The organism is Mailhella massiliensis (assembly GCF_900155525.1).
GTDB classification, from domain to species: domain Bacteria; phylum Desulfobacterota; class Desulfovibrionia; order Desulfovibrionales; family Desulfovibrionaceae; genus Mailhella; species Mailhella massiliensis.
The window spans coordinates 117,844-175,514 of record NZ_LT706945.1 but is presented as its reverse complement, the minus strand read 5'-3'; the positions used below and the strand labels follow the sequence as shown (position 1 = coordinate 175,514).

The following is a 57,671-nucleotide window of genomic DNA, read 5'->3' as shown; positions in this document are numbered from 1 at the left end:
CCAGCGCATCATCTGGAGCAAGCTCTTCGTGAACATGTCCATCAATACGCTCTCCGCGCTGCTGGAATGCCGCATCGGGTACATGATAGAAAACAAATACGCCTGGGATTTCGCAAGACGCATCATCTATGAAGGCGTTATGGTGGCGGAGGCCGACGGCACCTATTTCGACCGCCGCGAGGCACTGGAAAGCGTGCGCAAGGTCTGCGAAGCCGTTCCCAACGGCTACGCCAGCATGTATCAGGACCGCAAGAACCGCCGCAAAACGGAAATCGACAAGATCAACGGCGCCGTGGTGGAACAGGCCAAGCTTTACGGCGTGCCCACCCCCTACAATTCCCTCGTCGTGGACCTCATCCACGCCGTGGAAGGCACCTACGACGACAAACCGGAATAAAAAAGAAGCTCCTTCTCCTCTGGCAGGAAAAGGGGCTTCTTTTCTGCTAGCGCGCGTTCTGCACCTTTTCCCTGCATGACCAGTCCGGCCTTTGCCTCATGCAGGTCCACAGAGAAAAGCGTACGGAACACGGCGCGAGCCTGTTTCTGAAAAGCGCGCAGAGCCCGTCCCCGCTTCAGGGAAAAGGCGGGAGGACCTTCCGCCCTGAACCGATTGACAAGCTTCACATCTGTGCTAGGCTCAGGACTCATTAATTGCCAAAAGGGTAAAAAGTTCTTATTGTCGGCATAGGGAGGATGCCATGAAGGAACTTTTTTATCTTTCTCATGAACAGATTGCTCGTATCAAACGCTACTTTCCTCGTTCCCATGGCATTCCGAGAGTCGATGACAGGCGTGTCGTCAGCGGCATTATCTATGTCATCAAGCACGGCCTGCAATGGAAAGATGCTCCGCGCGAGTATGGACCATACAAAACTCTCTACAATCGTTTTATCCGCTGGAGCCGATTGGGTGTCTTTAACAGGATTNTGAAGGAACTTTTTTATCTTTCTCATGAACAGATTGCTCGTATCAAACGCTACTTTCCTCGTTCCCATGGCATTCCGAGAGTCGATGACAGGCGTGTCGTCAGCGGCATTATCTATGTCATCAAGCACGGCCTGCAATGGAAAGATGCTCCGCGCGAGTATGGACCATACAAAACTCTCTACAATCGTTTTATCCGCTGGAGCCGATTGGGTGTCTTTAACAGGATTTTTGCGGAGCTTGTTGAGCAAAACGGCTCCACAACACGCTTGATGATTGATGCCACACATCTCAAGGCACACAGGACAGCAGCAAGTTTGCTGAAAAAAGGGGCCTTTCCCGATGTATCGGACGCACAAAAGGCGGCCTGAATTCAAAACTCCACGCTGTCTGCAATGCCTTCGGTCAACCGTTGGCCTTCCATCTGTCCGGCGGTCAGGTGAGCGACTACAAAGGCGCTGCTGTCCTGCTTGATACTCTGCCGCAGGCCGGGGAGCTTCTGGCGGATAGAGGCTATGATGCCGACTGGTTTCGTCATGCCTTGTCCCGTAAAGGAATCACGCCGTGTATTCCCGGCAGACACAGCCGGAAAACTCCGGTGGCCTATGACAAGGAGGTTTATAAGCAGCGGCACAAGATAGAAATCATGTTCGGCCGACTCAAGGATTGGCGCAGAATAGCCATGCGTTATGACCGTTGTGCCCACACGTTCTTTTCGGCTATTTGTCTCGCTGCCATTGTCATCTTTTATATTTAATGAGTCCTGAACCTAAGCCCGAACATAGTTCCGCAGAATCAACCGCTTTCACTGAAGAGGTAGTGATGACCAGACGTTCTTTTCTCCTCAGACTGACGACTGTGCTGACGGGCGGCATGGCCGCCGTGTCGCTTGCCGGCTGTGTTGCGCCCCCGCCTCCTCCGCCGCCCGGCCACCGCAAGCCCCGCAAAAAACCTCATCCTCACGAGCACCGTCCTCCGCCCCCTCCGCCGCACCGCTACTGGTAACATCGGCCAGCCTGACGCTGCCACACCGTCCCCCGACCATCCCGCGCTTTGGTATGCCTCCCTGACCGTATTTCACAGCCATGGGGCATGTCGCCTTTTTTTCCCGAGGCTGAGGATGGCGGACGTCCTACCCTCACCCGGTGCAGACTCCCCGGAAAAACGGAAAGCACGTTCTGAAGGAAGGGAGTCGTCCCGCAGGAAGGCGGAAAACATAACGGCCTCATGCTCTTGGGAAAAGAACATGAGGCCTTTGAAATTCATGGTGGTACCGGTGCGGTACTACAATTCAAAAAACAATATTTTGTTTTTACTAGATATTTTCAGATAATTTTTTCTTCGATACCAAGAAATATACCAAGATTTTTTATTGGTACCCCTCTTTTTTGCCCCATTTCGTCATTTTTCGGCCTTTTGGGGGAGAAGTCAACACGGGCCGGAAAACTTCCTTCCCCGGAAGTATGAGCACGGCAACGCCACGGCTGCACCTTCCGGCAGGACAAAGGCACAGGCGCACGGCCTCATGCCAGAGCCTTCTTTCTGCCGGGGCCGCCCTTTGTCTCATGGCCGGGCGATTCCGTGCCCGTGGGCGGCGCTGAGTGCGAACAACGGGAAGCGCCCGCGGCGAGGGGCGGAAACGCAGACGCGGCGGCCATGCCTCCCCATGGCCGAAAGTCTCACGCACCGGAGAAAAACGGAGCCGGAACACAGGGCCGGAGCACGTCGGGAAACACGGCCCATGCCCGGACGCAGGCCCACACAGCGGCCCGGAGGCATGAACACGGCACCACCCCACGGCGGCACCTTCCGGCAGGGCAAAGGCAAGGCCCACGGCCTCACAGTCTGCTCGCGCCTTCTTTCTGCCGGAACTGATAAACAACAGAATCAGGCAAGAAAAAATGCGCCCCGGTTCGGCAAAAATCAACGCTCATTTCTAGGCGTTCCTGAAAACACACAGAAAAAAATCAGCGTTGCGTTTACCGGGTGACAAATGTACCGGGGCGAGCGGGGCACCGGGGCGCGACTATGAAATCATTGGAGAATCTCCGCCCCGGTATCTTTTAGATACTGGGGCGAAAAGCGGGGCGAACCGGGGCAAAGCGGGGCGCGGCCCGCTTTCTTCATGTTCGGACTACCAACTTTTTGCAGAAAAAACGGGGCACCGGGGCGGAAGTGATGCTTCCGCATGGCCGGGAGAGCGCCCCTTTTCTGTGCCTGCCGGTGTGAAGGTGTGAGAGAATCAGGCAATTTTCTGTTCCGATGGGACAACACTAAGGCCAGAGGGCACGGCAGTCACCGAGGAGCACGGCCCACGCCCGGGCGCAGGCCCACACAGCGGCCCGGAAGCATGAGCACGGCACCACCCCACGGCGGCACCTTCCGGCAGGGCAAGGGCACAGGCCCACGGCCTCACAGTCTGCCCGAGCCTTCTTTCTGCCGGAACTGACAAACAACAGAATCAGGCAAGAAAAAACGTGCCCCGGTTCGGCAAAAATCAACGCTCATTTCTAGGCGTTCCTGAAAACACACAGAAAAAAATCAGCGTTGCGTTTACCGGATGACAAATGTACCGGGGCGAGCGGGGCAGCGGGGCGCGACCATGAAATCATTGGAGAATCTCCGCCCCGGTATCTTTTGGATACTGGGGCGAAAAGCGGGGCGAACCGGGGCAAAGCGGGGCGCGGCCCGCTTTCTTCATGTTCGGACTACCAACTTTTTGCAGAAAAAACGGGGCACCGGGGCGGAGATGATGTTTCCGCATAGTCGGGGCAACTCCCTTTTCTGTGCCTGCCGGTGTAAAGGTGTGAGAGAATCAGGCAATTTTCTGTTCCGATGAGCAACACTAAGGCCAGAGGACACGGCAATCACCGGGGAGCACAGCCCACGCCCGGACACAGGCCCACACAGCGGCCCAGAGGCATGAGCACGACACCACCCCACGGCGGCACGCTTCCGGCAGGGCAACGGCACAAGCGCACGGCCTCACAGCCTGCCAGCGCCTTCTTTCTGCCGGGGCCGTCCTTTGTCTCATGGCCGGGCGATTCCTTGCCCGTGGGCGGCGCTGAGTGCGAACAGCGGGAAGAGCACGCGGCGAGGGGCGAAACGCAGACGCGGCGGCCATGCCTCCCCGATGGCCGAACGTCTCACGCCCCGGAGAAAACCGGAGCCGGAACACAGGGCCGGAGCACGTCGGGGAACACGGCCCACGCCCGGACGCAGGCCCAAACAGCGGCCCGGAGGCATGAGCACGGCACCGCCACGGCGGCACGCTTCCGGCAGGGCAACGGCACAAGCGCACGGCCTCACGGCCTGCCAGCGCCTTCTTTCTGCCGGGGCCGTCCTTTGTCATGGCCGGGCGATTCCTTGCCCGTGGGCGGCGCTGAGTGCGAAAAGCGGGAAGAGCACGCGGCGAGGGCCGGAAACGCAGACGCGGCGGCCATGCCTCCCCGACGGCCGAACGTCTCACGCACCGGAGAAACGGAGCCGGAACACAGGGCCGGAGCACGTCGGGCAACACGGCCCATGCCCGGAGGCATGAGCACGGCACCGCCACGGCGGCACCTTCCGGCAGAGAGCACCGGCAATGCCTCCGCCCTTCGCTACGCTCAGGACGGAGCCTTTTTTCTGCCGGTTCCATGAGCAGGGAGGCAACGGCCGAAAACACGCAGCAGCGGCCCGCAGAGGGCGAGGAAACAACGCCCTGCCCGTCCTGATATTTCCCCTTTTATCTCACTTCTTCCCGGTAAATGGAAAACAGCGACGATTAAAAAACGCCCTCGCCGTCGGCGGCGGAGCGCGCCCCGCTCCGGGGCACGGCCCTGCTTTTCTTCTTTTTCCCGCCGTCCGATTCTTTGAGAATGTCGTAAATCGTGGAACGGGCAAGCCGGAACCTCTGCACCAGTTCCGGCACGTTGTTCCCGGTAAAGCTCTTTCTGACAAGCCGCCTGATGTATTTGCTTTTCAGCGGGAAATAGACCTGTTGCCCGCCGAACTCATAGGCCACGGCGGCCACCGTTTCCGCCGCCACTCTTTCCGCTTCTTCCCTGTCCGTGCCGCCCGCAAGTTTTTCCATGATGCAAGAATGGAGACTTTCCAGCAGATTGTCGCCGTCATCCTTCATGTGTTCACCTCTTCCGTTTTTCTGCATTGTTCCACCATGCGCCCGGCGTCCTGCCTGCGCCGTGCTCACATTCCCAGAGATACGCCTTTTCCCGCCCTTCTTCCGCCGCCTTCAAGAACTCCTCCATATCAAACGGCAGTTCTACGGCGTTTTCCGGGTAGGTTCTGTTCCACCTCGCGCAAAAAAGCGTTTCCTCCCTCACATAGTCCGGGCACGTCTCGCAGCTCCGATAGTATCCCGGGCAGAAGGCGGCATAATCCGGCACAAACGGGGCAAGCATGGGCGGAGGCGGTATTCTCTCCGGCACATTTTCGCCCCGAGTGCGGCCAGACTCCGCCGCGCGGCCTGTTTTCCTCATTGCCTGCCTGAACAGAGAAAGAGCTTCCCCCATGTTTTCCCCCGCGTTACCGCCTGCCCGAAGGCAGACCGCCCGTTCATTGCGAAACGCCCGCCTCTTCCGGTTCCTCATCGGCAGGCAGGCGCACGACATAGCAGCGGGCGCGGCCGAAGCCGGGCAAATCGCGCTTTGTCGCGCTTCTTCCCGCCTCCGTTTCCAGCCATCCCGCCGCCTTCAACACCACGGCGGCCCGGCGTGCCGATGCTCCGCCCGCCACCTCCTGAAGACTTCCGGGAAGAACGATGTATTCCGTCTTCCCTTCCAGCGTGCGGCGGAACCCCACACGATTGATGCATTGCGCCCTGTCTCCCGCCTCCATGTCCTGAAAGCGGGAAGAGCCGTTCTTTTCGATGAACAGGCGCACGGCCTGAAGAATGGCCGCGTCTTCCGAGGCTCCCGCCGTGCCCCTGTCCTTCAACCATTGGCGGAAGCACGCCTTCACGCCTTCCACGGCGGCGGATTCCTCCCACGGGAGAACGCCGCTTTTTACGGCAACGATACCGGCAAAGGCGCACAGGCCGAAACGCAGGGCAACGCGCCTCACCTGTCCGTTTGCGTCCTCCGGGCATACCTGAGAAACGAACAGGCGCACGGCCTCCGGTGCGTCCTTTTCCAGCTCCGAGGCGTGTTCGGTCACATATTCAAGGAACTTTCGCCCCGCATGGCCGTAGTTTGTCCGCGCTTCATCCTGAAGATGCCGCACCAGCGCCCCGGAATCAGAAAAGCCGTGCAGATTCTCAACTACGCCCATGCCTGCCCCCGCGTCCGCCTGAATGTCCACAAGCCGCACCTCCTGCCCCGGACGCGGGCGAATCCCGATTTCCGCCAGCTTTTCCGCAAGCCCCACCTCCCCGGAACTCAGTACCACAAGCCGCCATCGTTGCACCTTGCGGGCGTGTCCGTTCCTGTCCGCTCTTGCCTTGCCCTGCCCGTTGCCCAGCATATAGGCAGCCTCTGCAATGTTTTTCGGCGCGGCCTGCCCCATTTCGTCCATGATAAGGGCCGTGTCGTTGTGCATGGCGGCAAGCCCTTCAAGGCCGTTGTCGCTGGTACGCCATGAGCGCACAAACTCCGGCCCGTCCCATACGGAGGCGGCCAGCTTTTGCGCCGTGCTCTTGCCCGTGCTGGAACCGCCGACAAGGTTGAAGCCGCCCGATTCAAGCCCGGCCATGTTCAGGAGCGGCCCGGCAAACGCCGTGCACAGGGAAAGCACCAGCCGGGAATTTCCCACGCACAGGGCGGCCATGTTCCGCCATGCGTCCAGAGTTCCGGCGCACCGGTAGCCGAGGGACGGCCTGCCCGCCTGAAGAATCACCTTTTCCGCGCCCGTGTCGCCTATGGTCATGTCCGGCAGGACAAAGGCATTACCGTGCCAGCCCACGCGCGGAACACAGCGAAAAAACGACACCGGCCGCAACCGCGAAAAGAAAGCCGCCAGTTTCCGCTTGTGGGCCGGGTCGCCGAGCCATCCCTTGGAGGCAAGGTCGGCGTGCCAGTCCCAGCCCTCAAGAGACAGGGCGGAACGCGGCAGGGCGTGCGTATGCGTCTTTCTGTCCGGGTCGGTGAACTCCATGAATATTCCCCAGTCCTGCCCGTCTTCGTCGCGCGTGAATCCGAGCACCCGCAACGGCGGCCCCAGCCATGTTTCCTGAATGTCGCCGTCCTTCTTTTCGTCCAGACTGTACAGCCCGGCGCGCGGGCCTTCCGGTATCAGCTTGAAGCCGACAGGAACCGGGCACCCCTCGCCCGCCTTCCGGGCCTTTTCTAGGATAACGCGCACCCGCTCCGGCCCGTCTTCCGTGTTGGTGAACAGGTCGTTGAAGTCGGCGGCACGGCCGTTTATGGCCGGGCACAGGGCCACCTTGCCGCCCACGGCCCGCGCGGCCTCTTCCGCCTTTTCCCGGCCCGGATTCCACGGGGAACCGTCCGGCCCTTTTCCGTCAACATCGTTATCCGCGCAGAGGATGATTTCACGGCGAGGAAAAAGCCCTCTCGCCGCCTTGGCAACGGGCAGAAGATTCCCGGAATCAAAGGCCACAAGCGCGGCGTACCCTGTGGCGAGGCGCACGCTTGCCGCCGTGGCGTACCCTTCCGCAATGAGCAGCGGGCCGGAATCGTCGCCGCCCTTGGCGGGAATGGAGAAGAAACAGCCCTTCTTTTCCCCGCCTTTCAGGAAGCGCTTGTTGCCGTCCGCCCCGATGAATTGCAGGGAAACAAGCCGACCGTCGGCACTCTTCACCGGAAGGGCAAGCCGCCCGTCCGGGGTCTGCCTCGCCTCGCCCAGCGGCGGCACGCCCTTTCTTTTCAGATAGGCGTTACCGGCACCGGCAGGCGGCAGGCCCGCAAAGGTGCGGGACGCATACGCGGCGGCACTTTTTTGGGCGTTCTCCTTCCGGGCCTTCGCCTCCTTCCGCTCTTTCTGGATACGCTCCCGCAGGGCGTCCTTTTCGGCCCGAGTCATGGCGGCAAGTTCGCTCTTCTGCCAAAGGGGCACGTTCTGCCACGCGCCGCCGTTGTGATAGTTCGCAAAGCCGACCGTCGGCGGAAAGTCCGCGTGCACCTTGTACCGGCCGTCGGTGCCGTTCGGCTTTTTTGTGGTGCCGCAGGGAACCGTTCTGCCGGAAAGGTCGATATCATCCACCACAAGCCCGGCTCTTTCGAGAATCGCCCGCGCCCGCTCCTTTATGTCGGCGGGGGAAAACTGCCTGCCCTTCATTCCCGCGCCTCCCCTGTCATCCGTTCAATCTGGATACCGTGGGCGGCAAGCTCCGCGTCCTGTCTCTCGAACCAGAAAAACAGAGCAATCGTGCCGACAAGAGCCACGGAAACAAGTGCAGAACCCAGCCGAAGAAGAGCTGTTTCAGAAAGCGGACGGAAGGCCGCGCGGCGGCCACGGGGAACGGATACCGAACCGGCAGAGAGGGGAAGGCTAGTCGTCATCAGTCTTCACCTCGTCAATCAGAGAATCAAGGCGAAGGCTGAGAAGGTGCGCGACATACGCCGCGCCGGAGAGCACTTCCGCATCGACAATTCTTCCCGTTCTTCTGCCTTCGCCGCCGTTATGGCCGAACTCTTCAAAGTCGCTTGTGGCCTTGGCGAGAAAACGCAAGCCATATTGTACGCTGAGAAGTTCGGACAGGAAATTTTCGGAGATTTCCGCAGGGATGAATTTCGGCTCTTCCGTTCTGACCGGCAAGCCGTTGATGAAATCACAGTGCATGAAAATACCTCGTAGTTTGGGGATTAAAAGAAAAGAGGCAGGGCAACAACGCTCCCCGGCCTACGATAAGCCGCCGGGGCCTCACGGCGTCCCGGACGTTGCGCCCTGCCAATATAGGCACGCACCGCGCAGAATACAGCACGGGCATGATATGCAGGAATGGACAGAACTTCTGCACCTTGTGGGGCAAGGGCAAGCCGCCTGTTACGGCCATCGTAGTTAGGGGCCTCAACCATGCCCCACGGCCGGGCATGAGTCAAGCCCCCCACGGCACGGAGAGACGCCGCAGGGCCGCCGCACGTCAGGCGGAAAGAGCAGGCAGGCCGGGAAGGCTTCACCTTTTCGCCGGTGAATATGCAGAACGTCCGCACATGGCCGGAAGGCAGGGGCACCGCGCGGAAATACCCGCAGTCCGCGCAGGTGAACACGCTCCCGCCTTCGCTGAGGTACCCGGCTCCGGCAGGGGAAAGGCCGACTTTCTCTCTTGTCATGCCGCGCCCCTACGCCTCGCCGCCGTTGGCACAGCGGGCAAGATAGGCGTCCAAGTCTTCCACCTTCCATACGGAGCAGCGCCTTCCCTGCCGGATAGGCTGAGGCAGCCGCCCTTCCCTCGCCCATTGCCACACGGTTTTTTCATGGATTCCAAGATAGGCCGCCGCCTGCTTGGCTCTCAGAACATGGGGAAAAGGCATTTCCGAAACTCTGCTTTCCTTCGTCATCTTCGCACCTCTCGTTTTTTTGCTACTACGCCGAACCATAGACGGGGAAATGTTAGCATAATTTCCGCAACTAATTCAAGTTACAAGAAATTTTGTGGGAATTTGTAGGTTATTGTAGGAATACGCTGGTTATTGCGCTTCCGTCCTTCCATGAAAGCGGCGGCACGTCTCACCTTGAGGCATCCCCGGAAAGCATTGCGTATGCGGCACCTGTACGCCCCGCTCACGGTCGGAAACTTCCCCGATGCATGAAACATTGCCCTGATTTTCAAAAAAAATACTTGTCCTCCAGAATACCAAAGCCTGCTAAAGGCTACTACGCCATGCCAGCGCGGTGTATTCATCATCAGGGAAAACACCGCCGACAAGTACGCCAGAAATTGTTCCGGGCAAAACAAAAAATTGCCTATTTCTCTTGAATCTTCATACCGGCAGGCACAGAAAAGGACGCTCTCCCGGCCATGCGGAAACATCACCTCCGCCCCGGTGCCCCGTTTCTTCTGCAAAAAGTTGGTAGTCCGAACATGAAGAAAACGGGCCGCACCCCGCTTTGCCCCGGTTCGCCCCGCTTTTCGCCCCAGTATCTAAAAGATACCGGGGCGGAGATTCTCCAATGATTTCATAGTCGCGCCCCGGTGCCCCGCTCGCCCCGGTACATTTGTCATCCGGTAAACGCAGCGCTGATTTTTTCTGTGTGTTTTCAGGAACGCCTAGAAATGGGCTTTGATTTTTGCCGAACCGGGGCGCGTTTTTTCTTGCCTGATTCTGTCAAAAGAAAAGCCCGTCACCTTTCGGCAACGGGCCTGAAAAACTGTCCGGCAAAACACATATAGCCCACTATGTTTCCCCGGGGTGAAACGTGGGGAAAAAATCCTACAGCACGGGCCGCCCCCGGAGCGTGTCGAGGTAGTCCGCCCACTTCTGCAACATTTCCTTGCGCTCTTCCCGGTAATCCGTGCGGATATAGGTATCACCGAGAGGCACGCCCGGCACATGAGAAAGCGCGGCCTCCGTCACGTCTTTGGGATAATGGAACTTGGAAATCAGAAAGGAAACGGCACTCGACCGGAAGCCGTGCACCGTCATTTCATCGCCGGGAAAGCCGAGCGTGCGCAGGGCGAGGGAAAGCGATTCTATGCGGATATGCCCTGTTTTCGACCGGGAACTTTCAAACACATACCGGCGCTTCCGGCCCACAGCGTAAAGCTCCCGGAAGATTTGCCGCGCCTGCACCGGCAGAGGAATGACAAAGGGCCGATTCATCTTTGCCCGACTTGCCGGAATCGTCCACACGCCCGCGCCGAGGTCGATTTCCGCCCATTCCGCATGGCACAGTTCCGAGTTTCGCGTAAACAGCATGGGCATAAGCTGCAAGGCATAGTACAGAGAGGCGCTTTCCGTCGTGTATCGGTACAGGGCCTTTATCAGCTCCTGATATCGGCCTTCTTCCAAGATTGCCGCCCTGTGGGTAACTTTCGGCCTCATAAAGCAGCCGCCGAGGAAAGCGGACGGGTCATCATCCCGGATTTCGTTCTGAACGGCGAACCGACACACCGCCTGAATCATCCGCACCATGCGTTTCACCGTCTCCAAGTGCCCCGCCTTTTCGTGCTCTTTGAGTATGGGCAACGTCCTCAGCATGGAACGATTCAAAGAGGAAAAAGCAAGGGAACCAAGCGCCGGAATAAGGTAATGCTCAAGGATATACCGCTTGCGCTTTTCCGTGATGGCCTTTACTTCCCCCGTCCGGTTACTCTGTTCCAGCCATTCCCGCGCCACGCTTTCAAAGGTTCTTGCTCCGGCGGCTTCCTGCCTTGCCTCTTCCTTGCGGCGCTTTTTCTCCTCTCCGGGGTCAACACCGAGAGCAAGAAGTTTCTTTGCCTCCGCCCGCCGCTCCCTCGCCATCTGCAAGGAAACATCTGGGTACACGCCGAAGGCAAGCGTCTTCTGCTTTCCGTCGAACGTGTACGCCATGCGCCAATATCGCCAGTCCTGAATATAAAGGCCCCCGCCGTCAGACTTGCGGCCCTTGGTACCTTTCCGGGCACCTGCCCGGATTTCGGCGTCGCTCAGCGGCATATCGTTTCCCTCTTTGGTATTTTTCTTTCATATATCATGCTGTTTTTATTGTGATATATGAAATTTTCCTTCTTTTTCTGCATGAATTTTGCCCCTTTTCAGGGCAAAACTTGGTACCAGATAAACGCCTTATCTTGGCACCTGAAAACCGTACCAAGGAATATACCAAGTTTTTTGCACGACACAAGGCTGCTTCCGACTACCATCCGCGACAATCAGATTTTAAAAAAGTGTTGGCGTATCAGGCTTTTTCCTACCTCATACGCCAACATGCTACTTATTATTTGGTACCCGGTGCGGGGATCGAACCCGCAAGCCCTTGCGGGCGAGGGATTTTAAGTCCCTTGCGTATACCAGTTTCGCCACCCGGGCACGCCTCTTTCGTACCAGCACAGGGAAAAGAAGACAAGGAAAACCTTGGCTTGCTTTCTGCAAAAACGGCTTTTCCCGCTCTTTCGCATCCTCTTGCCAAGAGAAGCGGGAGCTTCTATCCTGAAATAAACTTCGGCCATTCAGGAGCGGTCATGACTTTTTTCGATAAAGCGGTTCTGCATTTTTCCCGTCTCGGCCCGGCCGGACTTTCCCCCTGGGCGCCCGGCACGGCGGGTTCCTTTCTTGCCGTCGTCCTCGCACCTTTCGTCTACCTTCCCCTGACGCTGCCGTGGCGTCTCGCGGTGCTGGCGCTGCTTTTCGTGGTGGGGGCGCTTGCCGCCTCCCGTGCGGAAATTCTGCTCGGCAGGCAGGACCCCGGTTGCGTGGTCATCGACGAACTGGTCGGACAGTGGATAAGTATGCTCTGCCTGGGAAGCTTTTCCCTTTCCTCCACAGGAAAGGACATCCTCTTCCTCATGGTTCCCTTTCTCTTCTTCCGTTTCTTCGACATTCTCAAGCCGTGGCCCGTACATGCTTCGGAAAGCTGGCTTCCCGCCGGCTGGGGCATCATGATCGACGATGTTCTGGCCGGTATCTGGGCACTTTTATGCGTGAGCGTCATCGCGGCGATTCTCCATGTCGTTTTCCCCGGCATACTGACCTTGTGACGCCATGAAATACCTTGCCATCGATTACGGTCTCAAACGTGTGGGCATTGCCGTTTCCGATATGGACGGACACTTTGCCTTTCCCCGCTGCACCCTGAAAAGGGAAACCAAGGCGGCCTTCTTCGCCGAGCTTCTGGCTCTTCTGGAAGAGGAAAAGGCCGGGGCCATTGTCGTGGGACTGCCCCTGTACACCGACGGAACGGAATGCCTCACCACCGTGCAGGTGCGCCACTTCGTGGAATCGCTGAAGCGACGTACGGCGCTGCCCGTGTACTGGATGAATGAGGTATTGAGCAGCGCGGCTGCGGAACATGAACTTTACGATTTCGGCATGGGCTACCGGGAAGTGAAAAAAGTGGTGGATCAGCAGGCCGCCGTTCTTATTCTCGAAAGCTTCCTCGATCAGCCGGAAGAAAGGAGACTGCGGGCATGAGTCAGGAACAGCCCACCCCGGAAGAACGCCACGAAGTCCCGCAGGGGCAGACCCCGCCGGAGGAAGCTCCGGGCACGCCGCCCTCTCCTGCCGGGAAAAAACGGCATACGCTGCGCAACATTCTTGTCTTTCTCTTTCTGATGCTTTTCTGCGCGGGCCTTTATGTATGGCACGACGCGCGCACCTTCCTGAACTCCGCTCCCGAAACGCCGGGCAAAAGCCTCATCGTGGACATAGAGCCGGGCATGACGCTGGCACAGGTGGCCGACATGCTGGAAAAGGAAGGGGTGATCACCAATTCCCTGCGCTTCCAGCTTCTGACGAGATACAAGGAAAAAAGCCGCAGCCTTCAGGCCGGGCGCTTTCTGGTACATACCGGATGGCTGCCGGAAAAGGTGCTGGACATGCTGGTTTCCGGCAAGGCCATGCTCTACCGGCTGACCATACGCGAAGGCCTGCCCTGGTGGGATGTGGCGGAACTTGTGGAAAAAGGCGGATTCTGCAAGGCTTCGGACTTCACCTCCGTCATTCACGACCCGGAATTTCTCCGCCACTGGGGTATTCCCTTCGAATCCGCCGAGGGATTTCTCTTCCCGGAAACCTATCTTCTTCCCCACCCGCGCGACATGAACAAGGAGGCCGCCCGCGCCGTGGCCAACCGTCTGGTGGAAATGTTCTGGCAGAGAGCGGACAGGCTCTGGCCGGACAAAAAACGGCCCTCTTCCGCCGAACTCAGAAGGCTGGTCACCCTCGCCTCCATCGTGGAAAAGGAAACCAGCGTTCCCGAGGAACGCGCCCGCGTGGCAGGCGTGTACGTCAACAGGCTGGAACGCGGTATGCTCCTTCAGGCCGATCCCACCGTCATCTACGGACTGGGACGCAGCTTTGAAGGGCCGCTGCTCCGCAAGGACCTGGAAAACGTCCATAACCGTTACAACACCTATCAGAATCCGGGCCTTCCTCCCGGCCCCATCTGCTCGTTCGGCGCTCCCGCGCTGAAGGCTGCCCTCCAGCCGGAAAAACATGAATACCTCTACTTCGTGGCCACGGGGCGCGACAAAGGGCACACCTTCTCCAAGAGCCTTACCGAGCACAACCGCGCCGTACGCGAGTACCGGGCGGCCATAAGACGCGGAGGAAAATAACACGCCGTCAGATCATGTGGTTCCGGCGGGCGGCCATGCGTCCGCCGTTTTTTTCCCAAAAGCAGCCCCTCCGGGGCGCAAAACATTTTCCGCACCCCGTGCCCTGCCGACTACGCCATGAAACTGCTCGCGTCTCTTCTCTGTACGCTGTCCTGCCTGATCATGCTCGGCTTCTGCCTGCTGATTCTGAAGGTGCTGGGATTCTTTTCATAGAAGGATTCCCCAAAAAGACCGTACCTTCCGCAGCTTCTCGGGCAAGCACGGCGTACCTGCAATATCACCGGAAAGGCCGTTTTCTGCTTATGAACTTATGCCCGGCAGAAAGCCCGGGCGCGGAACAGCCTGCATCCTGCGCCTCATCCTCCCCGGGAAGCAACAAGAAAAGCTCGCCGCCGAAACTCGGCATACCTGCCGCCGCATCTTCCGCTTCCCTGTCTCCCTTTTCCGCCGTAATGCAAAAAAAAGCGGAGCCTCAGGCTCCGCCTTCTTTTTGCAGGCAACATCACATCCCGGCCATGAAGGCGGGAATCTGGGAAACCAGCGCAAATTCCAGAATATACAGAGGCAGAAGCGCCAGCACGGTACGCACCCAGGAAAGGCGCAGGGCGAACTTGCAGCCGATGAACGCCGCCGCCACGAACCAGACGGAGGCGATGAAGCTCCCCACCATGGGCACGATGCAGAACACGAGCGGAGCAGCACTGTAGCACACCACGCGCAGCGTGGTGGCGAAATCCGCCCTGTCGGGCTGCACCATGCGGATCATCAGATGATAAAGGCCCGCCAGAATCACGGCCTGGAAAATGGAAAAGAACGGCGTGACCAGCAGCATGAGCGGCAGGTTCATGCTCCGCATGAGCGTCTCGGCCATGGCAAGCACCTGCGGGTCCGTGGCCGTGGTGGTGAGTTCCTGCAGAAACTTCATGGACCACAGACGGGAGGCAAGCATCTGGAAAAGACTCAGGAGCACATAGAAAAGAATGGGACGGATGACGGAGAAGCTGCAGCGCACATGACGGAAGAAGTCCGGCGCATGAAAAAGCACGCCGAGGAGCGTACGCGAAAAACTGCCCCAGAATCCGTAATACTCCGGGCTTTCCCAGGGGGCGCCTTCAGGGCGGCCGTCGCTGCGGGAGGCATCTTCCTCTCGCCCCTCGTCATACTCGCGCACATGCTCCCGTATGCTCTGCCAGTGTTCCCAGAAGCCGGAAGGCTTGTGCTGAACCGGTTTTTCCTCGGGCTTTTCCTCCCTGGGACCGGCGGGTTCCTCCTTGTCGAACTCGGGAATCTGCGCACCGGGAGGAAGGGGGTCGTCGCCTTCCTGTTCCGTGGAAAGGTGCGGAACCTGCGCCCTGTGTTCCGCTGCGGGAGCTTCCTCGCGCGCAGGGGAGGAAGGAGCCTCCGCGCGGGGGGAAGATACGCTTTCCGCCACCGGTTCCGCAGGCGGAATCTCTCCCTCTTCCGGCAGAGAAAAATGGAATACGCCGGAACAGCGCGGGCAGGTCACTTTATATTTTTTGCCGGGGCGGATGGAGGCATCGGGCACATCGCGACGGAAACGGCAGGAAGGACATTCTATAATCATGGCAACCTCACAGCATCTTCACTTTCTTCACTATAGGCCCGCCGCCGCGCAAGGGCAAGACGTCCGGCGTTTCTTTCCCGGAAACGGTCGGACATGAAGATATCCACGTCGCCGGCCTAACCTTTCTCCTTGAGCATCATCTCCTCATCCGTCATGCCGATCGAGCGCAGATACAGGTAGATACGCGCCGCAGCCATGGCGTCGGAAGCGGCATTGTGATGATCCAGCTCCAGGCCGAGGTAATCGCACACATCGTTCAGCCTGTGATGCGGCAGACGGAGTCTGCGCCGCGAACCCTTTACCGTACAGACGAAGGGCGCGGAAGGCGGAATGAGGCCGAAAGCACGGCAGCAGCCATGGAGCACACGTCTGTCGAAAGTCGCATTGTGCGCCACAAAAAGTTCCGCCCCCTGCATGAAGGCCGCCATGTCCGGCCACAGCTCGGCAAAGCTCTTCCGGTCTTTGAGCATCTCCCAGGTAAGCCCGTGTATCTCGGTAAAATACACGCGGGAACGGGGCGGCCGTATGAGGCTGTACCAGTCCGACACCACGCGCCCGTTTTCCATGCGGACCATCCCCAGCGCGCAGGCGCTGTCGGCGTATTTGTCGGATGTTTCAAAATCAAGGGCCACCACGACCGCCATGTCACGCACTCCTGCCGCGCAGCACACGCTTGTCGCCTACGCGCATGGTGAGCTGCTCCTTGTCGAAATGCTCCAGAAGGGCGATGCCGTTCTTGCGGGAGATACCCGAAATATCGCGAAAGTCGCCCGGGGTGATTTCGGCATGGGCGAGCAGGAAGTCGCGCACCTTCTGCCGGAGTTCCTCCATCACGGAGGAAAGGTAGTAGAGGTCTTCCTTGATCTTCACAAGAGAGCCTTCTCCCACCAGCAGCTTGAATATGGGCTGCGCCTGCCGCGCGCTTATGCCGAGTTCCGCGAAAAGCTCGGTATGATTCGGCGGCATGAGGGGCGAGGCCTGATGCGCCTTTAAAAGCGCCTCCTTCAAAGCCTGCTGATCGTCCGCCAGAGAAACTTTGTGTTCCGGCAGGCGGAGCAGCTCGCCCTCGGCCATGAGTCGGCCCGAACGCAGGAGCCTCTCCAGCACATAATGCGCAAGCTTGGGGGGCACGCCCGCGCCCATGCCCGAAAGGATAACGCCCTTGGCCATACCGTGTTCCAGGGGATTCTTTTTGTGAAAGGCCTCTGTGGCGGCAAGAGCGCGTGCCATGAGCCGTTCCAGCCACACCGGGGAAATCCAGCACTTCGCATCCTTGTCCCAGCAGAAGGCTCCGCCCTTGCCGGACATGGCGGAAAGCTGCTTCTCAAGCTGCTTTCCCGAAAGGTCGGTAAGAATGGAAAGGTCGGAAAGCGTTGCGCCGAAGCGCCCGGAAAGCTCCAGCTGCACGGCCGTGCGCGTTTCCGCATCGGCCTCGGGCAGGGCAAGCAGCCTCCCGCGCATGGTCTCGTCGATATGGCTGCGGCGCGGAGCCGTATCCAGAGGATAAAGGATGGAGCCGCCCGCCACGGTACGCAGGGGAGAAAAGGCGCGTATGATGCAGCGGTCGGCGAAAACGCCGGCCACGGGTTCGGAAAAATGCGCCTCCGCCAGAGCGGTTTCGCCGGGTTCGAGGCGGTCGCGGTCGTAAAAATACAAACGGGCCGCAAGCTCTCTTGCGCTGTGATGGAAATGGACCTCGCCCCTGTGCCGGAGACCGCGGGGAGAAGATTTGAGGCACGTCAGCTCCACAATCCAGCGCTTGGAATTCTTCATGGTTCCCACATGGGTGACCACGTCGCCGCGGCTTATGTCCTCCACGGCAAGTCCGTGCAGATTCAGGGAAATACGGTGTCCGGCCTCGGCCGTTTCCTGCCCCTGGCCGTGGCTCTGTATGCTGCGGATATGGGAGCGCCTGCCGCTCGGCAGAAGCTCCACCTCGTCGCCGCAGGCGGCGGAGCCGGAAACCAGCGTCCCCGTGACCACGGTGCCGTGCCCCTTGAGGGAGAACACGCGGTCCACCGGAAGCCGGAACAAGTCGGATCTGCGGCGTACCTGACGGCGGCTCTGCTCGGCTATGGCTGCGCGCAGGGCATCAAGTCCCTGACCGGTGACGGAGGACACGGGGAATATGGGCGCGCCTTCCAGAAAGGTCCCCTTCAGAAAATCCCGCACGTCTTCGGTGGCGAGTTCGAGCATGTCGGCATCCACCATGTCGATCTTGGTCAGAGCCACAATACCGTGGCGCACGCCCAGAAGCGTGCAGATTTCCAGGTGTTCGCGCGTCTGCGGCATGACGCCCTCGTCGGCGGAAATGACGAGCAGCACGAAATCGATGCCCGAGGCTCCGGCCACCATGGTACGCACGAAGCGCTCATGCCCGGGCATGTCCACAACGCCCATGCGTTCGCCGCCCGGGAGATCCACATAGGCAAAACCCAGTTCAATGGTGATGCCGCGGCGCTTCTCTTCGCCGAGGCGGTCGCAATCTATACCCGTAAGCGCCCTGATGAGCGAAGTCTTGCCGTGGTCGATGTGCCCGGCGGTTCCCATGATGACAGACATGACGGCTCCTGAAAGAGGTTTTCCCTGGGAAGCGCTACGATACCCGCCCCCGCGCGCAAGGGCAAGAGGCAAGAAGGCGGAGAAATGAAGGAAGGCCCCGGCGGCCAAGTTAAACTTGACTTGAAGGGAAAAGTTGCGTAACGGTTCTTAGTTCCAAGTCATAAGAACAGGAAAGACGATGTTTGAAAGCCTGACAGACCGACTCACCGGCGTATTCCGCAATCTCAGCGGCCGCGCCCAGCTCACGGAATCCAACATCCAGGACGCTCTGCGTGAAGTACGCCTCGCGCTTCTCGAAGCCGACGTGAACTTCAAGATCGTCAAGGAATTCGTGGATCGCGTGCGCGAGGCCGCGCTCGGCGTGCAGGTCATGAAGGGCGTCACGCCCGCACAGCAGGTCATACAGGTCGTGCACGACGAGCTGGTCAAGCTGCTCGGCGGCGACGACACCGGCCTGAAGCTTCAGGGCGCGCAGCCTGCGGTCATCCTCATGACGGGCCTGCAGGGTTCGGGTAAAACCACCTCCTCGGGCAAGCTGGCGCTTCTTCTCCGCAAGCAGAAGATGCGCCCCTATCTTGTTCCCGCCGACGTGTACCGCCCCGCCGCCATCGATCAGCTCCGCACGCTGGCAAAGCAGCTCGACATCCCCTGCTTCGAATCCACCGTGGACATGAACCCGGTGGACATCGCCCGTGAGGCCGTGGAGGACGCAAAGGCGAAGCAGTGCACCGTGGTCATCATCGACACCGCGGGCCGCCTCCATGTGGACGAACCTCTCATGCAGGAACTCGTCGCCATCAAGGGCGCGGTGCATCCGCAGGAAATCCTGTTCGTGGCCGACGCCATGACCGGTCAGGACGCCGTTACCGTCGCCGAGTCGTTCAACGACCATCTCGGCATCACGGGCGTGGTTCTCACCAAGATGGACGGCGACGCCAGAGGCGGCGCTGCTCTCTCCATCAAATCCGTCACGGGCGCGCCGGTAAAATTTGTCGGTATGGGCGAAAAGCTTTCCGAAATGGAAGTGTTCCATCCCGACCGTGTTGCGGGCCGCATCCTCGGCATGGGCGACGTGCTCACCCTGCTGGAAAAGGCGCAGAGCGAAATGGAGGCCGAAGAGGCCGAAGCTCTCGCCAGAAAGATGCAGAAGGCCAAGTTCGACCTGGAGGACTTCCGTACCCAGATGCGCCACATGCGCAAGCTGGGTTCCCTGGAATCGCTCGTAAAGATGATCCCCGGTCTCGGCGGTCTCGCCGGCAAGCTCGGGGACATGAGCGGCCACGAAAAGGAACTGAACAAGACGGAAGCCATCCTGAACTCCATGACCAGTCAGGAACGCCGCAACCCCGATATCATCAACGGAAGCCGCAGAGCCCGCATAGCGAAGGGTTCGGGCACCCAGGTGCAGGACGTGAACACGCTTCTGCGCCAGTTCGAGCAGATGAAAAAAATGATGCAGTCCATGATGCAGCCCGGCAAACGTATGCCCCGTATTCCCCAGGGCATGATGAACCGCCTGGGCGGCATGGGCGGCATGCCGGGCTTGGGTGGTCTGCCCGGCATGGGCGGACTGCCCGGAATGGGCGGCATGCCGGCGCTTCCCGGCGGCGTGCCCGGAATACCTGGCAGCGGAAAGTCCGCTACCAAGAAGAAACGCGACAAGCAGAAACGCAAAAACAAAAAAAGGTAGCCCCGCTGCCTATCCCCTATCAGGAGTGAGATATGTCTGTTAAAGTGAGAATGACCCGCTCTGGTTCCAAGAAGCGCCCCTTCTACCGCATCGTGGCTATCAACAGCGACAGCCGCCGCGACGGTCGCCCGCTGGAATTCCTGGGCTACTACAACCCCAACACCAACCCCGGCACCCTGAGCATCGACAACGACAAGCTCCAGGCCTGGGTCGGCAAGGGCGCCGAACTGTCCGACACCGTGCGCACCCTCCTCAAGAAGCTGGGCAAGTAAGGTCTTTCAGGCAAAGGCTCGATCCCGTCTCCCGCTTCGGCGGCGGACGGGTTTTCGAGTTTAAACATTGTAAGGAATTTCCCGCCGTCTGCCCGCCGTGCTCCTTTCCCCCGCACGGCGGGCAGACGGCGGGACATCGCCCGTATGACGGTTTCTGCCGCCGTCCTGCGTCTCTTTGCCGCTTCCCCGCTATTTCGGGACGCGCGCCATGTTTCCGGGCCGTAAGGCCCCGTTTTTCACACGAAGCGCCCTCTTGTGCAGAGCGTTCCGTGAGCCTGTGTTCAACCATTGACCTGTAAAAAGGGATGAGGTTCGAAACAGGGAAGCCGGCCGCTGCCGAGCCGCGCTTCTCTTCCCCGCAAGACCTCCTCTCCCACCGGGAGGAGCCATCATGTTCAGGCATTTCAGCAAACAGGAAACCCGCAATCTGGTCTTTCTCGCCATTCCCGTCTTTCTCGGCCAGATCGCGCAGATAGCCATGTCGTTCGTGGATACGGTGGTGGCGGGCCGTGCAAGCCCCGTGGATATGGCCGCCGTGGCCGTGGCCACCTCGTTCTGGATTCCGGGCATCATGTTCGGCCAGGGACTCATCATGGCCATCACGCCGCTTGTGGCGCAGGCCCTCGGCGCGGGCAACAGAATGAAGAGCAGGCATTTTCTGCGTCAGGGGCTGTGGCTGGCCCTTGCCATATCCGTCCTGCTCATGAGCATCTTCTTCGCCATAAGCGCCACCATCACCATCTGGGGCGACATGGACCCGCTGCTGGCGAAAAAGACTTCGGAATACCTTTTCGCCGTGCTCTTCGGCGTGCCTGCGCTCATGCTTTTCGTCGTGCAGCGCTGCTTTCTGGAAGGACACGGAAGAACGCGTCCCGCCATGGTGGCGGGCTTCATCGGCCTCGCGCTCAACGTGCCGCTCAACATCATCTTCGTATTCGGCAAGTTCGGCCTGCCCGCCATGGGCGCCGCCGGCTGCGGTCTGGCCACGGCCATTCTTTTCTGGTTCATGGCCGCATCCATGACGTTCTTCGTGCGGCACACCGACAGGGCCGCCCTCGCCGTGGAAAAGCCCTCCGCCGCGCTTTTGAAGCGCATCGCCCGCATAGGGCTGCCCGGGGCCTTTGCCATGCTCAATGAAACGGCGGCCTTTGCGCTCATCGCGCTCATCGTTTCCCCGCTCGGCGTCACCACCGTGGCCGGTCATCAGATCGCCATCAACGTAAGCGCCTTCGTCTGGATGTGCCCCTTCTCCATAGGCGCAGCCTCCACCATCCGTGTGGGGACCCTGCTCGGCGCGGGCGACATAGGCGCGGCCAAACGCGCAAGACTCACGGCGCTGACCATCACGCTGTTCATGGCCTGCGTTCTGGCCCTTCTCATCTATCTTGTACGCTACCCCGTGGCGGAACTGTACACCAGGGATGCGGCCGTCATCGAAATGGCAGGCCTGCTGCTCATCTGCGAAGTGTTCTACCAGTTCCCCGACGGCATACAGACCAATACGCTCTGTTCCCTGCGCGGCTGGAACGATACGCGGGCCATTTTCTGCATATCCTTCATCGCCTACTGGGTGGTCAGCCTGCCTCTCGGCTGGATACTGTGCATGACGGATATGCTCACGGAAAAACCGCTGGGCGTGCTGGGTTTCTGGATAGCCCTCATCGCAGGGCTCAGCGTGGCCGCCGTGCTCTATCTCTGGCGAATCCATAGGCTGGAGCATCTTTCCGTGGAAGCCATGAAACGGAAAATAGGGCGCTGATCGCCGCTGCAGCGGCCTGAACGGCTCTGTACGGCTGTTTTTGCGTCGGCGGACATGAATCCGCCGACGCTTTCTTTTCGCCGCTCATCAGGGCCCATACGATGCGCAAACGCCCTTTCTGAACGCCCGCAGCCAGAACGGCCGCGCTCCGCCGCCCCTCCCGCCTTCCGCGGGGCTTTCCGCCTCCGGGCAGACGGCGTTACACCGCGCATCCGCCTGTTCATGCCGTTGCGCGGAACCGCGGCCTCTCCGCCCGGCTGCCCGCAGCCATGGGAACATAAGTCAGAACCGCCCCTTCAAGGGGCGGTTTGATTTGACCCTATAAGGGTCTGTTACCCGGCTGCCCTCTTAAGAGGGCTCTGTCTCGACTCTTGCCGAAGAGTTATTTCCTGCTGCTCGTAAACGAGCTGACGGGCCGTTCTACCAGGCTATACTGGTCTGTTATTTTGTCTCGTTCTTCCTGCTCCCTCACATATTTGATGATGGTCGCCTCATTTACTCCCACCGTGCTGACAAAATAACCGGTACACCAGAAATGGCGATTGCCGAACTTGTAGCGCAGATGCGGAAAACTCTCGAATATCATCAAGGAACTCTTCCCTTTCAAATACCCCATGATCTGCGCCACGCTATACTTGGGCGGAATCTTGACGCACATATGAATATGGTCCACACACGCATTTGCTTCCACTATCTCTATTCCTTTGTATTCACACAGTTTTCTCAGAATTTCGCCGATCGTTCTGCGATACCTTCCGTATACCAGCTTGCGTCTGAATTTCGGAGCGAAAACGATGTGATACTTGCAGTTCCAACGGGTATGGTTTAAACTCTGGTCATTCATTATTGGGTTCCTTTGTGTATAGATTTCGAGTCGAGACAACTGGTTATCTCACAAAGGAACCCCTTTTTTAACTTGTTTAAAGGCTTCGCCTTTTTGGAACTCCCCGCATAGCGGGGAGTTTTCAGTCTTAAAAAAACGGGCCGCCCGCATGATGCGGGCGGCCGTTCCACAAACGCTGAAAAACGCTGTTACTTGATGGCGTCCTTAAGAGCCTTACCGGGAAGGAACTTCACAACGGAGCAGGCGGGGATTTCAATCTTCTCGTTGGTACGAGGGTTACGGCCGGTACGAGGTGCGCGCTTGACGACCTTGAAGCTGCCAAAGCCCATCAGAGTGATGGAATCGCCGGAAGCAAGGCACTCGGAGATGGCGGAGATCACAGCATCCAGCGCCGCTTCAGATTTTACTTTCGTCTCAAGGCCGCTCTTGGCGTAGATCTTCTCGACCAGTTCAGCTTTCGTCATGGTTTCACTCTCCCAAAAATTTTTTGACTCTTCACTGAGTCACTTTTCAGTAGAATGAGAATCCCCGTATGTCAAGCTTAGCTATGCTAACCTGAGAAGATTTTTATGAAAAAGCCTTTCGACAGCACCTTTTCAGAGTATCTTCGGAGGCCGAAAACACAAGCGCCGCAAGCCTTGGGATACTAGCGGCCGCCTTCGCGCCATTCCTTCAAATTGACCCACGTCAGCTCGTGTTTATTGCACGAAAGGTGCACCACGCGCGACCCCGGAATGTCCCGGAACGCCTGCACCACAACGTGATCGGTGGCCCCCTGAAGCTTGATGGTGCACACGAAGTTCCCTGCGGCCTCCTCGTCCAGCCACTGCCTCACCGTACCGAGCAGTCTTTCCGGGTAGCAGGCCATATCGGAAAAAAGCCAGTCCACATACCCCGCCGTGCGGGGCTCCAGACCGAAACCGCTGCCGAGGCAGTGATCCACGCCCTTCATGGCCGCCACACGTCTGTCTATGGGCGATTTGTCGATGCTGAACACCTTCGCCCCGAGCGTGGCAAGAACCCACGTCCAGCCGCCGGGAGCGGAGCCCAGATCCACACAAAGCTCGCCCGGACGGGGGGTGCGGTCGAAAAGCGTGAAGGTCTCCCACAGCTTGAGATAGGCACGGCTCGGCGGATTCTCGCGGTCCTCCTCGAAGCGCACCTCCCCGTCGGGAAAGGCGGAGGAGCATGTCGCGGAAACCAGCAGCGTATCGTGATCCCACAAGGTCCATGCCCCCAGAGGGGAGGAAGGCGCACGCTGCCCGAAAGCCAGCGGTCTGGCCTTCACCGGCGGGAGCTGCGACTCGATGAGCGCGGCCCTGCGGTGAAAATCCACGGCGTGCAGCTTCCAGTTCCGCTGTATGGACTTGAGAATGCGCACGGCCTCGCCCACGGAGGCTATGGGCTGGAAAAAAGGCTCCAGCCAGATGTTCTGCGCCCAGGCGGAATAAAACAGGCCCTCGGCAAGAACAAGGCCGCCCTTCACTTCGCGCACATGCACGTCGTGAAGCCGAAGCTCATCCAGCAGATCCCGTTCAAAGCCCCGGGCCGCCACATAGGCGATAAGCGGCTTACTTGACATTGGGGAAGAGCTCCGCGGCCATTTCGCGCAGCTTGTACTTCTGCACCTTGCCGTTGGCCGTCTTGGGGAAATCCTCCACCACGGCGACATACCGCGGAATCTTGTGCCAGGCCACGCGCCCGCGGCAGAAGTCGCGCACGTCTTCGGGCCTCACGCTGCATCCCTCGCGGGCAATGAGGAAGGCCGCCACGTCCTCGCCGTAGCGGCGGGAGGGAATGCCGAGCACCTGCACGTCGCGCACAGATTCCATTTCCAGCAGAAATTCCTCGATTTCGCGCGGATAGATATTCTCGCCGCCGCGCACGATCATATCCTTGATACGGCCGGTGATGCGCAGATAGCCCGCCTCGTCCATCACGCCGAGGTCGCCGGTATGCAGCCAGCCGTTTTCATCCACGGTTTCCGCCGTGGCCTCGGGCATGTTGAAGTACCCCTTCATCACGTTGTAGCCGCGGCAGCAGATTTCGCCCTGCGTGCCGCAGGGCACGGGCTTCTTCGTCGCCGGATCGCGCAGTTCCACTTCCATGCCTTCCAGCACGCTGCCCACGGAGCGGCAGCGGTGTTCGTCGCTTTCCGTGATGCCGGTCATGGTGATGACGGGGGAACATTCCGTCAGGCCGTAGGGAATGACCACGGCCTTCAGATTCATGGCCTCCATCACCTGGCGGATGAGGGGTTCGGGGCATACGGAGCCGCTCATCAGGCCGAAGCGCAGGCTCGAAAAATCATACTGGCTGAAGCGGCGATGTCCCAGCATGGAAATGTAGGTGGAAGGCACGCCGTACACGCCGGTGCACTTTTCGTCCTGAATGGCGGCCATGACGCGTTCGGGAGAGAAGGTTTCCGTGATGACCATGGTGGAACCGTGGCTCACGCAGGCAAGCACGCCCACCACGCATCCCAGACAGTGGAAAAGCGGCAGAGGAATGATCACCCTGTCGTTTTCCGTAAGCTCCTCGCGCTCGCCGACGCAGAAACCGTTGTTGCCTATGCCCACATGGGTGAGCATGACGCCCTTGGGAAAACCGGTGGTCCCCGAGGTGTACTGCATGTTCACCACGTCATGGGGCTTCACCTTCGCCTTGCGCGCCTCGTACTCCTCGTCGGAAACCTCTCCGGCCCTGTCCAGAATGGCGGAAAGGGGCAGGATGCCCGGATGCGGAATGTCCTTCAGGCTCATGACGCGGCGCAGATGGGGGAACTTTTCGCAGTGCAGCTCGCCTTCGTGCTGATCCTTGAGGTTGGGAATGACCCGGTACAGGGCCGACACATAGTCGTAGTCGAGAAATCCGTCGATACAGAAGAAATTTTCGCACTCGGACTGACGGATGAGGTACTCGAGTTCGCTGTCGCGGTAGTTGGTGTTCACCGCCAGGAGCGTGGCTCCTATGCGGGCGGCCGCGAACATGAGCGACACCCAGTTCGGCACGTTGGTGGCCCAGAGGGCTATTTTTTCGCCGGGTTCGACGCCCAGCGCCATCAGGCCCCGTCCCAGCCTGTCCACGGTGTCGGCAAACTCGCTCCAGGTCTGCCGGTAATCGTGCCCCACATACACGAGGGCCTCACGATCGGGGAAACGCCTGACGGTTTCGTCCAGCATCTGGCCGAGGGTGCGTTCCTGCAACATAAATTTCGACATATTCCGTTCCTTATACACGCGGAAATTCCGGGGCCGCAGGCCGGGCGGCCGGGCGCCGCCGCCATGGGAGCAAACTTCGGTATGGAAGTTCCCCGGCGAAACCCGCCGCCCCGCCTCCCGGCGGAAAAAGCCTCTCTCGGCGGATTCCAGAGGCATGATCCTATGTTATTGCGGACGCATTCTCAAGGAAAAAAGCGACGCCCCCCTTTCCCGAAAAAACCGGAAGCTTTCCTTCGACGGAAACGGAAGCTATATTCCCCTGTGGAGGAAGCATGAGGACAAGGCACATCTACATTCTCACCGGACAGGTTCAGGGCGTGGGCTTCCGGCCCTTCATCTACCGCGAAGCCGCAAGGCTCAGACTCACGGGCTTTGTGGGCAACACCCCCGAAGGCGTGCGCATAGAAGTGCAGGGAGAAGAAAACGCGCTTCTTCTCTTCTCACGTTTTTCCGAACACCTGCCGCCCCTTGCGCGCATCGCCTCCCTGACGAGGAGGGACGCCCCCCTGCTGGAGGGGGAAGATTCCTTCCGCATCGAAGAAAGTTCCGCCGGAAAGCACCGCGGCCACAGCGTGCTGGTCAGCCCCGACGTCGCTCCCTGTTCCGACTGTCTCGACGACATGGCCGACCCGGAAAACCGCCGCTTCGGCTACGCCTTCACCAACTGCACGAACTGCGGGCCGCGCTACACCATCACGCGTTCCATCCCCTACGACAGGCCCGTGACCAGCATGGCGTGCTTTCCCATGTGCGGGCCCTGCGCGGAAGAATATCACAACCCCGCCGACCGTCGCTTCCATGCCCAGCCCGACGCCTGCCCGGACTGCGGCCCCGTTCTCTGGCTGGAAGACGGCAGATACGAAAACGAGCTGAACGCCCCCCTGCCGCAGACAGAGTCCCCCGCTCTTGCGGCGGTGTACGAAAAGCGCAGAAAGCTCTGCGGCCTTGCCGACGGCGTCATCATGGGAAAAGCCGCAATCCCCGCGCTTCTTGCCGAACTCGGAAAAGGGCGTATCGCAGCCGTCAGGGGACTCGGCGGCTTTCACCTCGTCTGCGACGCGCACAACGAATCGGCCGTGGCGGAGCTTCGCCGCCGCAAGGCAAGACCGCACAAGGCCCTTGCCGTCATGGCGGCGGATGTGGAAAGCGCCTCCCGCTTCGCCCATATCGGCAGGGGCGCGCGGGATCTCCTTCTCTCACCCGCAAGGCCCATCGTCATCTGCCCGCGCAAACGGGCGGGCGAAGGGGAGGATGTTCTTCCCGCCCTTCTCGCGCCGGACAGCGCAAGCATAGGCATCATGCTGCCTTCCACCCCGCTGCATCATCTGCTCTTTCACCCGGAATGGGCGGGCGGCAACAAGGAAGACGCTCTGAGCGCCCTGGTCATGACCTCGGGCAATCCTCACGGCGCGCCCATCTGCCTCGGCAACCGCGAAGCGAAAAAACGCCTCGGCGACATGGCCGACCTCTTCCTTTTTCACGACCGCGACATCCTCGTGCGCGTGGACGATTCCGTCGTCTTCCCCGGCGAAGAGAAGGAACACGCGCCCTGCGCCCCGGAACTCATGGTACGCCGGGCGCGCGGCTTCGTCCCTACGCCCCTTTCCCTTCCTCCGCGCCCTGCGCGGGAGGCCGGGGACTGCGTATTCGCCGCCGGGGCGGAACTCAAGCACACCTTCTGTCTCACGCGGGGAGCGGAAGCCTTCGTCAGCCAGCATATCGGCGACGTGAGCCGGGCGGAACACCTCGCCTTCTTTGAGGAAACGCTGCGTCACCTCACGGGCCTTCTGGAGGTGGAGCCGGGTCTTGTGGTGCGCGACCTGCACCCCGACTTTCTTTCCAGCCGTCTTGCGGACGACGTCGCTCAAAGGCACGGCCTGCGGGAGCTGTTTCTCCAGCATCACGTCGCGCACGTCTGCGCCGTCATGGCGGAACACGGTCTCACCGGGCCCGTACTCGGCCTTGCGCTGGACGGTTCCGGTCTCGGCGACGACGACACCGTCTGGGGAGGGGAACTGCTGCTCGTACGGCCCGGCGCATGGCAGCGGCTGGGCCGGTTCTCACCTTTTCTGCTGCCGGGAGGAGAAGCCGCCATCCGCTCGCCGTGGAGAACGGCGGAAGCCCTGTGGAGGGCCGCCGATCTGCCCGACCGTCCCCGTCCCTGGCTGGAAGGATCGCCGGAACGCGCCCGCCTCGCGCCCATGGTGCGGGAAATGATGACGCAGGGCATAAACTGCCCGAAAACGTCAAGCTGCGGCCGCCTGTTCGATGCCGTGGCCGCCCTGTGCGGCCTCTGCTTCGACATCACCTACGAAGGACAGGCCGCCGTCCGCCTGGAAGAGGCGCAGGATGCTTCCGAACAGGGGGCGTACGATCTGCCCCTCATCGAACGCGACGGCCTGCTGGAAGCCGATGTTGCGGCCCTGTTCCGCCATGCCGCCAACGACTGCCGCCATCCAGGAAGAGCCGCCCGCCGCTTTCATGACGGCCTTGTACGGGGCCTTGCCCGCTGGGCGCGTCTTGCGGCCGACGGCTGCGGCATCAGCACCGTGGCGCTCTGCGGCGGGGTGTTCAACAACCGTACCCTGCTTGCGTGCCTGCCCGAAGAAATGCGACGCCTCGGCCTTACGCCGCTTGTGCCGCGCCGTTTCCCCGCAGGGGACGGCGCCGTTTCCCTTGGTCAGGCCCTGTGGGGCGACTGGTTTCTCGGCGCATAGCGCCGTGAGCCTCTCTCCTCATGCGCGCATCGTTCACGCGCCCTGTTCTCCGGGGCTGCCCGTCGCCGGCACGCTCCCGCTTCCCGCGCGCCCTTCCGCCCCAAGGGTACGCGGGCAAACTTCTTGACTATATGCGGATAAGCGGATATATTACATCAAAAAATCTTGATATTTGTAACATTACAACAAGTTATGAAAGCTCTTCGATATCTCAAGGCCCTTTCGGACGAAACGCGCCTGCGCCTTGCGCTGGTGCTTTTTCATTACGAACTTTCCGTCAACGAACTGGTTTCGCTTCTGAGCATGGGGCAGTCGCGCATTTCACGGCACCTCAAGATTCTTACGGAAGCGGGGCTTCTCCAGTCCCGGAGAGACGGACTGTGGGTATTCTATTCCGCCGAAACGGAAGGGGAAGGGCACGAATTTCTGAGCAGCGTCATTGCCTTCATGCAGGACGATGAATCCTGCCGGGCCGATCTCGACATGGCTTCCCGCATCATTGAGGAACGCGCCCTGAAAACGCGGCAGTTCTTCAACGAGATAGCCGACGACTGGGACGAGATGAACCGCGAGATTCTGGGAGATTTCTCCCTGCCCGACGTGATTCTGCGCGCCGTGCCCGACAACTGCGGCGTCGCGGCGGATCTCGGCTGCGGTACGGGCGAGGTGCTGGAGCATCTGCGCGGAGTCTGCCGGGAACTCATCGGCGTGGATGATTCCCCCCGTATGCTGGAACTGGCGCGCCGCCGCTTCGGCGACAACATGAACGGCATTTCCCTGCGCATAGGCGAGCTCGACTACCTGCCCCTGCGCGACGGAGAGGCCGACTTCATCTGCATCAATCTGGTGCTGCATCATCTTTCCCGTCCGTCCACGTCGCTGGGGGAAATCGCGCGGGTTCTGCACCCGGGAGGCCTCGTTCTGGTCACGGATTTCGATCAGCATACCCAGGAATCCATGCGCACCATGTACGGCGACCGGTGGCTCGGCTTTTCTCTGGATGAACTTTCCGCCGCGCTCGTCAAAACGGGGCTGACCATTGTGGACTACCGCCGTCAGCCCGTGAAGAAAGATCTGGCACTGCATCTCATTCTGGCCCGCAAGAACGCCCCGGGCGCGCCTTCCGCCGGGCTGTGACCTTTTCAACCTTCTTTTTCCAACCCATCTATGGAGCCAACATGTCCGCCAAGAATCTCGATCTGTCCCTGAACTACAAAGTCGCAGACATCTCCCTTGCCGACTTCGGCAAGAAGGAAATCCAGCTTTCCGAACGCGAAATGCCGGGCCTTATGGAACTCATCCGCCGCTACGGCGACAAAAAGCCCCTCAAGGGCCTGAAAATCAGCGGTTCTCTGCACATGACCATACAGACGGCCATGCTCATCCGCACGCTGTACGAACTCGGCGCCGACATCCGCTGGGCCTCCTGCAACATCTTCTCCACGCAGGATCATGCCGCCGCGGCCATTGCGGAACAGGGCATGGCCAAGGTCTTCGCCTGGAAGGGTGAATCTCTGGAAGACTACTGGTGGTGCACGGAAATGGCCCTCACCTGGCCCGACGGCTCCGGCCCCGACCTCATCGTGGACGACGGCGGCGACGCGACGCTGCTCATCCACAAGGGTGTGGAAGCGGAAAACGATCCTTCCGTGCTCGACCGCGCTCCTTCCTGCAAGGAAGAAGGCATCATCATGGAACGCATCGCCCTTTCTCTGAAGAACGACGCCGCCCGCTGGCACCGTGTGGCCGAAAAGGTGCGCGGCGTGTCCGAGGAAACCACCACCGGCGTGCATCGCCTCTATCAGATGGAAAAGGAAGGCAAGCTGCTCTTCCCGGCCATCAACGTGAACGACTCCGTCACCAAGTCCAAGTTCGACAACCTGTACGGCTGCCGTGAATCCCTGGCCGACGGCATCAAGCGCGCCACCGACATCATGGTGGCCGGCAAGGTCGTGGTCATCTGCGGCTACGGCGATGTGGGCAAGGGCTGCGCCGCCTCCATGCGCGGCTTCGGCGCCCGCGTGCTCGTTACGGAAATCGACCCCATCTGCGCGCTTCAGGCCGCCATGGAGGGGTATCAGGTCGTCACCATGGAAGACGCCCTGCCCTACGGCGACATCTACGTCACCTGCACCGGCAACTGCGACGTCATCACCGGCGAACACATGATGGGCATGAAGGACGAAGCCATCGTGTGCAACATCGGCCACTTCGACAGCGAAATCCAGATGTCCTGGCTGGAAGGCAATCCCGAATGCCGCAAGATGGAAATCAAGCCCCAGGTGGACAAGTGGTTCCTGCCCTCCGGCCGTTCCATCATCGTGCTGGCCGAAGGCCGCCTGGTGAACCTCGGCTGCGCCACGGGCCATGCGAGCTTCGTCATGTCCAACTCCTTCACCAACCAGGTTCTCGCCCAGATGGATCTTGCCGCGAACAAGCACGAAGCGCGCGTGTACACTCTGCCCAAGAAACTCGATGAGGAAGTGGCAAGGCTCCACCTCGCCCGCCTCGGTGCGAAGCTCTCCACGCTGACGCAGAAGCAGGCCGACTACATCGGCGTTCCCGTGGACGGCCCCTTCAAGAACGACATGTACCGCTACTGAAAAGGGGCGGGCCTCCCCGCTCCGTGAACAGAAAACGGGCTTCCGCAAAAGCGGAAGCCCGTTTTTTCATAACAGACAACCTGCGGCGCATCGCCCGGCAGTCGAAGGAAAAAGCCGGAGGAAGCTTTCATGAAAGCTTCCTCCGGCTTCAAAACATGACGTTTTTTTAATCGGGCAGGCCCAGAACGGCGCGGCAAAGCCCGGCTTCGGCCTCGTCCAGAGAATCGACAAGCTGCAGCCCTTCCACATACGGGGGCCTGCACAGACCGAACACCCTCTTGCCGAACTGCAGCGAAAGCGCGATTTCGGAAATGGTTCCGAGACCTCCGCCCACGGCCACCACGGCCGCCGCCGCGCGGGCGATGAGCGCGTTGCGCGCAATGCCTATGCCCGTAGCCACAGGCACGGTGACGTAGCTGTTGCCCTTGCGCCAGTCGTCTTCAGGCAGAAGGCCCACGGAAATGCCGCCGCCTTCGCGCACGCCGAGACATACCGATTCCATGACGCCCTGGCGGCCGCCGCACAGCACCGTAAGGCCGAGAGCGGCCAGACGTTGACCCAGAGCGCGCGCCGTGGCGCGTTCCTCGTCGGAAGCTTCCCGCGGCCCGATGACGGCCACGGGGGCGCGCAGAGGCATACCCGATTCCTTCTGAAGCCAGCGCACGGCTTCCGTTTCCGAAATTTCCCTGCCTCCCGCCGGAACTTCGGCAGGCGTCCAGGTCATGGTTTCCGCATCCAGACGCATGGCTCCGTCATAGAGCGCGCCTTCGGTCAGATACAGCATATCGGCTCCTTCACGCCCTCTTCAGGCGCTGTTCCCTGCGCATGGCGATGACTTCCGCAACGCCCATGATCATGCTGCACGCGCCGAGCAGCACCAGCGAAATGGCGGCGGCCTGTGAAAAATTGGTTCCCGTGTCGGAAATGCTGCTGTACAGAAGCAGCGGCAGAATGTTCACCTGGGAACCGACCAGGGCAAGAGCGGTACCGTACGCACCGAAGGCCACGGCGGCCACAAGGCAGAACGACACGCCTATGGTGGGCATGAGTTCCGGCAGAAGCACGTCGAAAAAGGCCCTGAGTCTGGTCGCGCCCATGGAATTGGCCGCCACCAGCAGGCTCCTGTCGAAGTTGGTCAGCGCCGGAAGCAGAAGCAGCACGACGCGGGGAATAAGGTAATAGCAGTAGGCGAGCGCCAGCCCCACGGGGCTGTACACAAGTCCGGCCACCCAGTCGGGGGAAACGCCCACCTCCGCCAGCAGCAGCGTGATGAAACCCGCCCTGCCGAAGCAGAGAATGAATCCGTAGGCGACAATGAGGCCGGAAAAGGTCAGGGGCAGGGAAATGCAGAACATGGCGAAGAGCCGGGCCTTTTCCTTCATGACGGAAAGGCGCAGGGCCACAGGTACCCCGACGATCACGGAAAGCGCGCCTGCCGTCAGCGCAAGAAGCGTGCTTCCTTTAAGTCCTTTCAGGAACAGAGGATCGCTCCACAGGCTGAAAAAAGCTTCCCCCTTGTCGAAAAAGGGCTCCACCAGCACGCTGCCGAGAGGCACCAGAAAAAACATGACCAGCACGGCGAAGGCGGGCAGGGCCAGCAGCAGTATCTTCATCGTCTTATTCATAAATCACCTGCCCCGTGCCGCCCCGGAATCATGGCCGGAGCGGCAGCGGGTTGTTTGCCCGGATTACTTACCGAGGACGAGCCTTGTCCAGTTCTCGTCGATAAAGCTCTTCTGCGCGGAAGCCTTCACGATATCCAGAGGCTGAACCTGAGGAGCGTCGGGCATGTACGCGCGCATCTTTTCGGGAATCTGCACCGTGGGAACGGAAGGACGGACGAAGCCGTCCACGAACACGGCCTGACCTGCGTCGGACATGACCCAGTTGAGCCAGAGCTTGCCGCCGTTGGGGTTGGGGCCGTTCTTGACCAGACTCATGGCGTAGGGAGCGGCCACGCTGGCTTCCTTGGGAATGACCACCACGCAGTCGTCGCCCATGCCGTCGATGAGCTTGGCCTTCAGACCGTCGCCTTCATAGGCGATCCAGATGGGAATTTCACCCTTGATGAACTTGGCGTAGGGAGTGGTGCCTTCGGTACGCAGCACGTTGCCGTTCTTGTGCAGCTTGGCGAGGTATTCGATGCCGGGGAGCACGTTGTCCACGCTGCCGCCGTTGCCGTAGGCCGCGCCGAAGGTCAGCACCTGGCCCTGACCGGTGGAACGCGGGTCGAGGTAGACGACGCTGTTCTTGTATTCGGGCTTGAGCAGATCTTCCCAGGACTGGGGCACGTTTTCCACCAGCTTCTTGTTCACAAGGAAGGCCACCACGAGCTGATGCACGATGAACCATTCGCCGTCGGCGTCGCGGTAGGCTTCGGGAAGCTTGTCGAAGTTGACGGGCCGATAGCCTTCGAGCACCTTCTTGGCCTTGGCGTCGATGGCGGAAGCGGCGAAATAATAGGCCGTGTCTGCCTGGGGACGGCGGCGCGTCTTGTCCAGCGCAACCACGGTGGCGCCGGAACCGATGTCGTTGTACACCAGTTCCACGCCCTTATAGCGCTGCTGGAAGGCCTTGAACTGATTGGCCCAGTTGGCCCACGTCGGCCCCGTATCGAAGGAAACCACCATGCCTTCCTTCAGCGCTTCCTCATAAAGCTGACGTTCGCCGGGGTACAGCTCGGGACCTTCGAAAGCCCCCGCCACGGCAGGAACGGTCAGAGCGGCAGCCATGACCACAGCCAAAAAACCGGACAATTTCTTCATTATCTTCTCCTCTATGGGAAGTGCCGCGTACACGGCGTTTTCAGGCTTCTTCAAAGGGCAGAAGCTGTACGGCCTCGGGCGCTATGCCGACCTTCGAGAACGGCCGCCTGCGCGCCGTTTCGCCCTGTATGCCGCAGCCGCCCACGGAAAAGACATAGCGGCGCACGGCGCCCAGGAAGGCGTCGCTGGAAACGGCCCCCTCGAACACGTTGACCGTCTGATCCGGGTCGGGCACCACCCGTTCGGGCCGCACGAGCACGGTCACCTTGTCGCCGCTCGTATAGGGCGCGCAGGAACAGCGCAGCTCGCCGAAGGGCACGCGCACGGTATCGGCATCGACGACGACGCCGTCCCACAGGTTGGCATGGCCCACAAAGGCCGCCACGCGGCGGTTCACCGGGGCGTCGTAAAGCTGCTGGGGCGTGGCTATCTGGATGAGTCTGCCCTGATACATGAGGGCGACCTTGTCCGCCATGGAAAGCGCTTCTTCCTGATCGTGCGTCACATGCAGGGCTGTAATGCCCTGTTCCTTCTGCAGACGGCGGATTTCTCTGCGAAGTTCCACGCGCAGGCTGGCGTCGAGGGCGGAAAGCGGTTCGTCCAGAAGAAGGACGTCGGGGTTGAAGCCGAGCGCGCGGGCCAGAGCCACGCGCTGCTGCTGACCGCCGGACATGGAACCCGGAAGTCTGTCGGCAAAGGCCGCAAGCCCCACGCGTTCGAGCATGTCCAGAGCCTTGCGTCTGCGCTCCGCAGGCGGAACCTTGCGTATCTTCAGAGGATAGGCCACGTTCTCCGCGCACGTCATGAGCGGGAAAAGCGCGTAGGACTGGAACACCATGCCCACGTTTCTCAGCCTTGCCGGAACCCCGCAGACGTCCCGCCCGTTGATGAGTATTCTGCCGCTGTCGGCCTGCTCGAAGCCCGCCACCAGCTTGAGCATGGTGGTCTTGCCGGAGCCGCTGGAGCCGATGACGGCCACAAGTTCCCCGTCCTCGGCGGAAATGTTCACGTCATGAACGCCGATGCCCGACGAGGGATACACAAAGGAACAATTTTCAATCACAATGCTCATAAGCTTCTCTGCGTGCTCTTAGTGTTTCTTGGATCTGGAGGCCGAACGGGCCGTAAGTGCGCTTCCGGCCGCACTGGCGCAGGCCAGAAGCAGCAGGACCATGGTGGTGGAGCAGGCGAAGCCCGTCGCTCCGTAGAACGACTGCAGCAGCACCACGGGGTAGGTACGGTTCAGGAATCCGGCGATGAGGTTGGTGATCTGAAATTCCCCGATGGAAATGGCGGAAACCACCACCAGGCCGGAAAATATGCTGTGCTGAAGGGAAGGAAGAACGATGTGGAAGAACCTCTGCCCGAAGGATGCGCCCAGGGATTCCGCCGCAAGCTCGAGCCTGTCGAGGTGCAGATGCCGTATGTCCGCCACCAGCGTCTGGAACATGTAGGGCAGCGTGGATACGACGTGGGCCGCGATGATGAGCCAGGTGGCGCCGAGATACGGCATCGCATCCGTGGAGAATATGAGGATGTAACCGAAGGCGAGCACGGCGGGGGGAGCGGCAATGGGCATGATGGCCAGAAAACGCCCCGTGAGTCCGGCAAGTCTGCCCATGCTGCGGGTCATGGCATAGGCCAGGGGCACGGCCAGCGCCGTGACGATGACGCAGGTGGATACGGCAACTTCTAGGCTGACGACGAAGGCCCTTCGGAAACTCGGGTCGTTCCAGACATCCAGATACCAGCGCAGGGTAAAACCGGAAGGCAGAAACGTGTTCGTCCAGGTTTCGCCGAAGGAGCCTACCAGCAGCAGGGCAATGGGCAGAAAAATGTACACAAGATAAGCGATGACGATCATGATCCCTCTTTGCCGGAATCATGATTTCCGGCAATCTGTACTTCTACGGGCGATGAACATGCAGCCTGACATACCTTTATGTCAGTTAGATTACGCAGGTATGGCGATTTAAATCAACCCTAAAAATAGTGGTTGTACCGCCTTTCCCGGGAAATTCTTCCGGGATGCGTCCTTCCCGCCGGAAAAAGACGGCTCAAAGGACTGATGCGGCGCTTCTCGCCCTGCCGGGGCAAGGGCGAGGAGCGGCCCGTCCTTGCGCGGGAGAAAAGGGCGGAACATCAGAATTCCGTATAGCTTCCGCCCGTGAAGGGCATACGCAGGGAAGGCAGCGTGCGTTCCAGAAGCACGCCGTCGCGATGCGGCGTATCGTAGCCGTAGGTGGCCTGTATGCCGAGATACACGAAATGCACGGCGCGATCCACGGCCACGGGCAGGCAGTCGCCCTGCAGGAGACTTCCGGTGAGCACGCTGGCGAAGGCGTCGCCCGTACCGGGGTAGAAGGCGTTCAGGTGCGGCACCTCCACCTGCCAGAAGCGGCGGCCGTCGTAGGCCACGGTGGCCGTATGGCCGGGACGGGAGGAAGGGGCGCTCGTGATGACCACTGCCGAAGGCCCCATGGCTGCAAGGGCAAGCATCTGATCGCGCAGGCCGTGCGCGCTGATGTCCGGCCGGAACTTTTCTTCCAGCAGAAAGGCCGCTTCCGTAAGATTGGGAGTGATGATGTCCGCCTGTTTGACGAGGCGGCGCATGGCCTCCACCATTTCCGGCGTCTGCGTGGGATCGAGCCTGCCGTTGTCGCCGAGCACGGGGTCGACCACGGCTATGCCTCCCGGAGCACGGAACTCCCGTATGCAGCGGCCTGCAAGCCACGACTGATCGGGGCTGCCGAGAAAGCCGGAATACACTGCGTCGAACCTGAGTCCCATGCGCGCCCAGTGGTCCATGATGGGGGCCATCTGCGACGTGAGATCGAGGAAGGTGAAGTCGTCCACGCCCGACGTCTGGGAGGACAGTACGGCCGTGGGCAGCGGGCAGACCTGAATGCCCATGGTGGCGAGAATGGGAATGGCCACGGTGAGAGAAGCCCGGCCGAAGCCCGAAAGATCGTGTATTGCCGCGACGCGAAGCACGGGAACGCCCTGCATGACTTTGCTCCTTCGCCGCGTATGCGGCTGAACAAGATGGCGCAGTCTATGCAGAAACGTCCGCTTTGTCACGCAAAGGAAAAGAACCCCGGGACGGGATTCGATAAAATATTCCGGCCGAAAACGCATTTTAATGCTTGCCTGCAGCCTTCTCACGGCTTACACATAGGCATCGCCCCGACCGGGGAACTTTCCGACGCGCCGCCCTCCCTTCCGACTTGACGGGGAAGGCAAGGCGCGCTATACCTGCATGTTCCAATCTCAGTAAGGAGACCGCGCGTCATGAAAAGAACGTATCAGCCCAGCAAAATCAGCAGAAAGCGTACCCACGGCTTCCGCGCCCGCATGAGCACCCCCAACGGCCGCGCCATCATCAGCCGCCGCCGCGCCAAGGGCCGCAAGAGCCTGTCCGCCTAACCCCACAGGTGCGCTTCCCGGTCCGCCTCCTCCGAGGCATCCGGGCGGACAATGCAAATGTTTCGGGCGCGGCGTTCCGCCACGCCCACATTTTGCGTTTAAATTCCGTCCAAGCGCAGCATGGATCGAATCCATGTCCCTGACCTGGCCCAGAGAACGGCGCATCACCCGCAGGGCGGAATATACCGCCTGCTACAACGGGGGAGAACGCCGCTTCACGAAATACTTCGTCGTGTTCGCCCTGAGTTCCGGCATGGCCGGAACCGGGCGTCTTGGGCTTGCTGTCACCAAAAAATGCGGCAACGCCGTTGCCAGGAACCGCATCAAGCGCGTCCTGCGCTCCTTCTTCCGCCTGCATCAGCATGAGATGCCCCCCATGGACATCGTCGTCACGCCGAAAAAACATCTGCGCGCCGACAAGTTCGACCTCAGCCTCGCGGAAACCGAACTTCTGCCCCTTCTTGCCGAGCTTTCCGAAGCCTCCGGGACGGAAGGCGCCGCAACCGTCCCTTCAGGAGACGCGGCATGAATCTCGCCCAGCGGCTTCTCATCCTGCCCATACGGTTCTACAAGCGCTGCATCTCGCCGCTTTACCCTCCCTGCTGCCGCTTCTACCCTTCCTGTTCCACCTACGCCATAGAAGCCATTGAACGGCATGGTCCGCTCAAGGGACTCTGGCTGGCCATCCGGCGCATCCTGCGCTGCCACCCCGGAAATCCGGGCGGTTTCGACCCTGTGCCCCCCCTCTCCAACGATCATCCCTCTGCGCCCGGCGCAGACTCTCAGGAACGTCATGGATAACCGTCGCCTCATCCTTTCCGTCGTCATCTGCATTGTCCTGCTCTTCGGCTGGCAGGCCTTTTCCGAATACATGGGCTGGCTCCCCGAGCAGCCCCAGCCTACGGCCGCCGAGCAGCAGGCTCAGCCCGAAGCCGTGTCTCCCGTTCCCGCCGCTCCCGTGATTCCCGTAGCCAAGTTCGTGCCCTCCGAAGGCCGCGAAGTGCGCGTGAACACGCCCCTGTACGAAGCCGTGTTCCATTCCGGCGGCGGCATCCTGCAGTCCTTCAAGCTGAAGAACTACAAGGCCTCCATCCTGCCCGAATCCCCCCTGTTCAACATGGTTTCCCCCGCCGCCGCCACGGTGGCCCCCATGGGCCTTCTGGTGAACGGCCAGCCTTCCTGGAACATGGGTCAGTGGAGCTTCGACGGTTCCGACATCAACCTCGAATCCGGCGACGCCACCCTCACCTTCACCGGCGAAATGAACGGGATACGCATCAACCGCGTCATCACCTTCCATGCCGATACCTATCTCATGGATGAAAAGGTCACCCTGACCGCCGCTTCCGACAGCCCGGCCGCCCGCGTGTCCTACAGCCTCGGCGCGACCAACTTCAGCAGCCAGAGCAACTACGACGCCATGAGCATGGCTTGGAACCTGAAGGGTTCCCTGGAACGCGACGTGGACGTGGAAGACCTCACCAAGGAAGGCGTGATGAGCTCCGGCGACATTGCCTGGGCCGGTCTCATGAGCAACTACTTCCTCTCCGCCGTGCTGCCGGAACAGGGCCAGAACTGCGTGTTCAAGGGCCGCATCACCGACGGCGGCGTGTGGCGCGCGGCCGTGGAACTTCAGGACATTTCCCTGACCGCCGGTCAGCCTGCCGAACTTTCCACCGCATGGTGGCTCGGCCCCAAGAGCCGCGATCTGCTCGACGCCGCCCCCAACGACCTGAAGTCCTCCGTGGACATGGGCATCTTCAGCTTCCTCGCCGTGCCGCTGCTCAAGCTCCTCACCTGGTTTGAAGGCTTCCTCGGCAACTGGGGTCTCGCCATCATCCTGCTGACCATCCTCATCAAGATCGTCTTCTGGCCGCTGTCCCGCAAGAGCTTCAAGTCCATGGAACAGATGAAGAAGCTCCAGCCCCGCATGAAGCAGCTGCAGGAAAAGTACAAGAACGACAAGGAAGCCCTGAGCCGCGAAATGATGCAGCTCTACAAGACCTACGGGGTGAACCCCATGGGCGGCTGCCTGCCCATCCTCATTCAGCTTCCCGTGTTCGTGGCCCTGTATCAGGCGCTCCTGAACTGCATCGAACTGCGCCACGCCTCCTTCATCACCTACCTGCCCGGCACCGACCTGCTCTGGCTGGCCGACCTTTCCGTGAAGGACCCCTTCTACATCACGCCCCTCGTCATGGGTGCGACCATGTTCCTCCAGCAGTGGCTCAGCCCCGCCATGGGAGACCCGCAGCAGCGCAAGATCATGATGATCATGCCCGTGGTCTTCACCGTCATGTTCATCAACTTCCCCTCCGGCCTCGTGCTGTACTGGCTGTGCAACAACATTTTGTCCATCATCCAGCAGTCCTGGACCCTGCATAAAACCAAGTAGCAGGGGAACGACATGAGCGAATCCAAAGAATTCCTGGGGAAGAGCCTGGACGCGGCCATCGCGGAGGCCTGCGCCTACTACGACGTTCCCCGGGAAAAGCTGGAAATAGAGATCATCGAAGACGCGAAAACGGGCATTTTCGGCATCGTGGGCGCGCGCAAGGCCAAAATCCGGGCGCGCCTCGCCACGCTGCCCGACTTCATGCAGAACCCCGCCGCCATGCCGCAGGACAAGCCTGAAAAGCAGGAAGGCCGCCGTCGCCGCAACGACCGCCGCCGGGAAAAGTCCGAAAATACCGAAGCCCAGCCGCAGAAGGAGGAAACCCGGGAAAACCGCCGGGAATCCCGCCATGAGGCGGAAAAGGACACCGCTCCTGCGGAAAAGGCTCTGCCCATCCCCCGCCCCTCGGCCGTGCCCGCGCTCAATCCCCAGCCTGCCGCGCCGAAGGAGGGAGCCGACAACAGGGAGGCCCGTTCCGAGGAAGCCGGAGAGGCTCCCCGTCAGCGCCAGCCCCGCCAGCCCCGGCAGAGCAAGAACGGCAGCCGCAAGGAGGCCGCGCCCAAAAACGAGGAAGGCGATTCTCTGGAAAGCACCCTGCCCCGCGTGCCGCTGGCGGAACTTGACCAGGAAAAGCTCACGGAAACCACGAGAACCATCATCAGCAGGCTGGTGGCCCCGGTGCTCGACATCGAACCCGAAGCCGTGGATCTCTCCCTGGAAATCGGCGAAGACCGCCTCCAGGTTTCCGTAAAAAGCGAAGACACGGGTCTTCTCATCGGCCGCGACGGGCAGAACCTCGCCGCCGTGCAGTACCTGGCCTCGCGCATGGTCACGCGCGCCATGGGCGCGCAGGTGAGGCTGCAGGTGGACGCGGGCGACTATCACGTCCGGCAGGATTCCCGCCTGCAGGAACTGGCCCTTTCCCTTGCGGAAAAGGTGAAGGCCACGGGCAAGGTGCAGACCACAAGGCCCCTCAGCGCCTACCAGCGAAGGGTGATACATCTGGCGCTGCAGGACGATCCCGACGTGCAGACCCGCAGTTCCGGCGAAGGCGCGCTCAAACATGTTGTCATCCTGCGCCGCAAGGATTAACCTTATCTCGCCCGGCAGACACGGTTTGCCGGGCGGCTTTGTCTTCCCGGGGTCCGTATGCCCCGGCTCTTTTCCGGCGGCACATGCCGCCGCGCGGGACGGCCGTGCAGCGGCATGTGCTTCCCGCGCCCCCTCTGCCGGGGGAGAACCCCGCCTCAAAGGAGTTTTTGATGAATAAGCCCGGCATCGGTCTCGCTCCCGAAGGTGCGCCCATCATCGGCCTGCTCACCGTGGTCTCCCTGTGCTTCGCCATTCTGGACTGGTGGCCCGTCACCCTCATTGCACTCGTTTTGCTGTGGTTTTCCGTGCACTTCTTCCGCGACCCCGAACGGGTGGTTCCGCAGGAGAAGGATATCGCCGTCAGCCCTGCCGACGGACGCGTCATCCACATCGAATCCCGCACCGACCCCATGAGCGGCGAAGAGAGGCAGTGCGTTTCCATCTTCATGAACATCTTCAGCGTGCATGTGAACCGCGCCCCCGTGACGGGCACGGTGACCGGCATACGCTACCTGCCCGGCAAGTTCTTCAACGCCGCGTGGGACAAGGCCTCCACCGACAACGAACAGTGCATCTGGCAGATGAAGGATGAAGAAGGCGCAGACTGGACCTTCGTACAGATCGCCGGACTCATCGCCCGCCGCATCGTGCCCCATGCCGAACAGGGCGACGCGCTCCTGCGCGGGCAGCGCTTCGGCATGATACGTTTCGGCTCCCGCGTTGACGTCTATCTGCCCGCCGACTATAATCCTGCGGTCCGTATCGGTGAAGATGTGTTTGCCGGTCAGACTGTTCTGGCCAAGAAGTCCGCTTCAAAGGAAGCGTAAGAGAGGCTCCCATGCGCGATCCCAACAAGCCCGTGCCCCGCGGCGTGTACATTCTGCCGAATCTTTTCACCACCGCCAGCCTCTTTGCCGGGTTCTTCAGCATCATTCTTGCCTTCAACCATCAGTTCGACCTTGCGGCCTGGGCCATTCTTGTGGGCGCCGCCATGGACGGACTGGACGGAAAGGTGGCGCGCCTTACCGGCACGGCAAGCCAGTTCGGCATCGAATACGATTCCCTGGCCGACGACGTGACCTTCGGCGTGGCCCCCGGTATGCTGGCCTATGCCTGGCAGCTGCATGAATTCGGCCGCCTCGGCCTTGCCGTGGCCTTCCTTTTCTGCGGCTGCGCGGCCCTGCGTCTCGCCCGCTTCAACGTGGGCGTATCCACCACCTCCAAGCGCTTCTTCGTGGGCCTGCCCAGCCCCGCCTGCGCCTGCGTGCTGGCCACGTTCGTGCTGTTCATGCCGTACTACCCCGGATTCCTCATGCCCGTGCTGCCCGCCCTCACGCTGGTCATCTCCGTCGTGGTGCCGCTGCTCATGGTCAGCCGCGTACGCTACTTTTCCTTCAAGGAATTCGGCTTCATCAAGGCTCATCCCTTCCAGACCATGGTGGCCACCCTCATCGTGCTCAGCATGGTCTTTTCCCTGCCCCGGCTGTTCTGCTTCCTCATTCTCATAAGCTACGTCATTTCCGGCCCGGCCTATACCTTCCTTCTGCGCCGCAGAGGAAAGACGCTGGACCCGGAAGCTGCCGATGCCGCCAGAGCCGCCCAGAAGGCCGCAGAAGAGGCAAAGCCCGCAGAGTAACACACGTCCATCCCAAGAGCCGCTCAAACGAGCGGCTCTTTTTTTATGCTTCATTCTCCCCAAACGCCCGCCGCGCTCGACCGATGCTCCCGCTTACGCGCCGCACGGCAGCATTCCGTACCAGGAAACGGCTCCGCCGCGGGCGCGGTCTCATAATTCCGGCCTTTGGGCCTCTTACTGTCCATGCACGCACCCGTGCCGCCGATACCGGTAACAGGTTCCGTCTCCGCGAAGATGCCTGCTTCCTTTTCCCAGAACCAGCCCGGACGATACCGTATTTCCGGCAAAGCCCTCCCTCGTCATTTCCGCACACATCCTGCATACGCGGCAAGGGATACGGCGGCCATACTCGCAGACAAGGCTATTCCGGCCCCTTTTCCGGCCACCTTCTCTTCCCGCACAGCGGCAGACACGAACGGCAATTCCGGTACGGCATCTCCCCGTACATGCTTGATAACGGCGGCTTCCTTCACTCCCGGCGTGCTGACGAAATAGCCGGCCCCCCAAAAAGACGGTTACCGAACCCGGAGCGCAGATGCGGAAACCGCCCGACCGTCATCGGGGTCCTTTCCCTTCCCCCATCATCTGCGCCACGCCGTCCTTGGGTGGAGTCTTGACGCGTATGGGGACATGATCCACACACATCCGCTTCCCCTATCTGCCCCCTCTGCAGCCCACCGCGTTCCTGGAATCTCCCCTGTCGTTCCCCCATATCTGCCGTATATGCACTTACGCCTGAATTTCGGAGCAAAACAATGCGGTACCTCAGTGCCAACGGGGATGGAGTAAACTCCGGTCATCCATCATCGGGTTCTTTTGTGGAGAGATTTCCCGTCGAGACAACCGGTTATCTCGCCAAGGAACCTTTTTAACGCAGTTAAAGGCTTCGCCTTCCGGGAAGTCCCCGCACAGGGGAACGTTTTCGACCTTAAAACACGACGTGCGCACAAAGAAGACACGGCGGCTATGCTCCGCACGGCACAGACGCGTTTCCTCCGTTCCCTGCGGCGACGTCTTTCCGGGGAAAAGCAGAAAAGAGACGACGATAGAACAACACGCCGTCCGCCCTTCTCTCTGCCCGGCTGTATCGCGGCAGACTCTTTACCGGGATACCGGCATATTCCCATCATCCCTCCCCGGCTTAAAAAAAACCCCGGGGAATGATTCCCCGGGGCGTCTGCTCAAAAGGACAGGGAGCTTACTTTTCGCTCATTTCCTCTTCAATACCGGAAGGCATACAATCCTTCGCCACGAAGTTGCAGAGCATGTAGTTGCCGTCCTTCTTGACGATCTTCAGCCACGCCACGGTGAGCAGCATGGTGGGCAACGCCATGAGAGCGCCCGAGAAGTTGCCGAAGATCTTGGCCACGCCGAGGCCGCCGATGGAAAGCAGACCGAGGGCGAGAAGGGCCTGAACGAGAGCCCAGAAGGAACGGTGCCAGCGGGCGGGGTCGTCGTTGACGCCCATGCGGGTGGTGGCCACGGAAGAGATGACGTAGCAGCCGGAGTCCACGGAGGTGGCAAGGAAGATGGTGGAGAAGGCGCAGTACACCAGCATGACGGCCTTACCGAAGGGCAGGGTGTCGAGCACGGCCATCATGGCGGCGGGGCCGCCGGAGTTCTTGAGGATGCTCACCGCATCGAGAATGCCGTGGTACTGGATGTAAAGGGTGTAGGAAGCGAATACGCCGTGGATGAGATAGCCGCCGGCGCAGGTACCCACGAGGCCCCAGGCGATGACTTCACGCACGGTACGGCCGCGGGAGATACGGGCGATGAACAGGCCCATGAAGGGACCGTAACCGGCCCAGAACAGGGCGTAGAAAATGGTCCAGTCGCGGGGGAAGGTGCTGTCGCTGAAGGGGGAGGTCCAGAAGTTCATGTCCCAGAAGTTGCCCACGAACTTGCCGAACGCGTTGGTGAAGATGTCGAACAGCGATGCGGTGGGACCGCAGACCGCGCCGTAGGCCACCATGGCGAGAGCGATGAACACGTTGATGTTGGAGAGCACCTTGATGCCCTTGTTCAGGCCGGACCACACGGACCAGGCGGCGATACCGGCGCTCACGAGAAGCACCACGATTTCCACGGTGAAGGAAGGCTTGATGCCGAACACCTGCTCCAGGGCCGCTTCCACGGTGGGCAGGGAAATACACATGGTCACGGCCGTGCAGAAGAGCAGGCCGAGAATGAAGAACACGTCGCACGCGCGGCCCACGAGACCGTTGGTCTGCCTGCCGAGCACCACTTCCGAAGCGGCGGAAATACGCAGCACGGGCTTGCGGCGGATGTGGAACAGATAGGCGATGGGCAGAGCGGTGATGAAGTAGGTGCACCAGGCGTTGGGGCCCCAGTGCAGCAGCATGTAGGTGAGCGCCCAGTCAAAGGCTTCCGTGCTCAGAGGTTCGGCGTACTGGGGCGGAGTGATGAGGTCCCACAGCGGTTCCACGATGGACCAGAACATCACCGCGCCGGCCACGCCGGAACAGAAAATCATGGCAACCCAGGAAGGCAGGGAATACTGAGGCTTTTCACCGGGGTCGCCGAACTTGATGTCGCCGTAGCGGCTGCAGGCGAAGTATACGCACAGGACGATGAGTCCCACGGTGATCCACAGATACAGAGAACCGAATTTAATGCTGAACGGAGTATAGATGGCCCCGATGATTTCTTCCGAGGCCTTGGGGAAAAACAGCATGGGCAGGGCGATCAGCAGCACGCCGATCATAGCCGGCCAGAATATGCTTTTTTCCGGTCTGAGATCGTTTTCCTGTTCGTGACTGGTGTTGGATGTTGCCATGACACTCTCCTCTCTCTCAAGGGTTTTTCAGCAAAAACTGCCTGTAAACTGCGCAGAGTTAAGCAAGGATTGTGCCAAAAAGCTCTTTTTCATCATAACTTTATGATATCATTATATTTGCAAATATCAAAACGGATTATATCCATACTTTACGACATTTTTGTCGTAATATGCGACATTAGCGTCGTTCACAGGTAACTCTCTTGAACGGTTTACCTTTTTTCGTTCCTGCGGCAGAATGTGACAAATCTGTCCGATCTTTCTCAGGCTCCGGCGGCGCGCTTGTACTTCTTTCCGCGCCGCCCCTTGTTCCTTTTCCGTGCATACTCAGGCAAACCTCCTTATTTTTATGGAAAAATTTTTCATTTTTTCCTTCTTTCACCGGACGGACGCAACCTTTGGCACACTTTTTGAATCATGGGAAAGCGGGAACGGCGTTCCCCCCCATACCGCCAATCATACTTTGCAAGGAGTATTAACATGTCGCCCAAAGCCAAAAGAGCCGCACTCATCGGTTATGACTGCCTTATCCCCAAACGTCTTGAAGCGATGCTCGCCCAGGGCGGCCTGGACAACTTCCGCAAGTTCATGGCGGAAGGCAGCTTCATCCCCGAAGGCTACAACCTGCCCACCGTCACTCCTCCCTCCTGGGCCACCATCTGCACGGGCGCCTATCCCCGCACCCACGGTGTGGAAGACTACTACTATTATCACGAAGGCCGCAGCCTCGACTACAAGGAAACCTCTCAGGCCTTCGGTTCCGACATTCTGACCGCGCAGACCATCTGGGACGCCTGGGACAAGGAAGGCAAGAAGTGCATCGTGGTGAACTACCCCATGTCCTGGCCTTCCCACATGAAGAACGGCATTCTGGTCATGGGTCAGGGCCTCTCCCCCGCTGAAACCCGCTGGCCGCTGCACGGCAATGAACACAAGGAATTTCTCGCCTCGGAAAGCGTGATCTCCACCGATTACTATCCCATGGGCGTTCAGGGCCGCTTCGACGACGCCAAGGGCTGGAAGCACCTGCCCGACTGCGACGAGCCTCTGGAAATGGAAGTGAAGATGCACTTCAAGGAATCCATCGAGCCTCTGAAGGATCAGGTGTGGTACGGCCTCGCCTGGGAAAGCGGCGACGACGGCTTCGACACCTTCGCCCTCTGCCCTGAAAAAGACTACTCCAAGGCCTTCTTCACCATCAAGGTGGGCCAGTGGAGCGAACCCGTGCAGCACGACTTCACCATCGCCGCCGACGGCCGCACCGAAAAGGGCGTGTTCCGCTGCAAGCTGATGCAGCTTTCCGACGACGCTGAAGAATTCAAGCTCTATGTTTCCGGCATCGCGGGCCGCATCGGCTTCATCTCCCCCGCCTCCGCCGCCGACCAGATCGACCTTTCCAAGCAGATCACGGCCAACGACATCGGTCTTGTGGCCTACCTGCACGGCATCATCGATACCGACACCGTGTGCGAACTCGTGGAATTCCACAGCGCCTGGCTCTGGAACACCATCAAGTGCCTGCTCACCGCCAACCCCGACTGGGATCTGTTCTACATGCATTCCCATCCCATCGACTGGTTCTATCACGGCTGGCTGAGCGAACTGGACAGCAAGGATCCCGAAGTGCGCGCCCGCGCCGAAAAGATGGAACGCCACATCTACACCGTGGAAGACCGCCTGCTCGGCAACCTCATGGAACTCATGGGCGATGAAACCCTCATGTGCGTGTGCTCCGACCACGGCGCCACCCCCATGGGCCCCATCCTCAACACCGCTCACGCCCTCAAGGAAGCCGGTCTCTGCTCCTACGAACCCAAGAAGTCGGAAAACTACTGGGACATCTACGAAGAAACCGAAGGCTTCAACTACGTTCTCGACGTTACCAAGTCTCTCGCCGTGCCCCAGCGCTACATGTTCGTGTACGTCAACCTCAAGGGCAAGTACCCCGGCGGCATCGTGGAACCTGAAGACTACGAAAAGGTGCGCGACCGCATCATCGACGCCCTGCTCGACTACAAGCATCCCGAAACCGGCGAACGTCCCGTGCTGCTCGCCGTGCGCAAGGAAGACGCCAAGGTCTTCGGCATGGGCGGCGCTCAGGCCGGCGACGTGGTCTATGTGCTCAAGCCCGAATACATGGCCGAACACGGCTACGGTCTGCCCACCGGCGAATCCGGCTGCGGCAGCCTGAAGAACCTGCTCATGTTCCGCGGCCCCAACATCAAGAAGGGCTACCGCTATCCCCGTCCCCGCTGGCTGGCCGACATCGTACCCACCCTCTGCTACATCACCGGCAACCCCGTTCCCGCCGATGCCGAGGGCGCGCCCATCTACCAGATCATGGAAGACCCGAACCTCGTCAAGTAACACTCTCCCGGGGCATTTGCCCCGGGATTTCCCGAACTCTACGGGCAAAGCCCGCAACCCATATTTGAAGGAATACCGTCATGGCTGAAAAGAAAGCAATTCTCGTGCTCAACGCCTCCGCCGACTCTCTGAAGAAGGCCGCCCTCCTGCCCAACGCCGACTGCGCGGGCCTGGCCGAAGCCGCCGAAGCTCTCGGCGCAGTGAAGGTCGACGCCGAAGGCATCGCCGCCGCTCTTGAAGCTTCCGCCGAAACCGTGTTCGTCATGGCCGAAGGCGAAGCCGCTCTCGCCGCCGCCCTCGAAGCCGCCGACCGCCGCACCCTCATCGTGGTGACGGGCGCCTTCGGTGCCGCCTTCCAGGGCCTCGCCATCAACGGCAAGGCCGGCAGCGTCGACCGTACCGTCAAGGCCGAGGACATCGCCGTCACCATCGCCACCATTGCCGACCTGCCCGTTTCCGAAGCCTGCACCGGCGCCATCATCTACCAGGTGATGAAGAACCCCAACCTGAAGCTCGACGAAATCAAGAAGCTCAAGGAAGCCATCGCCCGCATGGAATCCGTGATCCAGCGCGACAACCGCGAACCCTGGGACAAGCACGACTGCGCCTAAAAGAGCCTTCTCTTCTCTCTCCGGCGCCCGGAGCACGCGCCGCGTACTCCGGGCGCTTTCCTACCTCTTCCGCCCGCCAGCAAGGAAAAAGCCATGCAGCTTACCGTCGCCTATCACAGAAACGGGGATGTCCACACCATTGAAACCGGTGGCGCAGCCCTCGGCAACATCGTCATCGACAACACCAACGTGCCCGCCGATCAGCGCGGCGGCACGGCCAAGCAGCTTCTCGGTTCCGCGGCTCTGTACTGCTACGCCGCGGCCCTCAACGCCGCCATGGAAGCCAGAGGCCTCAAATACAACAGTCTCGACCTCACCGCCCTCATGGATGTGGACGCCAACGAAAAGGGCCAGAGCCGCGTTCTGAAGATCACCATCACCGCCAACGTGGGCATCGATGAAGAGGACCTCGACACCTTCGACCGCGTGGCCCGCGTCATGAAGAACGGCTGCCTCGTCACCGGTTCCCTCCATGACGGCATAGAAATGGAATACAAGCTCAATCCCGTCTGCGACGACGACTGATTTTTCCCCTGCCCGCATCCCGTGAAAGGCCGCTTCTCCGCGGCGCTCCCGGGACGCGGCAGAAAAACAAGGAAAGGTTCCCCATGCGCATCACCGTCATCGGTGCAGGCCCCGGCGGCTATACGGCCGCCTTCGATGCCGCAAAACGCGGCGCGGACGTCACCCTCGTGGAATCCACCTGGCTCGGCGGCACCTGTCTCAACTGCGGCTGCATTCCCACCAAAACCCTGAAATCCTCGGCAGAAGCGCTGGAAACCATCCGCCGCGCCGGAGAATTCGGCATTTCCTGCGAAGGCGCCCCTTCCGTGGACATGCCCTCCGTCATCGCCAGAAAGCGCAAGGTTTCCGAAACCCTGCGCGGGGGCCTCGAAAAGACCTGCCGGAAGCTGAAGGTCAACGTGGTCATGGGCCGCGGCCGCGTGGTGAGCGCAAACCTCGTGCAGGCCACCCTTGCCGACGGCACGGTTCAGGACATCGAAGGCGACAGGGTCATCATCGCCACCGGCTCCAACGTGCTGAATCTCCCCTCCCTGCCCGTGGACGGCAAATATATTCTTTCCAGCAATGAAGCTCTGGAACTCGACCATGTGCCCGCGCGCCTCATCATCGTGGGCGGCGGCGTGGTCGGCACGGAACTGGCCTTCATCTTCCGCGCCTTCGGCAGCGAAGTGACCATCGTGGAAGGGCAGAACCGCCTTCTGCCCGTGCCTTCCGTGGACGAGGAAATGAGCAGGCTCCTCCTGCGCGAAGCCAAGAAGAAGGGCATCAAGGTGGAACTCGCCCGTACCGTGAACGCCACGAAGGTGGAAGACGGCAGGGTCTTTGCCGACCTCGGCCCCTCTCCCTTCCTCGCTCCCGAGCTTGTGCCCGCCTCCGCCAAAAAGCCCGTCACCCTTGAGGCCGACTGCATCTTCATGACCATCGGCCGCGTGCCCGTGACCGACGGCCTCGGCCTTGCCGAAGCGGGAGTCGCCACCGACAAGCGCGGCTACATCACCGTGAACGACCAGCTCGAAACCTCCGTGCCCGGCATCTACGCCATCGGCGACATTCTCGGCCCCGCGCGCATCATGCTGGCGCACATGGCCTCTGCCGAAGCGCATGTGGCCGTGGCCAACATCTTCGGCGCGAGCGAAAAGCCCAATTACGACGTGGTCCCCTCCGGCATCTTCAGCTCGCCGGAAATCGGCGACGTGGGCCTTACCGAAGCGCAGGCCAAGGCCAAGGGCTTCGACGTCGTCACCTCGGAATTCCAGTTCCGGGAACTGGGCAAGGCGCAGGCCATGGGCGAACTGCCCGGCGTGTTCAAGCTGGTGGCGGACAAGGAAAGCGGCAGACTCCTCGGCGCGCACTTTGCCGGCGCCCATGCCACGGACCTCATTGCCGAATGCGCCCTCGCCCTTGAGATGGGAGCGAAGGTTTCCGACATCGCCCGCACCATCCATGCCCATCCCACGCTGGCCGAAGGCGTGATGGAAGCCGCCGCAGGCATTGCGGAATAACCTCTTTTCCAAGGAATCCCCCATGGCCAGGAACATTGCGGAACTCAACCTGCCCGCGAACCTCAAGTACACCGACGAACACATCTGGGTCCGCGTAGACGGCGATGAAATCGTCGTGGGCGTGAGCGACTACGCTCAGGATCAGCTCGGCGAAGTGGTGTATGTCAACCTTCCTTCCTAAGGCGACAGCTTCGGCGCGGGCGACGAATTCGGCGAAGTGGAATCCATCAAGTCCGTGAACAAGCTCTTCATGCCCGTGGCCGGTGAAGTCGTTGCCGTAAACGAAGAACTCGGCGACACCCCCACCCTGCTCAACGCATCCTGTTATGAAAAGGGCTGGCTCATCAAAGTGAAGCCCGAAGACATGGCCGCCGTGGAGGCCCTGCACTCCGCCGAGGCCTACAGGGAAGCGCTCTAACGGGCATTCCCTCTCTCTCGGGGCCGTCTTTTCTCCCAAAGACGGCCCTTTTTTTCCTGGAGAAGCCTCGCCCGCCCGTTCCGGGCTGTTGCTTCATCCCGCTTCGGGTTCATGCCCGCCCTGCCTTATTCACCCTTCTTCCGGGAGAGCTTATGCGCGGCGCACTCACCACCTACGGCCTTCTTCTGCTGGCCATTCTGGCCGAAACCTTCGCCACTTCCAGCCTGAATGCCTCAAAACAGTTCACAAGGCTTGTGCCCACTCTGTGCTGCATCGCAGGCTATATCGTTTCCTTCTACACCTTTTCCCATGTGCTCAAAACCATGCCCGTAGGCATTGCCTACGCCATCTGGTGCGCGCTCGGCATCGTACTCATCTCCGCCGTGGGCGTTTTCTACTTCCGGCAGCATCTGGATCTGCCCGCCTACATCGGGCTCGGACTCATCATCGCGGGCGTGGTGGTCATCAACGTCTTCTCCGACGCAGTAAAACACTGAAAGACTCACGGCCCGGCCTTCCCCCGCAACGGGAATTCCACCGGGCTCCGCAAGTTTCCGCGGTATGCCGGACAGTACAGACAGGGACTACATGTCCGCCCCGTCCCTGCCGCCCCTGCCGCCGAGCCCCAGGCGCTTCATTTTCCTCTGCAGGGTACGCACGTTGAGGCCCAGACGTTTGGCGGCCTCTCCCCTGTGCCAGCGGCAGGCTTCCAGCGTCTTGCGGATGAGCTTTTCCTCCAGTTGAAGGGTGGCTTCCTCCAGCGTCACCCCTTCTTCCAGCTCCGGCGGCAGAAGGGAGAGCGAAGACCGGGCGGCATCGCCCAGAGAATCCAGCGCCGCGTCGCCGAAGGCCGCGTAACGGTCGAGGAAGTTGTAAAGCTCTCGAATATTGCCCGGCCAGGGATAACGCTCCATGGCAAGACGCACATTGAGCGGAATATCCATCTGAAGTCCGCGCCTCTCCTGCCATGCGGCCGTAAGCAGAGGCAGGTCACCGAGTCTGTCTCTGAGGGGAGGAATGGTAATGGCCAGAACATGCACGCGATAATAAAAATCTGCGCGCATCTTCTTTTCCCTGACCATTTTCCGCAGGTCCTGATTGGTGGCGGCCACGAGACGGAAGCTCGACGTCTTCGGCGTATGGCTTCCCACGGGCGTGTACATCTTGTTTTCCAGCGTACGCAGAAGCTTTACCTGAAGATGCAGCGGCAGTTCCCCTATTTCGTCAAGAAAAAGCGTTCCCCCGTCGGCGGCGGCGATATACCCCTCCTTGCTGCCGGTAGCGCCGGTGAACGCCCCCTTGGTGTGCCCGAAGAACTCGCTTTCCATGAGCGTTTCGGGAATGGCTCCGCAGTTCACGGGCACATAGGGGCCCTTTCTGCCGCTAAGGGCATGGATGGCGCGCGCCGCCACGTCCTTTCCCGCACCGGTTTCCCCGTAAATGATGACGTTGGTATCGGTTTCCGCCGCCTTCAGAATAAGCTCGTACACGCGGCGCATACTTTCGCTCTGGCCCACAAGATTGCCGAGCCCGAACAGATTGGAGGAGGAAGCCCGGAACTGACGGTTTTCCTCACGGAGACTCAGCTCCATGAGCTTCTGCTCGCTCACATCCATGATGAGGCCTTCCAGATACCACAACCCGTCGTCCGGCCCGTAGACGCCCTCGCCCTGATCCCACACCCATTTGGTCACGTTGCCGGGCAGAAGCAGCCTGTACATGACCTGATACGGCTCATGGGCCACCACCCTGTCGTATATCTCCTGGCGCTGCCTCTGCAGATCGTCGGGATGCGTCATGCGTTCGATGACGTTCTGGTTCTGGCCGAGCATGACGCCTGCGGCAATGCCGATGAGCCGCTCGCTCCCTTCGCTGACGAACTCCAGCACATATTCAAAGTGCTGGCCGCCGTCGCTTTCCACCACCTTTTCGGCGCGGCAGCGGTACACCATGCCGGGAATATGCGTAAGAAGGCGGTAATAACTCTCTTCCACCGTCGGGGCGAAATACGGCTGTTCCATCATGCTCATCTCCTCCGCACGGCGGCGCCATCCAAAAGACATATCACGATATTCAGGGGATTATCATCGGTTCTAAGCCGCCCCGCCCGGAGCGTCAAGCAGGGACTTTTCTCCTGTCTGCCCCTCCGCGGAGAGCCGCTGCCGCCTCTGGCAAAAACACATGAAAAGAGCTATGATTGATATGGCTAAGGCCGTTTTTCCCCGCCATCGCCCTTCCCGGAAGGATTCTTCATGCCGCGCAAGCAACAATACTCCATCGGCGAACTGAGCCAGCTTTGCAACGTGTCGAAAAAAGCCCTGCGTTTCTACGACAAGATAGGGCTCATCTCCTCGCTGCGCCACGACTACAACAACTATCGCATGTACACGCATGACGAACTGCTTCTTGTGCCCGTGCTCAAATACTACAAGCAGATGGGGTTCAAGCTCGATGAAATGCGGCGTTTCATTTCCGGCAGTCAGGGCAACGTGTACGGCGCCTTGCGCGCGGCCTTCGAACAGAAGCTCGACGAACTGCAGAAGGCGCAGATAGAACTCAGGCGCTGCGAGGAATCGGTGCGCGACTGGCAGGATCTCATCCGGGAGGCGGAAACCGTCATCACCGAAGGCGTGAGCGAAGTCTCGGTCAAATATGTGGAGGGCAGGCAGCTTCTTTTTCAGGAACAGCCCTTCGACGGCGACATCAAATCCGCCATCATCAATCTCGACTTCATGAGCTATGTGGAAAAAACGAACAACGCCATCACCGGACCGGTGTATATCCATTTTTCCAGCATGAAGGACAGGGTGGAGGGCAACGCGCAGACCGTGCGCATCATGCAGCGCGTGCTCGAACCCAGCGGCGGAGGCGGCAGAGTGGATTTCGGCGGCTGCATGATGGCATCCTGCTACCATGTAGGCCCGCAGGAACGCATAGGCGAAACCTACAAACGCTTCATAGGCTGGATGCGACGCCACGGCTACGCCATGGGCGAAGACTGCTACGAGCGCTACGTCACCGATTACTGGACCACCAGCAACAGCGACTTCCACGTCACGGAACTCATGGTGAAGGTGTCCCGCCATCAGATGGAACACAAGGCCGAAGAAAAAATCTGAGCCTTCCCCCGAAGACAGGGACGAAAAAATTTCCTTTCCCCATGCGCAGAGCATACGAAGCGGGGCGGCCGGAAAACGGCCGCCCCGCTTTTCTCTCAGGGACATCCGGTACGGGCGCTCCCGCCAGAGGGCCCGGAACCATGCTAAAGCTCAAGTTCCTTGAGTCGTGCCTCAATTTCCTCGCTGCGCTCCAGAAGGGCAAGCTGCTCCTCCTCCACCTCGGGCAGACGGGCGATCATGGTATTGAATGCTTCCGGGTCGCGGCCGAAAAGGTCGGGGTCGGCAAGGGCCGCCTCAAGCTTCTTCTGCTCCTGCTCCAGAGCCTCCAGCCTTGCGGGAAGTTCCTCCTGCTCCTTCTGCAGCGCCTCCTGCTCGCGTTGTTCCTTGTAGGAAAGGCGGCGCTTTTTGGGGGCGTTCTCCTTCCACGTCTCTCTGGAGGACGAAGCCGGCTTCTTTTCCTCCGGCCTGTCGCGCTGGCGCAGCCAGTCGGTATAGCCGCCCACATATTCGCGCACCCTGCCGTCGCCTTCAAGGGCGATGGTACCGGTCACAAGTTCGTCGAGGAAGGCACGGTCGTGGCTGACCACGATGACGGTTCCCTTGTAGGAGGAAAGCATTTCCTCCAGAAGTTCCAGCGTTTCCGCATCCAGGTCGTTGGTGGGTTCGTCGAGCACCAGCAGGTTGGAAGGCCGGGTAAAGAGCTTCGCCAGCAAAAGGCGGTTGCGCTCCCCGCCGGAAAGAAGGCCTACGGGAGTTCTCAGCCTGCTGGAATCAAAGAGAAAATCCTGAAGATAGCTTGCCACATGGCGCGGTTCGCCGTTGATGGTCACTCTGTCGTTGCCTTCGGCCACGCTGTCCATCACGCTCTTTTCATCGTCCAGCGAATCGCGCAACTGGTCGAAATAGGCGATTTCCAGCCCGGTGCCGAGGCGGACCGTGCCGGAAGAAGGGGGAAGTTCGCCGAGAAGCACGCGCAGGAAGGTGGTCTTGCCTGCGCCGTTGTCGCCGATGAGGCCTATCTTGTCGCCGCGCTGAATGATGAGCGAAGCGCCCTCGAACACCTTGTAACCGTCCGGCCAGGTGAAGGAAACATCCTTCATCTCCGCCACCAGTCTGCCCGACTTTTCGGCCTCCTGCACATTGAACGTGGCCGTGCCCATTCTCGCCTTGCGCGCGGCGCGCTCCTCGCGCATTTTCAGAAGTTCCCGCACGCGGCCCATGTTGCGGGTACGGCGGGCCTTGATGCCCTGCCGTATCCACACTTCCTCCTGTGCGAGCTTCTTGTCGAACACGGCGTTCTGCATGTCTTCCGCATGAAGACGTTCTTCCCGGCGCTCCAGAAAGGCATCGAAGTTGCAGGCATAGCTGTAGAGCTTCGCACGGTCGAGCTCCACCATGCGCGTGGCCAGACGACGCACGAACGCACGGTCGTGGCTGATGAAAACCAGCGTACGGGCCTGCCTTGCCAGATATTCTTCCAGCCAGCTTATGGTGCTGATGTCCAGATGGTTCGTAGGTTCGTCGAGCAGAAGCACATCCGAGGCGATGAGCGCCCGGGCAAGGGCGACGCGGCGGCGCGTTCCGCCGGAAAGGGTGGAAAAATCCGCCTCCGGGTCGAGCCCCAGGCTGTTGATGACGCCGAGCACCTCGCCGTGCCGTTCCCACACCTCGCCGTGCTCCATGACCATGTCCGCCTCACGGGCAAGGTCCGGGGGCAGCAGATCGCGCCTGTCGGAAGCGATGAGATGCGCCGCAGCCAGAAGATGCCCTTCCCTGCCCAGCGCGTCGGCCGTCACGCCGAATACGAAACCGCGCCAGTGATCGGGCACGGCCTGCTGCACATAGCCGATGCGCAGGCCCGGTTCCTCGTGCCGTTCCCCGGCGTCCAGAGGCAGACGCCCGGCCAGCACGGAAAGAAGGGAGGACTTGCCCACGCCGTTGCGGCCCACGATGCAGAGCCTGTCGCCCTGCTCCACATAAATTTCGGTATGATCCAGAAGCTGTTTGCTGCCCAGCGTGAGGCAGGCGTTCTGAAGGGAAAGAAGTGCCATACTGTTCTCGTCTGTTGAGGGCAAAAGCCCATGAATCCGAATCGTTTCCGGCAAACACGCCGAAGAGGGCGGCAAACGGCCGGGCGGCATCCCGCCGGAGTACGGCCGGAAGGTTCCCGGAAAAGAACGCGCTCTCCCTTGTCTCTCCGCCCCTGCCTTCCAGAGAAGACGCATTCCCGGCTTTCCGCCGTCTAGTGCGCCTCGCCCCAGTTATGGCCCACACCCGCATCGGCCACAAGGGGGACGCGAAGTTCCATGCCCCAGGCCGAGGTGTCGGTCATGAGCGCGGCAAGGCGCGAGGCCACGGCCTGCGCCTCCGCTTCCGGCGCTTCCACAATGAGTTCGTCGTGTATCTGAAGCAGCAGGCGCGCCTTTCTGCGCCGGAGTTCCTCATCACGGTACACCGCCAGCATGGCGAACTTGATGAGGTCGGCGGCGGACCCCTGAATAAGGGTGTTCACGGCCTGCCTCTCGGCGAGGGCCCGGGCCTGCCCGCTCTGGGAGAGCATGTCGGGCAGGGGGCGGCGACGACCGGAAATGGTGGTCACATAACCGTTTTTGCGCGCCTCTTCCTCCACGCTGTCGAAAAATTCCTTGATGTGGGCAAAGCGGGCGAAGTAGCGCTCGATGAACATGCGCGCTTCCGAAAGGGGAATACCCAGATCCTGCCCGAGCTTGCGCGCACCCATGCCGTAAATGAGGCCGAAGTTGATGGTCTTGGCCCTGCGGCGTTCATCCGGCCCTATCTGCGAAGGATCCACATCATACAGAAGCGCGGCCGTGCGGGTATGAATGTCCTCCCCATTGCGGAAGGCGGAAAGCAGCGTCGGGTCCTGGGAATAATGGGCGAGCACCCGAAGTTCCACCTGCGAATAGTCGGCGGAAACAAGGCTCATGCCCGGCCCTGCGGTGAAGCAGGTGCGCATACGCCGCCCCAGATCGCCGCGCACGGGAATGTTCTGGAGGTTGGGGTTGCTGGAAGAAAGCCTGCCCGTGGCCGTAGCCGTCTGGTTGAAGGTGGTGTGTATGCGGCTGTCAGGCCCTGCAAGGCGGGGGAGCGGCTCCAGATAGGTGGAACGCATTTTCTCCAGCTTGCGGAATTCCAGCAGCGCGTCCACCACGGGGTGTTTGCCGGAAAGCTTTTCCAGCACCGCCTGCGAGGTGGAAGCCTGCCCTCCCTTGGTGGACCTGGCTGCGGCAAGCCCCAGCTTTTTAAAAAGTATTTCGCCTATCTGCTGGGCGGAGCGGATATTGAATTCCTGCCCCGCCTCCTTGTAGATGCGCAGCGTCAGCGCGTCCAGCTCTTCCTGCACCTCGTCGAGGAACTGCCTGAGGGCCTGCCTGTCGATGGTGATGCCCGCATCCTCCATGGAGGCAAGAACGGGAATAAGGGGCATTTCCATGTCCCGGAGCAGGGGCAGAAGTCCGTCGTGTTCCAGGCGCTTCACCATGTCGTCGTACAGGGAAAGAGCCATGGAGGCGGGCCGCTCCATGGGCAGACCGCTCCTTTCCGCATGACGGGCCGAAAGGCTGGGCCATCCGTAATCTCTGTCTTCCGGAGCCAGCAGGTACGCGGCAAGCCCGAGGTCGAAACAGCGCGCGGGAGCAATGGTGCCGAAGGCCCTGTGTCC

Annotated in this window: 48 protein-coding genes, 1 tRNA gene and 2 pseudogenes (2 of these 51 only partly in view); 27 read left to right on the top strand and 24 right to left on the bottom strand. The window is 60.6% G+C overall.

Features of this window, described 5'->3' with window-relative positions; genetic code table 11:
• The 4 genes and pseudogenes from CZ345_RS05285 to CZ345_RS16530 form a co-directional block, all read left to right on the top strand.
• A protein-coding gene (locus CZ345_RS05285; RefSeq protein WP_077072167.1) for a ketopantoate reductase family protein crosses the window boundary here: on the top strand, positions 1-397 show its end. It extends 530 nt beyond the left edge of the window; the window shows 397 of its 927 coding nt (coding positions 531-927); its start codon lies beyond the left edge, outside the window; the stop codon is at positions 395-397.
• 301 nt (positions 398-698) lie between these two features.
• A pseudogene (locus CZ345_RS16170) lies at positions 699-926 on the top strand (transposase); the annotation flags it as partial.
• Positions 927-1,681 (top strand): IS5 family transposase gene (locus tag CZ345_RS16165; RefSeq protein ID WP_204224230.1). Its coding sequence is split into 2 segments (ribosomal slippage): positions 927-1,260 and positions 1,260-1,681, totalling 756 coding nucleotides; the frame shifts between segments, so codons are not numbered across the junction.
• Positions 1,682-2,701: 1,020 nt separating this feature from the next.
• A complete protein-coding gene (locus CZ345_RS16530) occupies positions 2,702-2,914 on the top strand; it encodes a hypothetical protein (protein ID WP_144277251.1) in 213 nt (70 codons plus the stop codon).
• A 1,776-nt stretch (positions 2,915-4,690) separates the two neighbouring features.
• Here the strand turns inward: CZ345_RS16530 and CZ345_RS05255 are convergent.
• From CZ345_RS05255 to CZ345_RS05220, 7 genes are all read right to left on the bottom strand, one after another.
• Positions 4,691-5,047 carry a Mor transcription activator family protein gene (locus tag CZ345_RS05255; RefSeq protein ID WP_077072133.1) on the bottom strand — a complete coding sequence of 119 codons (357 nt, stop codon included), beginning with the start codon at positions 5,045-5,047 and terminating at the stop codon, positions 4,691-4,693.
• A gap of 434 nt (positions 5,048-5,481) precedes the next feature.
• A complete protein-coding gene (locus tag CZ345_RS05245) occupies positions 5,482-8,160 on the bottom strand; it encodes a DUF927 domain-containing protein (protein WP_083717142.1) in 2,679 nt (892 codons plus the stop codon).
• Positions 8,157-8,384, bottom strand: a complete 228-nt coding sequence (locus CZ345_RS05240; RefSeq protein ID WP_077072131.1) for a hypothetical protein — start codon at positions 8,382-8,384, stop codon at positions 8,157-8,159. Before CZ345_RS05240 ends, CZ345_RS05245 begins: the two co-directional genes overlap by 4 nt.
• On the bottom strand, positions 8,374-8,664 hold the full coding sequence (locus tag CZ345_RS05235; protein ID WP_077072130.1) for a hypothetical protein: 291 nt from the start codon (positions 8,662-8,664) through the stop codon (positions 8,374-8,376). Before CZ345_RS05235 ends, CZ345_RS05240 begins: the two co-directional genes overlap by 11 nt.
• Before the next feature lie 500 nt (positions 8,665-9,164).
• A complete protein-coding gene (locus tag CZ345_RS05230; RefSeq protein WP_162274934.1) occupies positions 9,165-9,383 on the bottom strand; it encodes a helix-turn-helix transcriptional regulator in 219 nt (72 codons plus the stop codon).
• 873 nt (positions 9,384-10,256) lie between these two features.
• Positions 10,257-11,462, bottom strand: a complete 1,206-nt coding sequence (locus tag CZ345_RS05225) for a tyrosine-type recombinase/integrase (RefSeq protein ID WP_077072129.1) — start codon at positions 11,460-11,462, stop codon at positions 10,257-10,259.
• A 285-nt stretch (positions 11,463-11,747) separates the two neighbouring features.
• Positions 11,748-11,834, bottom strand: a tRNA-Leu gene (locus tag CZ345_RS05220).
• A gap of 152 nt (positions 11,835-11,986) precedes the next feature.
• Here CZ345_RS05220 and CZ345_RS05215 point away from each other — a divergent pair.
• Genes CZ345_RS05215 through mltG form a run of 3 tightly spaced genes read left to right on the top strand, consistent with a single transcriptional unit; the run spans position 11,987 to position 14,080 of the window.
• On the top strand, positions 11,987-12,502 hold the full coding sequence (locus tag CZ345_RS05215; protein ID WP_077072163.1) for a phosphatidylglycerophosphatase A family protein: 516 nt from the start codon (positions 11,987-11,989) through the stop codon (positions 12,500-12,502).
• A gap of 4 nt (positions 12,503-12,506) precedes the next feature.
• A complete protein-coding gene (ruvX, locus tag CZ345_RS05210) occupies positions 12,507-12,935 on the top strand; it encodes a Holliday junction resolvase RuvX (RefSeq protein WP_077072128.1) in 429 nt (142 codons plus the stop codon).
• On the top strand, positions 12,932-14,080 hold the full coding sequence (mltG, locus tag CZ345_RS05205) for an endolytic transglycosylase MltG (protein ID WP_077072127.1): 1,149 nt from the start codon (positions 12,932-12,934) through the stop codon (positions 14,078-14,080). The genes ruvX and mltG overlap by 4 nt, the downstream gene beginning before the upstream one ends.
• A gap of 502 nt (positions 14,081-14,582) precedes the next feature.
• On the opposite strand, the gene CZ345_RS05200 is transcribed toward mltG, so the two are convergent.
• The 3 genes from CZ345_RS05200 to selB all read right to left on the bottom strand — a co-directional run bounded on the left by CZ345_RS05200 (position 14,583) and on the right by selB (position 18,227).
• The gene (locus CZ345_RS05200) at positions 14,583-15,665 is read right to left on the bottom strand and encodes a YIP1 family protein (protein ID WP_077072126.1); all 1,083 of its coding nucleotides are present in this window, start codon (positions 15,663-15,665) and stop codon (positions 14,583-14,585) included.
• A gap of 116 nt (positions 15,666-15,781) precedes the next feature.
• Complete coding sequence (locus CZ345_RS05195) at positions 15,782-16,309, bottom strand: exonuclease domain-containing protein (RefSeq protein ID WP_077072125.1); 528 nt, start codon at positions 16,307-16,309, stop codon at positions 15,782-15,784.
• Between the two features lies 1 nt (position 16,310).
• Positions 16,311-18,227, bottom strand: coding sequence for a selenocysteine-specific translation elongation factor (gene selB / locus CZ345_RS05190; RefSeq protein WP_077072124.1), 1,917 nt, complete (start codon positions 18,225-18,227; stop codon positions 16,311-16,313).
• A 178-nt stretch (positions 18,228-18,405) separates the two neighbouring features.
• Between selB and ffh the strand changes: the two genes are divergently transcribed.
• The 3 genes from ffh to CZ345_RS05175 all read left to right on the top strand — a co-directional run bounded on the left by ffh (position 18,406) and on the right by CZ345_RS05175 (position 21,948).
• Complete coding sequence (ffh, locus tag CZ345_RS05185) at positions 18,406-19,917, top strand: signal recognition particle protein (RefSeq protein WP_077072123.1); 1,512 nt, start codon at positions 18,406-18,408, stop codon at positions 19,915-19,917.
• Positions 19,918-19,949: 32 nt separating this feature from the next.
• Positions 19,950-20,189 carry a 30S ribosomal protein S16 gene (rpsP, locus tag CZ345_RS05180; protein WP_077072122.1) on the top strand — a complete coding sequence of 80 codons (240 nt, stop codon included), beginning with the start codon at positions 19,950-19,952 and terminating at the stop codon, positions 20,187-20,189.
• 391 nt (positions 20,190-20,580) lie between these two features.
• On the top strand, positions 20,581-21,948 hold the full coding sequence (locus tag CZ345_RS05175) for an MATE family efflux transporter (RefSeq protein WP_077072121.1): 1,368 nt from the start codon (positions 20,581-20,583) through the stop codon (positions 21,946-21,948).
• A 382-nt stretch (positions 21,949-22,330) separates the two neighbouring features.
• Here the strand turns inward: CZ345_RS05175 and tnpA are convergent, their stop codons facing one another.
• The 4 genes from tnpA to CZ345_RS05155 form a co-directional block, all read right to left on the bottom strand.
• Positions 22,331-22,792 carry an IS200/IS605 family transposase gene (gene tnpA, locus CZ345_RS05170; RefSeq protein WP_077072120.1) on the bottom strand — a complete coding sequence of 154 codons (462 nt, stop codon included), beginning with the start codon at positions 22,790-22,792 and terminating at the stop codon, positions 22,331-22,333.
• Between the two features lie 188 nt (positions 22,793-22,980).
• Complete coding sequence (locus CZ345_RS05165) at positions 22,981-23,256, bottom strand: HU family DNA-binding protein (protein WP_077072119.1); 276 nt, start codon at positions 23,254-23,256, stop codon at positions 22,981-22,983.
• A 182-nt stretch (positions 23,257-23,438) separates the two neighbouring features.
• Positions 23,439-24,374: an SAM-dependent methyltransferase gene (locus CZ345_RS05160; protein WP_077072118.1), complete on the bottom strand. Its 936-nt coding sequence runs from the start codon at positions 24,372-24,374 to the stop codon at positions 23,439-23,441.
• Positions 24,364-26,013 (bottom strand): AMP-binding protein, encoded by a 1,650-nt coding sequence (locus CZ345_RS05155; RefSeq protein WP_077072117.1) that lies wholly within the window; start codon positions 26,011-26,013, stop codon positions 24,364-24,366. The genes CZ345_RS05160 and CZ345_RS05155 overlap by 11 nt, the downstream gene beginning before the upstream one ends.
• A 272-nt stretch (positions 26,014-26,285) precedes the next feature.
• Here CZ345_RS05155 and hypF point away from each other — a divergent pair, with 272 nt between their 5' ends.
• The 3 genes from hypF to ahcY all read left to right on the top strand — a co-directional run bounded on the left by hypF (position 26,286) and on the right by ahcY (position 31,333).
• Positions 26,286-28,730, top strand: a complete 2,445-nt coding sequence (hypF, locus tag CZ345_RS05150; protein ID WP_077072116.1) for a carbamoyltransferase HypF — start codon at positions 26,286-26,288, stop codon at positions 28,728-28,730.
• 192 nt (positions 28,731-28,922) lie between these two features.
• Positions 28,923-29,867 (top strand): ArsR/SmtB family transcription factor, encoded by a 945-nt coding sequence (locus CZ345_RS05145; RefSeq protein ID WP_077072115.1) that lies wholly within the window; start codon positions 28,923-28,925, stop codon positions 29,865-29,867.
• A 41-nt stretch (positions 29,868-29,908) separates the two neighbouring features.
• Positions 29,909-31,333 (top strand): adenosylhomocysteinase, encoded by a 1,425-nt coding sequence (ahcY, locus tag CZ345_RS05140; RefSeq protein WP_077072114.1) that lies wholly within the window; start codon positions 29,909-29,911, stop codon positions 31,331-31,333.
• Positions 31,334-31,499: 166 nt separating this feature from the next.
• Here the strand turns inward: ahcY and CZ345_RS05135 are convergent, their stop codons facing one another.
• From CZ345_RS05135 to CZ345_RS05110, 6 genes are all read right to left on the bottom strand, one after another.
• Positions 31,500-32,117 carry a TIGR00725 family protein gene (locus CZ345_RS05135; protein WP_144277250.1) on the bottom strand — a complete coding sequence of 206 codons (618 nt, stop codon included), beginning with the start codon at positions 32,115-32,117 and terminating at the stop codon, positions 31,500-31,502.
• A gap of 10 nt (positions 32,118-32,127) precedes the next feature.
• The gene (locus CZ345_RS05130; RefSeq protein ID WP_077072113.1) at positions 32,128-32,958 is read right to left on the bottom strand and encodes an ABC transporter permease; all 831 of its coding nucleotides are present in this window, start codon (positions 32,956-32,958) and stop codon (positions 32,128-32,130) included.
• 63 nt (positions 32,959-33,021) lie between these two features.
• Positions 33,022-34,098 carry an extracellular solute-binding protein gene (locus tag CZ345_RS05125; protein ID WP_077072112.1) on the bottom strand — a complete coding sequence of 359 codons (1,077 nt, stop codon included), beginning with the start codon at positions 34,096-34,098 and terminating at the stop codon, positions 33,022-33,024.
• A 40-nt stretch (positions 34,099-34,138) separates the two neighbouring features.
• Positions 34,139-35,170, bottom strand: a complete 1,032-nt coding sequence (locus tag CZ345_RS05120) for an ABC transporter ATP-binding protein (protein ID WP_077072111.1) — start codon at positions 35,168-35,170, stop codon at positions 34,139-34,141.
• A gap of 18 nt (positions 35,171-35,188) precedes the next feature.
• Complete coding sequence (locus CZ345_RS05115; protein WP_077072110.1) at positions 35,189-35,962, bottom strand: ABC transporter permease; 774 nt, start codon at positions 35,960-35,962, stop codon at positions 35,189-35,191.
• A gap of 278 nt (positions 35,963-36,240) precedes the next feature.
• On the bottom strand, positions 36,241-37,107 hold the full coding sequence (locus CZ345_RS05110) for a pyridoxamine kinase (RefSeq protein ID WP_077072109.1): 867 nt from the start codon (positions 37,105-37,107) through the stop codon (positions 36,241-36,243).
• A 282-nt stretch (positions 37,108-37,389) separates the two neighbouring features.
• Between CZ345_RS05110 and rpmH the strand changes: the two genes are divergently transcribed.
• The 7 genes from rpmH (at position 37,390) to pssA (ending at position 42,647) form a co-directional block, all read left to right on the top strand.
• Positions 37,390-37,524 carry a 50S ribosomal protein L34 gene (gene rpmH, locus CZ345_RS05105; RefSeq protein WP_077072108.1) on the top strand — a complete coding sequence of 45 codons (135 nt, stop codon included), beginning with the start codon at positions 37,390-37,392 and terminating at the stop codon, positions 37,522-37,524.
• A 133-nt stretch (positions 37,525-37,657) separates the two neighbouring features.
• Entirely contained in the window at positions 37,658-38,053 is a 396-nt protein-coding gene (rnpA, locus tag CZ345_RS05100; protein ID WP_077072107.1) for a ribonuclease P protein component, read from the top strand.
• On the top strand, positions 38,050-38,325 hold the full coding sequence (yidD, locus tag CZ345_RS05095) for a membrane protein insertion efficiency factor YidD (RefSeq protein WP_077072106.1): 276 nt from the start codon (positions 38,050-38,052) through the stop codon (positions 38,323-38,325). Before rnpA ends, yidD begins: the two co-directional genes overlap by 4 nt.
• A complete protein-coding gene (gene yidC / locus CZ345_RS05090; RefSeq protein ID WP_077072105.1) occupies positions 38,318-39,919 on the top strand; it encodes a membrane protein insertase YidC in 1,602 nt (533 codons plus the stop codon). Before yidD ends, yidC begins: the two co-directional genes overlap by 8 nt.
• Before the next feature lie 12 nt (positions 39,920-39,931).
• Positions 39,932-41,011, top strand: coding sequence for a Jag family protein (locus tag CZ345_RS05085; protein ID WP_077072104.1), 1,080 nt, complete (start codon positions 39,932-39,934; stop codon positions 41,009-41,011).
• 170 nt (positions 41,012-41,181) lie between these two features.
• The gene (locus CZ345_RS05080; protein WP_077072103.1) at positions 41,182-41,838 is read left to right on the top strand and encodes a phosphatidylserine decarboxylase family protein; all 657 of its coding nucleotides are present in this window, start codon (positions 41,182-41,184) and stop codon (positions 41,836-41,838) included.
• 11 nt (positions 41,839-41,849) lie between these two features.
• Complete coding sequence (gene pssA / locus CZ345_RS05075; RefSeq protein WP_077072102.1) at positions 41,850-42,647, top strand: CDP-diacylglycerol--serine O-phosphatidyltransferase; 798 nt, start codon at positions 41,850-41,852, stop codon at positions 42,645-42,647.
• A 1,198-nt stretch (positions 42,648-43,845) separates the two neighbouring features.
• Here the strand turns inward: pssA and CZ345_RS05070 are convergent.
• The gene (locus tag CZ345_RS05070; RefSeq protein WP_077072101.1) at positions 43,846-45,447 is read right to left on the bottom strand and encodes a BCCT family transporter; all 1,602 of its coding nucleotides are present in this window, start codon (positions 45,445-45,447) and stop codon (positions 43,846-43,848) included.
• 480 nt (positions 45,448-45,927) lie between these two features.
• On the opposite strand from CZ345_RS05070, the gene CZ345_RS05065 reads away from it, so the two are divergent.
• The 6 genes and pseudogenes from CZ345_RS05065 (at position 45,928) to CZ345_RS05040 (ending at position 51,367) form a co-directional block, all read left to right on the top strand.
• Entirely contained in the window at positions 45,928-47,814 is a 1,887-nt protein-coding gene (locus CZ345_RS05065; RefSeq protein WP_077072100.1) for an alkaline phosphatase family protein, read from the top strand.
• 80 nt (positions 47,815-47,894) lie between these two features.
• Positions 47,895-48,425, top strand: coding sequence for a hypothetical protein (locus CZ345_RS05060; RefSeq protein WP_077072099.1), 531 nt, complete (start codon positions 47,895-47,897; stop codon positions 48,423-48,425).
• Positions 48,426-48,518: 93 nt separating this feature from the next.
• Positions 48,519-48,950, top strand: a complete 432-nt coding sequence (locus CZ345_RS05055; protein WP_077072098.1) for an OsmC family protein — start codon at positions 48,519-48,521, stop codon at positions 48,948-48,950.
• Between the two features lie 83 nt (positions 48,951-49,033).
• A complete protein-coding gene (lpdA, locus tag CZ345_RS05050; RefSeq protein WP_077072097.1) occupies positions 49,034-50,452 on the top strand; it encodes a dihydrolipoyl dehydrogenase in 1,419 nt (472 codons plus the stop codon).
• Between the two features lie 22 nt (positions 50,453-50,474).
• A pseudogene (gene gcvH / locus CZ345_RS05045) lies at positions 50,475-50,870 on the top strand (glycine cleavage system protein GcvH).
• A 152-nt stretch (positions 50,871-51,022) separates the two neighbouring features.
• Positions 51,023-51,367, top strand: a complete 345-nt coding sequence (locus CZ345_RS05040) for a DMT family transporter (RefSeq protein ID WP_077072096.1) — start codon at positions 51,023-51,025, stop codon at positions 51,365-51,367.
• Between the two features lie 87 nt (positions 51,368-51,454).
• Here CZ345_RS05040 and CZ345_RS05035 read toward each other — a convergent pair whose 3' ends face one another.
• Positions 51,455-52,894, bottom strand: a complete 1,440-nt coding sequence (locus tag CZ345_RS05035) for a sigma-54 interaction domain-containing protein (RefSeq protein WP_239446618.1) — start codon at positions 52,892-52,894, stop codon at positions 51,455-51,457.
• 228 nt (positions 52,895-53,122) lie between these two features.
• Between CZ345_RS05035 and CZ345_RS05030 the strand changes: the two genes are divergently transcribed.
• Entirely contained in the window at positions 53,123-53,989 is an 867-nt protein-coding gene (locus CZ345_RS05030; protein WP_077072094.1) for a MerR family transcriptional regulator, read from the top strand.
• A gap of 143 nt (positions 53,990-54,132) precedes the next feature.
• Here the strand turns inward: CZ345_RS05030 and CZ345_RS05025 are convergent, their stop codons facing one another.
• Both CZ345_RS05025 and polA read right to left on the bottom strand, forming a co-directional pair.
• Positions 54,133-56,040: an ATP-binding cassette domain-containing protein gene (locus CZ345_RS05025; protein WP_077072093.1), complete on the bottom strand. Its 1,908-nt coding sequence runs from the start codon at positions 56,038-56,040 to the stop codon at positions 54,133-54,135.
• Positions 56,041-56,231: 191 nt separating this feature from the next.
• On the bottom strand, positions 56,232-57,671 hold the 3' portion of the coding sequence (gene polA, locus CZ345_RS05020; RefSeq protein ID WP_077072161.1) for a DNA polymerase I. The gene runs 1,215 nt beyond the window's last position; the window shows 1,440 of its 2,655 coding nt (coding positions 1,216-2,655); the start codon falls outside the window, past its right edge; its stop codon occupies positions 56,232-56,234.

Coding starts and splice junctions, on each gene's coding strand:
- CZ345_RS16530 (WP_144277251.1), top strand. CDS start 2,702: ATGAACACGGCACCACCCCACGGCGGCACCTTCCGGCAGGGCAAAGGC.
- CZ345_RS05255 (WP_077072133.1), bottom strand. CDS start 5,047: ATGAAGGATGACGGCGACAATCTGCTGGAAAGTCTCCATTCTTGCATC.
- CZ345_RS05245 (WP_083717142.1), bottom strand. CDS start 8,160: ATGAAGGGCAGGCAGTTTTCCCCCGCCGACATAAAGGAGCGGGCGCGG.
- CZ345_RS05240 (WP_077072131.1), bottom strand. CDS start 8,384: ATGACGACTAGCCTTCCCCTCTCTGCCGGTTCGGTATCCGTTCCCCGT.
- CZ345_RS05235 (WP_077072130.1), bottom strand. CDS start 8,664: ATGCACTGTGATTTCATCAACGGCTTGCCGGTCAGAACGGAAGAGCCG.
- CZ345_RS05230 (WP_162274934.1), bottom strand. CDS start 9,383: ATGACGAAGGAAAGCAGAGTTTCGGAAATGCCTTTTCCCCATGTTCTG.
- CZ345_RS05225 (WP_077072129.1), bottom strand. CDS start 11,462: ATGCCGCTGAGCGACGCCGAAATCCGGGCAGGTGCCCGGAAAGGTACC.
- CZ345_RS05215 (WP_077072163.1), top strand. CDS start 11,987: ATGACTTTTTTCGATAAAGCGGTTCTGCATTTTTCCCGTCTCGGCCCG.
- ruvX (WP_077072128.1), top strand. CDS start 12,507: ATGAAATACCTTGCCATCGATTACGGTCTCAAACGTGTGGGCATTGCC.
- mltG (WP_077072127.1), top strand. CDS start 12,932: ATGAGTCAGGAACAGCCCACCCCGGAAGAACGCCACGAAGTCCCGCAG.
- CZ345_RS05200 (WP_077072126.1), bottom strand. CDS start 15,665: ATGATTATAGAATGTCCTTCCTGCCGTTTCCGTCGCGATGTGCCCGAT.
- CZ345_RS05195 (WP_077072125.1), bottom strand. CDS start 16,309: ATGGCGGTCGTGGTGGCCCTTGATTTTGAAACATCCGACAAATACGCC.
- selB (WP_077072124.1), bottom strand. CDS start 18,227: ATGTCTGTCATCATGGGAACCGCCGGGCACATCGACCACGGCAAGACT.
- ffh (WP_077072123.1), top strand. CDS start 18,406: ATGTTTGAAAGCCTGACAGACCGACTCACCGGCGTATTCCGCAATCTC.
- rpsP (WP_077072122.1), top strand. CDS start 19,950: ATGTCTGTTAAAGTGAGAATGACCCGCTCTGGTTCCAAGAAGCGCCCC.
- CZ345_RS05175 (WP_077072121.1), top strand. CDS start 20,581: ATGTTCAGGCATTTCAGCAAACAGGAAACCCGCAATCTGGTCTTTCTC.
- tnpA (WP_077072120.1), bottom strand. CDS start 22,792: ATGAATGACCAGAGTTTAAACCATACCCGTTGGAACTGCAAGTATCAC.
- CZ345_RS05165 (WP_077072119.1), bottom strand. CDS start 23,256: ATGACGAAAGCTGAACTGGTCGAGAAGATCTACGCCAAGAGCGGCCTT.
- CZ345_RS05160 (WP_077072118.1), bottom strand. CDS start 24,374: ATGTCAAGTAAGCCGCTTATCGCCTATGTGGCGGCCCGGGGCTTTGAA.
- CZ345_RS05155 (WP_077072117.1), bottom strand. CDS start 26,013: ATGTCGAAATTTATGTTGCAGGAACGCACCCTCGGCCAGATGCTGGAC.
- hypF (WP_077072116.1), top strand. CDS start 26,286: ATGAGGACAAGGCACATCTACATTCTCACCGGACAGGTTCAGGGCGTG.
- CZ345_RS05145 (WP_077072115.1), top strand. CDS start 28,923: ATGAAAGCTCTTCGATATCTCAAGGCCCTTTCGGACGAAACGCGCCTG.
- ahcY (WP_077072114.1), top strand. CDS start 29,909: ATGTCCGCCAAGAATCTCGATCTGTCCCTGAACTACAAAGTCGCAGAC.
- CZ345_RS05135 (WP_144277250.1), bottom strand. CDS start 32,117: ATGCTGTATCTGACCGAAGGCGCGCTCTATGACGGAGCCATGCGTCTG.
- CZ345_RS05130 (WP_077072113.1), bottom strand. CDS start 32,958: ATGAATAAGACGATGAAGATACTGCTGCTGGCCCTGCCCGCCTTCGCC.
- CZ345_RS05125 (WP_077072112.1), bottom strand. CDS start 34,098: ATGAAGAAATTGTCCGGTTTTTTGGCTGTGGTCATGGCTGCCGCTCTG.
- CZ345_RS05120 (WP_077072111.1), bottom strand. CDS start 35,170: ATGAGCATTGTGATTGAAAATTGTTCCTTTGTGTATCCCTCGTCGGGC.
- CZ345_RS05115 (WP_077072110.1), bottom strand. CDS start 35,962: ATGATCGTCATCGCTTATCTTGTGTACATTTTTCTGCCCATTGCCCTG.
- CZ345_RS05110 (WP_077072109.1), bottom strand. CDS start 37,107: ATGCAGGGCGTTCCCGTGCTTCGCGTCGCGGCAATACACGATCTTTCG.
- rpmH (WP_077072108.1), top strand. CDS start 37,390: ATGAAAAGAACGTATCAGCCCAGCAAAATCAGCAGAAAGCGTACCCAC.
- rnpA (WP_077072107.1), top strand. CDS start 37,658: ATGTCCCTGACCTGGCCCAGAGAACGGCGCATCACCCGCAGGGCGGAA.
- yidD (WP_077072106.1), top strand. CDS start 38,050: ATGAATCTCGCCCAGCGGCTTCTCATCCTGCCCATACGGTTCTACAAG.
- yidC (WP_077072105.1), top strand. CDS start 38,318: ATGGATAACCGTCGCCTCATCCTTTCCGTCGTCATCTGCATTGTCCTG.
- CZ345_RS05085 (WP_077072104.1), top strand. CDS start 39,932: ATGAGCGAATCCAAAGAATTCCTGGGGAAGAGCCTGGACGCGGCCATC.
- CZ345_RS05080 (WP_077072103.1), top strand. CDS start 41,182: ATGAATAAGCCCGGCATCGGTCTCGCTCCCGAAGGTGCGCCCATCATC.
- pssA (WP_077072102.1), top strand. CDS start 41,850: ATGCGCGATCCCAACAAGCCCGTGCCCCGCGGCGTGTACATTCTGCCG.
- CZ345_RS05070 (WP_077072101.1), bottom strand. CDS start 45,447: ATGGCAACATCCAACACCAGTCACGAACAGGAAAACGATCTCAGACCG.
- CZ345_RS05065 (WP_077072100.1), top strand. CDS start 45,928: ATGTCGCCCAAAGCCAAAAGAGCCGCACTCATCGGTTATGACTGCCTT.
- CZ345_RS05060 (WP_077072099.1), top strand. CDS start 47,895: ATGGCTGAAAAGAAAGCAATTCTCGTGCTCAACGCCTCCGCCGACTCT.
- CZ345_RS05055 (WP_077072098.1), top strand. CDS start 48,519: ATGCAGCTTACCGTCGCCTATCACAGAAACGGGGATGTCCACACCATT.
- lpdA (WP_077072097.1), top strand. CDS start 49,034: ATGCGCATCACCGTCATCGGTGCAGGCCCCGGCGGCTATACGGCCGCC.
- CZ345_RS05040 (WP_077072096.1), top strand. CDS start 51,023: ATGCGCGGCGCACTCACCACCTACGGCCTTCTTCTGCTGGCCATTCTG.
- CZ345_RS05035 (WP_239446618.1), bottom strand. CDS start 52,894: ATGATGGAACAGCCGTATTTCGCCCCGACGGTGGAAGAGAGTTATTAC.
- CZ345_RS05030 (WP_077072094.1), top strand. CDS start 53,123: ATGCCGCGCAAGCAACAATACTCCATCGGCGAACTGAGCCAGCTTTGC.
- CZ345_RS05025 (WP_077072093.1), bottom strand. CDS start 56,040: ATGGCACTTCTTTCCCTTCAGAACGCCTGCCTCACGCTGGGCAGCAAA.